We start from the raw sequence: 57494 nt of genomic DNA on the forward strand, positions 1-57494 counted from the left end.
CACCACCGAGCACACACCACCGTAGGGCCCATGAGATCACCACGATCTCATGGGCCCTACCGTCTTTTGCTCCTACAGCACACCGGTGCATGCGAGTTGGGGCACCGGACGATCTGACACAGGGGCATCTTACGGTGCACCATTGTCTCTGTGACTGACACCGATCTACCTTCTTTCCATTCGAGCGGCCACGAGCAGAACCTTGACGCCGACCGCCTCATGCAGCAGTCCGATGTGGTGCTGCATCTTGGGCGCCTCATGCTTGCAGCAGGCGCAGGCTCCTACCGCATCAAGTCGTCGATGGCCAGAGCGGCCTCCGCCGTCGGCCTGGACCGTCATGAGGCCACGGTGACAATGACAGAGATCGTCACGTCCTCGTACGTCGGTAGCCGTTTCCGCACTGAGGCCTGCGAGGTGCGTCGGGTGGGCGTCAACGTCGATCGGCTGGAGGCTCTGCGCAGGATCGTCCACGATCTACGCGCACACGAGACCGTTGAGCACCTTGAGGCCAAGCTTGAACAGGTCGAGAAGATGCACGCCCGCTATAACGCCTTCGCCAACGCCGCAGCATCGGGCGTGGCCTGTGCCGGATTCTGCTTCCTCAACAAGGGCGGTTGGGTTGAGTGCCTGACGGTGCTCGTGGCCGCGTTTCTGGGTCAGTTCATCCGCCGGCAGATGCTTGAGCGTCACTACCAGCACTTCTTCACCTGGCTCGTTTGCGGTGTCGTTGCCTCTGGCACCTACATGGGAATCGTGACGGCGCTGAACGCCGCTGGTGTGGTGGCAGGAAATCATCAAGGCGGCATCATCTCCGCCATCTTGTTCCTCATTCCCGGTTTCCCCATGGTGACGGCGATGCTCGACCTGTTCCGACAGGACTTCTCGTCTGCCCTCTCACGCAGCGCCTACGTTCTCATGGTCATGGCAGCAGCGGGTGTTGCCGTCTGGACCGTGACCTTCATCTTCCGCTGGGATGTTGCGGCGGCCAGCGGCACCACTCTCGACGGTCCCCTTCTCTACGTTCTGCGGTGCTTCTGCTCGTTCATCGCCGCCTACGGTTTCGCCATGCTGTTCAATGCAGGCGTTAAGGCCAGCATGCTGGCTGCGGTGGTTGGGGCTTTGGCCAACACCGGAAGGCTGCTTCTCATTGACGTCTTCCATGTCCCGTGGCAGCTCGCCGTGGGGCTGGCCGCGGTGACGATCGGACTGCTGGCTCAGCTCTTCGTTTCCCGTGCCTCTCTGTCCAGGGTGGCGCTCTCGGTGCCCGCCGTCGTCATCATGATTCCCGGGGTTCCCTTCTACCGGGCGATTTCAGCACTCAACACGCTATCGGTGGACAAGGGAGTCGACGTCGGCGACGCGGCCACGAACTTGGCTGAGGTCTTCTTCGTCATCACGGCCATCGGTGTCGGTCTTGCCCTGGCTCGCATCATTACCGACCATAACTGGCGCCATGATGTGGCCACCTCCGGTCACATGGAGCTTCCTCACGACCGTGCCGAGGCCGCGTCGCAGCCCTTGGAGGACTGACGCCGAGCCTTGCGGTGTTCAGCTGACGCGAGAGTGGCCCGCCGCTGACATGAAGCGGCGGGCCACTGTTGCAGGTGGGCCAGCGGTGCAAGGCCTGGGTGTCTCAGTACAGCAAGGCTCAGAGCCCGCCCAGGACCTGGGCGATGAAGATCTTGACGATCATCGCTACGGGATAGACCATTGCGTAGCCCAGGGCGACCCGCGGGTCGGCACCGGTGCGCTCATTGGCGAAGGCCAGAATCGCCGGCTGCGTCTGAACGCCTCCGATGAGGCCGGACAGACGGGTCCCGCCCATCTTGACCACCCAGCGCATGGAGGCGTAGATCCCCAGTCCCACAATGGTGGTGACGACGAATCCGGTCATGAAGATCTTCCACCAGTCGCCTCCGGTGAATGCGTGGGCGATCTCGCCACCCGCCTTGGTGCCCGCCTGGGCCAGGAAGACGAGAAGTCCGAACTCCGAGAGCACCGCCGTGGCAGTGAAGGGCATGGCGGTCACGGACTTTCCGATGCGTCCGATACGCCCGAAGATGAGCCCGACCAGGAGTGTTCCGGCGGCCGATCCAATGGAGAAGGTCGCGCCGGTGGGCGTGAGGAACTTCCACTCACCGATGAAGATGCCCAGTGCCATCCCCAGGCCCAGCGCCACCGGGTTGATGGAGGACAGCCCTCGCGACGAGTCGCCGAAGTACGTCGAGATCTCCTTCATGCGTCCGGTCGGACCGACGACGCGAACCCGGTCTCCTTGCTGCAACACCAGATCCGGGGTGCCCACCATATCGACGTCGCCGCGGCGTACCCGAGAGATCGTTGCTCCGAAATGGTGGTCGATGTCGAGCTCACCGATGGTGCGGCCGGCCAGCTTCGGGTCCGAGACCGTGATACGGCGGAAGTCGAGGTACTTGCGGTCCTCAATGAGTGAGTGCGAGGAGCCGTGGCCCACCGCCTTGATCGCCTGGTTCACGGCATCCTGGGTGCCGACGACGGTGATGAGATCATCCTTGTACAGCCGGTCGTCGTTCGTCGGTCGGGTGATCGGGCCCTTCTCACCCCGACGCAGGCGAGAGAATCGCAGCTCTCCCGAGATGGTCTCGACAATGTTGCCCAGGAGCGGACCGTCCTCGCGCTCCACCCGGATGGTGCGGTTGATGAGCGGAGAAGGGGTGTCCTTGTCGCTGCGACGGTAACGCAGTGCCAGCAGACAGAAGAACAGCATGCCGATGACACCGTAGAGGTAGGTGACGGCATAGGCCACGGTGGCGTCTCCTGGTCCTGCCTTGTCACCAGCCATGGCAGCAGCGTTACCGGCCGCCGCCAGGGCAGGAGTGTTGGTAACAGCGCCGGCGAAGGCGCCGGCGATCATCGATGCCTTGAGGCCGAGGAGACGTCCTACCCCCACGGCCGCCAGGGCCGCCACGCTCAGTACGCCCAGGAGGATGGCCAACGGACCACCGGCGGTTCGGATGACGTGAAAGAAGTTCGGCCCGGACTGGATCCCGATGGCGAAGGTGAAGATCGCCAGCCCCAGCGTTCCCAGCTCTCGAGGAACCTCGATCGGCGTTGCTGCAGACGTTCCCCAGGCCGCCAACGCGATGCCGCAGAACAGCACCGCCGCAGCTCCGAGGCTTACTCCCTTGATCTTGACGTGCCCCAGCAGCATCCCGGTGCCGACCAGGAGGAACAGGACGAGAACCACGTTCTCGGACAAGTGGTGCAGGACATTGGCGTGCGCCACCTTCCAGCCCAGGAGAGCGGTGCTGGCGGCCAGGAGGACCGTTGCCGGGACGCGTATGCTCCTGCGCCTGGCGCGCCAGAGCAGCAGTCCGGCGCCGACCATGAGGAGCACGATGACAACCGGGTTGTCTAACAGATAGTGCAGGACAGTGGTGACCACGTCGCTGTGCCGCCTTCCGTCTCGCCGCTGATAGTGACGCGGCGGATGTTTGTCATGAGTAATAGGGTTATTGTGGCATCTCTGACGGGGCTCATGGCATACCAAGGTCCGGGCTCGTCGGCCGGAGACGATTCCGAAAGAGGCAGTTCGGGGCGGGGGAGGGGACGGGCCGCAGGCGACCCACCACGTCCGTGATTCCATGATGCGAGACAACAGGTGTCTCGATATGACTCTCTGTGAACACTGATCTAACGTTCATTACCCGGCAGGTCGCCGGACGGTAAGCACGGAGAAGGAGAGCGAGCGATGACCCGCGATGACGCTCCCGCACGTCAGGACCAACAGGTCATGACAGGCGCCCAGGCTCTGGTGCGCGCGCTGGAAGAGCTTGGTGTCACTGACATCTTCGGGATGCCGGGCGGTGCCATTCTGCCCTTCTACGACCCACTGCTCGCCTCGACGAGGATCAGGCACGTTCTGGTGCGCCATGAGCAGGGTGCCGGCCACGCCGCCGAGGGCTACGCCATGGTCACGGGCCGGCCCGGAGTCTGCGTGGCGACATCCGGCCCCGGTGCTACCAACCTCATCACCGCCATCGCCGACGCGCACATGGACTCGGTGCCGATGCTGGCCATCACCGGCCAGGTCGGAAGTCGTGGAATCGGGACGGATGCCTTTCAGGAGGCCGACATCGTCGGTGCCACGATGCCCTTCGTCAAGCATTCCTTCCTCATCACCCGTCCCGAGGACATTGTTCCGCGTGTGGCTGAGGCCTTCCACATGGCCTCAACCGGTCGTCCTGGACCCGTCCTCATCGACATCTCCAAGGACGCCCAGGAGAGGCCCACTGAGTTCGTGTGGCCCCCGGCCCGGGACCTGCCCGGCTACCGTCTGCCCGGCAAGCCCAATCAGCGGCGCCTGGCTCAGGCCGCCGAGGTGATCGCCGCTGCCGACCGCCCCGTCCTCTACCTCGGCGGTGGCCTGAATCGTGCGCAGGTGCCCTCCGATGACCTGGCCGAGCTCATCGATCTCATCGGGGCGCCGTTCGTCACCACGCTGACCGCGCTGGACGTCATGCCCAGTGAGCATCCGCTCAACCTGCAGATGCCCGGAATGCACGGAACCGTTGCCGCCGTCGGGGCCCTGCAACGGGCCGATGTCGTCGTCTGCCTGGGGGCCCGCTTCGATGACCGGGTCACCGGTAGGCCAGACACCTTCGCCACGAAGGCCTCGGTCATCCACGTCGACGTCGACCCGGCCGAGATCTCCAAGATCCGCACCGCCGACGTCCCGATCGTTGGCGATCTGACCGACGTCGTCCCTGCCCTGAGTGCCGAGTTCCGTGACCACGTCTCCGCTGAGGGGCGGGTTGACATCACGCCGTGGCGGCGTGAGGTCGAGCGCATCCAGGCCACCTACCCCACGGGCTGGACCGATACCGACGACGGGCTGCTTCAGCCTCAGGAGGTCATCACGCACCTCAACCGGGCCGCATCCGAGGACACCATCTGGGTCACGGGTGTGGGGCAGCACCAGATGTGGTCGGCGCACTACCTCACTTTCCGTCGCCCCCACTCCTGGCTCACCTCCGCCGGTGCCGGCACCATGGGGTACGGCCTGCCCGCCGCCATGGGTGCCAAGGAGGCCTGCCCCGACCGTCCGGTGTGGCTCATCGACGGGGACGGCTGCTTCCAGATGACCAACCAGGAGCTGGCCACCTGCACCCTCAACAACATTCCCATCAAGGTCGCTGTCATCAACAACTCCTCGCTGGGCATGGTGCGGCAGTGGCAGACCCTGTTCTACGGGCAGCGCTACTCCAATACCGACCTGCATACCGGGGCCGGAACGAAGCGAGTTCCCGACTTCGTCAAGATGGCCGAGGCCTACGGGGCAGTCGGGCTGCGGTGCGAGCGCCTGGAGGACCTGGACGACGTCATCGCGCAGGCCAATGCCATCAACGACCGCCCCGTCGTCGTCGACTTCATCGTCTCCGCGGACGCCCAGGTGTGGCCCATGGTCGCCGCCGGGGTTTCCAATGACGAGATCCAGCACGCCCGCGGCATGAGCCCGGTGTGGGAAGAGGAGTGAGCGCCGTGAGCGAGAAGCACACGCTGTCCGTCCTGGTGGAGAACAAGCCTGGCGTCCTGACCCGGGTGTCGGCGCTGTTCACGCGTCGGGGCTTCAACATCCACTCCTTGGCCGTCGGCCCTACCGAGCACGAGGACATCTCACGCATCACGGTGATCGCCGACGCTGAGGGGCTGGCTATGGAACAGGTCACCAAGCAGCTCAACAAGCTGGTCAACGTTCTTAAAATCGTTGAGCTGGATCCCGACACCTCTGTCGAGCGCGAGCTCTACCTCATCAAGGTGCACGCGGATGACGCCAACCGCACTGCGGTGCTCCAGGTCGTCGACCTGTTCCGCGCCCATGTCGTCGACGTCGCCCCGACGTCGGTGGTCATCGAGACCATCGGCTCAGAATCCAAGGTCAAGGCTCTGCTGACGGCTCTCCAGCCGTACGGCGTCAAAGAGATTGTCCAGTCCGGTGCCGTGGCGATCACGCGCGGCCCACGATCCATCACCGATCAACTCAAGGAGAAGTGAGAAGCAATCATGGCAGCTGAGAAGTTCTACGACGACGACGCCGACCTGTCCGTCATCCAGTCCAAGAAGGTCGCCGTCATCGGCTACGGTTCCCAGGGGCACGCTCACGCTCTGAACCTGCGCGACTCCGGCGTGGAGGTCGTCGTCGGCCTGCGCGAGGGCTCCTCCTCCGTGGCCAAGGCCGAGGAAGCGGGCCTGCCCGTCAAGCCGATCGCCGAGGCGGTCGCCTGGGCCGACGTCATCACCGTCCTGGCCCCTGACCAGGTGCAGGCCGCCCTCTACCGCGAGGAGATCGAGCCGAACATCAAGGCCGGCTCCGCCCTGCTGTTCTCCCACGGCTTCAACATCCACTTCGACTACATCAAGCCGGCCGCGGACATTGACGTCGTCATGGTGGCTCCCAAGGGTCCCGGCCACACGGTGCGCCGTGAGTTCGAGGCCGGCCGGGGCGTGCCCGTGCTGGTCTGCGTGGAGCAGGACGCCACCGGCACCGCCTGGGACCTTGTGCTGTCCTACGCCAGGGCCATCGGCGGTACGCGCGCCGGTGCCATCAAGACCACCTTCCGCGAGGAGACCGAGACCGACCTCTTCGGCGAGCAGACCGTCCTGTGCGGTGGCGTCTCCAAGCTCATCCAGTACGGCTTCGAGACCCTGGTCGAGGCCGGCTACCAGCCCGAGATGGCCTACTTCGAGGTCTGCCACGAGATGAAGCTCATCGTCGACCTCATCAACGAGGGCGGCATCTCCAAGCAGCGCTGGTCCTGCTCCGACACCGCAGAGTACGGCGACTACGTCTCCGGTCCGCGCGTCATCACGCCCGAGGTCAAGGACCACATGAAGGAGGTCCTCGCCGACATTCAGGACGGGACCTTCGCCAAGCGCTTCATGGACGACCAGGCCGCCGGCGCCCCGGAGTTCAAGAAGCTCCGCGCCGAGGGCGAGGCCCACCCCATCGAGGCCACCGGCCGTGAGGTGCGTTCCATGTTCGCCTGGCGTGCCGACGTCGACAAGGACTACACCGAGGGCTCTGTGGCCCGCTGAGGACCGCTAAGGCCGGCGTACGGCGGTGCCCCGACGACTCAGGTCGTCGGGGCACCGCCACATTTGCCTGCGTTGTCGCTTGGCTCAGGCGAGCCGTTGGCGTTGGAGACGGACGCCGAGGGCCACCATGGCCATGACCAGCCCCATGATGCCCACGAGCAGTGCGGCGCCGCGTCCTGGGCCGATGCCGACGACGGCTCCGAGACTGGCGGACAACCTCTGTCCTGGCTCCAGCAGAGGCTGAAGCACGCGGTCGACCAGTACCCCGGAGCACAGGTAGGCCGCCAGGTAGCCCAGCTGGGTGACCATGCTGATGGTGCCCCAGGTCCGTGCCTGCCGAGTGTTGTCGACCTGCGTGCGCACGAGGACCTCCGCACCTGCCTGGGACAGGGGAAGGCTGCCGAAGGTGAGAAACCCGCAGGCGGTCACCCACCAGGCCCCAGGCCCCAGGGGGACCAGCACCATGGCGGCGCCGGTCCCAGCCAGCCCCGCCGCTAGCAGCGTCGTCGGCTGCGCGCTCTTCCAGGCGGTGACCAGGGCGGCCCCCACAAGCATACCGGTGGCTGCGATGGTCTCGATCACGCCCATCTCAGAGGTGGTCACGGTGGGCAGGAGAATCGGCTTGATGAGAACCTGGATGACTCCGATAGCGAGGGTCGCCAGTGTCATGAGAGCCACGAGGGTGCGCAGGCCGGGGGAGGCGGTGATGGTCCTCCAGCCCGCCAGGACATCGTGGTCGTCACCGGGCTGGGCTGCTGCGCGCTGCGACGCACCTGCTGCCAGAGCCCGGCGCACTGTCATGGTGCACCCCACTGTGACCAGGCAGGTGCTGGCGTCGAGCAGGACGAGCCCCCGAACGCCGACGAGCGGCATGAGGAACCCCGCCGCGGCCGGAGCCAGCAGGTACTTCGCCGCGGATGCCAGCTGAAGCAGCCCGGAGGAGCGCACGTAGTCCTCCTCGGTCACCAGGTCGGTGACGCTGGCCCTCAGTGCCGGCTCGGTGAGCGCGGCGAGGCAGGAGGAGAGGACGGCCCCCGTGCAGATCCAGGCCAAGGAGGGGCGGGGCGAGGACAGGGCCGCAAGGATGAGGCCCAGTCCGAGCACCGAACCGGCATCTCCGATGATCATCATGAGGCGGCGGTCGTAGCGGTCGGCAAGAACTCCGGCCAAGGGTGCCAGGAGGACGAGTGGGGCGAAGGCGCTCATCTGGATGACTGCCACGGAGGAGGCCGTTCCATGGGCGCGCAGCATGATGACCGCCAGTCCGAAGGCAGTCAGACCCGTTCCCAGTGAGTTGATGAATGAGCCCAGGACAAGTAGGCCGACGTGTCTCATGAGCCTGCCTCCGCGAGGATGGACAGGCTTCCCGGCCGGGCGCCCAGAAGCGTCTCGCTCGCCCAGACGAGACTCTCGTGGCGGCGGGCGAGCTCGTCGGGGCCGGCTTCCAGGATCTCGTGGTCCAGGAGGATGCCCGAGGCGCTCAAAAGCAGCTCGATGGCGTCATAAGGCCGCTCAGTGGTGAAGGAGCCCTCGCTCACCCCCTGGGTGACGACATCGGCGAGGACCGGGGTCAGATGCTCGATCATGGCCGTGATGGACAACAGGTGAAACTCCGCGTTTCCAGGCGTGTGGAACTGCTCGATGAGCTCGGACTCGGTGCCCTCGACCCGCATCGCGGCCATGATCGCCTTGAGCTTGTCCACTGCCGGAGCCGATGAGGCGGCGAGCTCACGGGCGCGCTGCTCCACCTGGCCGACGATGCGCAGGACAAGAGCCCTGAGGATCTGCTCCTTGCTGGGGAAGTGGTAGTAGAGCGTCCCCTTGGCGATGCCCACGACCCTCAGGATGTCCTCCATGGTGGTGGGCTGGAAGCCCTTGGTGGTGAACAGGGTGTGCGCGGCGTCGAGAATCTCCTCGCGACGTTGAGCAGCAGGACGGTGGGTGCGTGGCATGGCTCCTCCTTGATGTAGTCGCTGGAGCAAGACTAACCGACCGTCGGTCGAAACGCGACTGTGCGATTCGCTCATCAGGTGGACTTCTCGTCTCGTATCGTGACCATGTCCTAAGGTGGTCTCATGACGCAGACCATCAAGCTGGCAGTAATCCCGGGCGACGGCATCGGCAAGGAGGTCGTTCCCGAGGGGCTCAAGGTTCTCGATCGGGCGCTGGAGAGGACCGGTGTCACGGTCCTGCCGACCACCTTCGACCTGGGGGCCGAGCGCTGGCACCGGACCGGACAGACTCTCACCGATGAGGACCTCGAGGCGATCAGGGGACACGACGCCATCCTGCTGGGTGCCGTCGGTGACCCGTCCGTCCCCTCCGGGGTCCTCGAGCGCGGTCTGCTCCTGCGCCTGCGCTTCGCCCTGGACCACTACGTCAACCTGCGTCCCTCGGTCTACTACCCGGGAGTGCCGACGCCGCTGGCCGATCCCGGTGACATCGACTTCGTCGTGGTGCGTGAGGGGACAGAGGGCCTGTACTGCGGAAACGGCGGCGTTGTGCGGCAGGGCACGGCGCATGAGATCGCCACCGAGGTCAGCGTCAACACGGCCTACGGCGTGGAGCGCCTGGTCCGCTACGCCTTCGCCAAGGCCCAGTCCAGGGCGGCCAAGCACCTCACTCTTGTCCACAAGCACAACGTGCTGGTTCACGCCGGGGGCCTGTGGCGCCGCATCGTCGAGGCCGTCGGTGCTGAGTATCCCGAGGTGGTCGTTGACTACTGCCACGTGGATGCCGCCACCATCTACATGGTCACCGACCCTGGTCGCTTCGACGTCATCGTCACCGACAACCTCTTCGGCGACATCCTCACCGACGAGGCGGGTGCCGTCACCGGTGGTATCGGGCTGTCGGCCTCGGGCAACATCAACCCCGAGGGGGTCTTCCCCTCCATGTTCGAGCCCGTCCACGGCTCGGCCCCCGACATCGCCGGACAGGGGAAGGCCGACCCGACCGCCACGATCAGCGCCGTGGCCCTCATGCTCGACCATCTGGGGCTTGCCGAGGCTGCCGGCCGGGTCGAGGCCGGTGTCAAGGTCGACATGGCTGCCCGCGTCGCCGGCGCCGAGCGTACGACCGGCCAGATCGGTGACGCCATCGCCGCCGCTGTGGCCAAGGGGGCAGCTGCGACATCGCATTGAGATGTCGCGGTGGCCTTTGTGTCCCTAGCGTGACAGAACGATCTGGTGATCGTCGTTAGTCCGTGCGTGTCGTTCCTCGGTCTCCGGCGCCACGTTGCCGCGTGGCTCGTGCCTGTCGGGATCGTTGGGCTATGCGGGCGACGTCCTGGCTGACGACCCGCTCACTGACTCCGAGGTTGAGACATTCCGGGTTGAGGTGGCGGTTGCCGCTCGGCGGCACACTCCGAATCCGGATCGGCTGTCTGCGCCGACGGTCGACAGCGAGCAGGAGGATCGTTCGAGCCGGGCCGAGGCGGATGATCCCGCCCAGTCTTGGGCAGGCGGAGCTACGTCGCAGTCTCCGTCCGATGCCGCTGCGGACACGACGCCATCGGGTCCGCAGGACTCCGCTGATGTCAGGAGGAATCCCCCTGAGGGCCAGGAGCGGTCGCAAGAGCCGTGACCGGTGGTCGGCCGGGGACGCTCGTCGTGCACGGAGCCCCCTCATGCAGGAGGTGGAGGCTCAGCCGGAGGTGGGGGCGGTTGGTGTTGCAGGCTCCGGTGATCTTTCCGGCCAGCGGGACTGCCCCGATAGGTCCTCGATCGTCATGCCATGAACAACCGCGTCCCAGGACGTCGTATCGAAGCTCCTCTGCTGGCACACCGTGGGTCACGGGCAGAGCGGCGCTGTCGGCGGACCATACCCGCGCGAAGGACCTCCCGACGACCTGAGAACCGGCGATGCTGGCACTGAAGGTCGTAGCGATACCGGCATAGGACTCGGACCGGTTGGCCGTCGTGAGCTCCATCCGCGCGGTCTGCCTGTAGTCCGGGTACTCGCCGGCCAAGGAGATGGCCCAGTGCTCGGACAACGCATGGTCGTCGCCCCGGTCGCGACCAGCTCTGGGCTGCTGGTCACCTCGGCGCTCACCTGGTAGGTCGAGGAGCGTGAGACGTATGACCGCGACCAGGAGGTTGCAGGAGAGTGTGTGGTCTCGGACGTCGTTGCTCCGGACGCCGCGGTGGGGGCTGTGCGAAGGCTGCCGGGCGGAGCGCATGGCCGGAACCTAGTCGTTGCCCCGGCTTTGAGTCAGGATATGGGAAGGATGTGTCCGAGTTGTGGCCTCGGCGGTAGGGTGGGCCTATGCCTGAGACAGACGCCGCCTCAACCGACTTCGCATCCACATCCCTGGCCCGTGCCGCTGAGGTCCCCGTTCCTGAGGCCGACGCAATCGCCGGTCGCTTCCCCCTGACCGCCAACCCGTCGCCCGTCGCCGAGGACGAGCGCAAGGCGATCCTGGCGGGTCTCCACTTCGGCGACTCCTTCACCGACCATATGGCCCACGCTCGCTGGAAGCAGGGTGAGGGCTGGGGCGACTACGGCGTCATTCCTTACGGCAACCTCAGCCTATCCCCGGCCACCGCCGTGCTCCACTACGGTCAGGAGATCTTCGAGGGCATCAAGGCCTACCGGCACGACGACGGATCGGTGTGGACCTTCCGACCCCGCTACAACGCGGCCCGCCTCAACGCCTCGGCCCGGCGTCTGGCTCTTCCCGATCTGTCAGAGGAGGACTTCGTGGCCTCCCTGGTGGATCTGGTACGCGCCGATGCCGCCTGGGTGCCCTCGGGTGAGGGGGAGTCCCTCTATCTGCGTCCCTTCGCCTTCGCCTCCGAGGCATTCCTCGGAGTGCGTCCTTCGAAGGTGGTCGACTACTACGTCATCGCCTCGCCCTCGGGCTCCTACTTCACCCATGGCCTTGAGCCCATCTCCATATGGGTCAGCACCGAGTACCACCGTGCCGGACGCGGAGGAACCGGAGCGGCCAAGACCGGGGGCAACTACGCCTCCTCCCTGCTTCCTCAGCAGGAGGCCTATGCGCAGGGCTGTGATCAGGTCTGTTTCCTTGATGACGTCTCGCAGAAGAACCTCGAAGAGCTCGGCGGTATGAACATCATGGTCGTCGACGCCGACGGAACCGTGCGCACGCCGCAGCTGACCGGGACCATCCTCGAGGGCTCCACCCGCAGCGCCATCATCCGCATGCTGCGTGACTCGGGGCGGAACGTCGTCGAAGACACCATCAGCCTTGAGGGGCTGCTGGCGGACATCGAGTCGGGCCGGGTCAGCGAGGTGTTCGCCTGCGGTACCGCGGCTGTTGTCGTGCCCTTGGGGCATCTCAAGGGCGAGGGATTCGATGCCCGTATCGAGGGCAGTGAGGTCACCCGGCAGATCCATGACCGGCTCACGTCCATCCAGTCCGGCCATGCCGAGGACCCCTACGGGTGGATGTATCAGCTCGTCCCTCCTCGTTCGTAGAATAACCGAAGGGCATTCTTCTGATTGTGCGGAAAGATATTCTGGACGAGATTTGAATGATGACGAGGAGATTACTCTCGTCTCAGTTGCATCTCATTTCATGATGATCTTGCCCGGATCGCCTTGAAAATGGGAGATCCGGGCAAAACGCTTGAAAAAAGTGTGGTGCTATATGCGTCATGACCCAGACCCCCCTGCCTGATCCTGAAGGCGACCTGGCGAAAAAGGATGACGCCGGAACCATCCCGGGTGCCCACAGTGCCGACGGTGCCGATGGCGCTGACCTCAGTGCCGCTGCTGCTTCCTCAGATGCCGCAGCGGTGTCATCCGGTGGCGCCCGACGTCGTCCCGGCCGGGGCTGGAGGATCGCTCTCCTCAGCGTGCTGGCGATATTCCTGGTCCTGACCCTGGCCACGGGGGGCCTTGCCCTGTGGGTACGACACTCCCTGGCCTCCGGTATCGAGACCATTGCCGATCCCTTCGCCGGTATCGCCACGCGAGCACCGCGGCAGTCGGTGCCGGCCGGTCAGGAGGCGGCCACCAACATCCTGGTCCTGGGGACCGACTCCCGCACCAGCGCATCCGACCCGTCCCAGTGGGCGGAGGGCGCCCAGCGTACTGATGCGATCATGATCCTGCAGATCAGCGGCGACAGGAAGACCGTCTCGGTCATGTCGATCCCCCGCGACTCCTGGGTGGACATCCCCGGTCATGGTCAGGGCAAGATCAACGCCGCCTACTCCTATGGCGGCCCTTCGCTGACGATCCACACCGTGGAGAACCTCACCGGGATTCACATCGATCACTTCGCGGTGGCGAATTTCGAGTCCTTCGTCGCCCTGACCGACGAGATCGGCGGGGTGCGCATCAACCTCAAGACGCCCCAGACGATTGCCGGTAAGAAACTCGGCGCCGGTCCGCAGGCTCTCAACGGAGCTCAGGCCCTGGCCTACACCCGTGAGCGATCCTCACTCCCGGACGGCGACTTCGACCGCGTCAAGCGCCAGCAGAGCTGGATGCGTGCCATCGCGAGCAAGGCCCTCTCCGGCGGCACCCTGTCGAGTCCCACGGATCTCTACTCCTTCCTCAAGACCGCCTCCCGGACGGTCGCCGTGGACGAGTCCTTCACCATCAACCAGATGCAGTCCCTGGCCCTGGGAGTGCGTCACCTGCACAGCAACGACATCAAGTTCATGACCGTACCGACCGCCGGCACGGGTACCTCCGGGGACGGCCAGTCCATCGTCCGGCTCGACAGCGACACGGATGCGCCCTTGTTCAAGGCCTTCGCCGAGGACCGGGTGGGGTCCTACCTCGCCGAGCACCCCGGCGCCGTTGAGCTGCTTCCCGTCACGGTGAACTAGCGCCCAGAGGCGGAGCAGTCCCGGGGCCGCCCCGTGGGACGCATACAGATGCATGGAGACTCATGACTAACGCTGCTGGAGTAGCTGACGTCGCCGTCATCGGGCTGGGGTACATCGGTCTGCCAACGGCCGCCGTCCTGGCCCGTGCCGGACTCGACGTCGTCGGAGTGGATCGGCTTCGGGAACGTGTCGAGGCCGTCAACCGCGGAGAGCTGCCCTTCCTCGAGGACGGGCTCGCCACCGTCCTGGCCGAGCAGGTCGGTGCGGGGCGTCTGCGTGCCCAGACGGTGACACCATCGGCACGAACTTACGTCATCGCCGTGCCGACGCCGTTGACGCGAGAGGGGAACACGGCCGACCTCTCCCTGGTCGAGGCCGCCACCAGGCAGATCGCCCCGTGCCTCACTGGGGACGAGCTCATCGTCCTGGAGTCGACCTGTCCGCCCGGCACTACTCGCGCCCTGGCTGAGGCGCTCATCTCGATGCGTCCGGATCTCTCACTGGACGGCAGCGGGGGACGTCGTCGGGTGCATGTCGCCCACTGTCCCGAACGAGTGCTGCCCGGACGCATCATGACCGAGATGGTGACCAACTCCCGGGTCATCGGTGGGCTGACCCCCGAGGCCTCGCATCTGGCCCGGGATCTGTACGCCACCTTCTGCCGGGGCGAGCTGGTTCTCACCGACGCCACCACCGCCGAGATGACCAAGCTGACGGAGAACTCCTTCCGTGACCTCAATATCGCCTTCGCCAACGAGCTGGCCCTCGTCTGCGACCGGGCCGGGGTGGACGTCTGGGAGCTCATCGACCTGGCCAACCGCCATCCTCGGGTGAGCATCCTGCACCCGGGGCCCGGGGTGGGTGGCCACTGCATCGCCGTGGACCCATGGTTCCTGGTCTCCTCCGCGCCCGAGGAGACCAGGCTCATCCGCACGGCTCGCCAGGTCAACGACTCCCGGCCCGCCTACTACGTCGGGCGCATCCTTCAGGCGCTGGAAGGACTGGTCTCGCCGACTGTGGCGGTGCTCGGCCTGACCTTCAAGGCCGACGTCGACGATCTGCGTCAGTCGCCCGCACTCGCGATTACCGAGCAGGTGGCCGCCGGCGCGCCCCACGCCCGGGTCCTGGTGGCTGAGCCGCGTGCCGACGCGCTTCCGCCGTCTCTGGCTCGGTGGGCCAACGTGCGGCTGACCGGATGCCGACAGGCCGTCGAGCAGGCCGACGTCGTTGTGGTGCTGGTCAGCCACCAGGAGTTCTCCGATCTCGATCCGCTCCTGCTCAAGGGGCGGACCGTCATTGATGCCACAGGGCTCTGGCGCCGCCGGAGTCCCCTGTTGGCGGGGTAGAAGGACGTGGGCGGTCGACGTCTCCTCGGCGCGGCTCTGCGCGCCGTGCACCGGCCCCGACTCAGTGTCATCGTCCGAGCAGTGGGGGCCGGCCCTCACCTGGAAGGGGCCATCCGATCCGTGCTCAACCAGAGCTTCAAGGACCTGGAGGTCCTGGTCGTCGTCGGGCAGGGAGCCGACACGCAGAGCTCTGGTGAGCAGATAGCGACTCGCCTGTCCACCAAGGACCGGCGTGTCCGGGTTCTGCCCAGCGAACGCGGTGGCGACCCGGGTGACCTGGAGACCGCCTTGAAACGAGCGCGAGGACGCCTAGTCACTATCGTCCACGGCGGAGACGCCCTTGTGGCCGGTGCCTGTCAGAGAATGATTCAGTGCCTGGATCTGTCGGGTTCTGACGTTGTCGTTGCGCGCTCGCGTTCCCTGACACCGTCAACCGGCGCCAGGCAGAGGACGGGACCACCCAGGGAACCCCGCCTCGGAGAGCCACTGGTCCAGGTGCCCGAGGTGGTTGAGGACCTTGTGGCCGGCGCGGTCATGGCTCGCCGGTGGCTGTGGACACGGCCAAGACGGCTCGGTGCACTGCGAACCTCACCGGTGTCGCTGCCCGCCAGGACCCTCTCGGTGCTCCTCGCTGCGACACGCATCGACGTGCTTGATGAGGAGGTCTACACCTGGCGTGTCGGATCGGTGGCTCGTGGCCCGAGTGCGGACACCGAGCCCGCCGCCCTCCTGACAGAGGTGGGGGTCCTGGCGCAGATGGCCGCGGGCGCACCGCCGTCGGTGCGTCGGCGCCTGGTTGCCGGACGCCTGAACCGGGACCTTGTTCGTCTGGCTGAGCGCGCTCACCGGGAGCGGCCTGACTTCGTCCGCGGACTCCGTCGCACGGCGAAGAGGGTGCTTCCGGCCGCTGAGGACTCTCTTTGGGACTCGACCGCGCTGCTCGATCGGCTCGTGCTGTGGCTCCTCACGCGAGACGATCCGGCCAGTGCCGAGGAGCTTGAGGATCTGATCGGCCGGCGGCTTGAGGACCTGAACCGCCTTCCCCTGGTCCTTGAGGCGGGGACTCTGCGCCCCGAGCCGCGCTTTCTGGAACGGATCACGGTGCCCGGCCGACTCACCGAGCTCCAAGACGTCGATCTGAGACTGCACGTCAGTACCGACACGGCGCGCTGGGTCGGTCCCCGGACCCTGGAGGTACGCGGCTGCGCCTGGGTCTGGGGAGTCGACCCGAGCCTGACCGATCGTCCGGTCATTGAGGTTGTCGACGCGGATGGGAGAGTTCGACGGCGCACCGAGGTGGATCGCTGTCAGGCGCCTCGCGCCGACCTGGAGGCCGGTGACCCGTGGCGCTCCTACCTCCCCTCGGGGATCACGGTGCGTCTGCGGCTCGAGCCCGGCAGCACCGTGTGGTTCCGGGTGGTGACCCGCATAGCAGGGCGAAGGGTGTGGACATGGATGCCGCAACCGGCCGGTTCCAGCAGGTGGCGCCTGGCGCCGTCGGAGTCCGGGCGGTGCTTGGCAGTGCGCGGTGAACGGGGGCTGCTCCAGGTCGCCTCGGTGAAGACCGGGAGCCGGGGGAGCGAGCTGCTACCCAGCATGCCGATCGACGTCGTGCTCCACGGAGCGTGTCTGGCTGTCGACGCAACGATGGTGCTGTCCGGAACGGTGACGGGGGCCCCAGCGGAGCTGGACATCGTCGTCAGCTGCAGCGGCGGCCGGATGACGGTACCTGCCGTCCTAGCGCCGGGCGGCGAGTGGACGGCGAACCTTGGTCTGGTCGATACCGACGTCCAGCTGGGGACCTACACGGTGGGCTGGAGCGCCACGCCGGAGGACGAGCCCGACCACCGCATCGAAGGGGTCTGCCGGGCAGGGGAGGGAATCGACGGCCCCGCCATTGAGGCTCCCATCGTTCCGGCACCCGCCGGCGGCGCGGTGGTGCCCGATGACGTTGTCCCCGGGGGAGGCTCCGGGCGCCCAGCACGCCGCGCGCGGATCATCACCCGGCGTGACGGCTCCGTGGCCGTGGCCGTCATTCCTCCGCTGACGCCTCGGGAACGCTCACGACGGGGCCGTCGGTTCCTCGTTGAGCGTGAGGCAGAGGCCCTGAGGCCGGCAGTCTTCATGGAGTCCTTCGGTGGACGCAGCGGGGGAGACAATCCGGCTGCGATCTGCGAGGACCTGGCTGCCCACGATGTGCGCGCGCCCCTGTGGTGGTCGGTGGTCGACGGTACGGTTCCGGTCCCGTCGGGCGCGGTCCCGGTCGTCGTCGGATCACAGGAGTGGGTGGAGGCGCTGCGTACCTCACGTGTCATCGTTACCAACGACCACCTTCCCGACTGGTTCTCCAAGCGTGAGGGGCAGCACCTGCTCCAGACCTGGCACGGCACTCCGATCAAGAAGCTGCTTCACGACGCCGCCCCGGGATCCGTCAGTCTGCGCTACCAGCGGCTCATGGCCCGTCAGGTTCCCCAGTGGGACCTGCTGCTGGCTCAGAACCGGGAGGCCGAACAGCGTCTGAGGCGGGCGCTGGGGTACGGCGGGCAGGTCCGGGTGGGGGAGTACCCCCGAAACGTCAGGCTACTTGGTGGCATTGAGGTGGGGCGGCGGGTGCGTTCCGATCTCGGTATCGGTGAGGAGCAGCGGGTCATCCTCTATGCGCCGACCTGGCGCGAGAGGCTGCGTCACCCAGAGGGCCTGGCTGGGCACAGCAACGGGCAAGGACTGCTGGGAGAGGTGTACCCGGCTCATCGCACGGATGCGGTGGTCCTCATGCGCACACACCACATGAACCGTGCCAGGCCTGGTCCCGGGCTGGTTGACGTCAGTCGCTATCCAAACATTGAGGAACTTATGATGGCGGCCGATGTCCTGGTCTCGGACTACTCCAGCATCTTCCTCGACTTCGCCCTCACCGGGAAGCCGGCGGTGGTCTACGTGCCGGACCTGGAGCACTACCGTGATGTCGAGAGAGGCCTGTACGGCGACTGGCCCCGCAGGTCGGGACTGCCGGTCGCCCTCGATCATGATGAGCTCACCTTCCATCTGAACCGGATCCTGGGTGACTTCGATGTCCAGGCTGCTCGCCGAGAAGTGTTGGAGGTTGATCCGGCGCCAGTCCTGGAGAACCTGGCCTGGATCCGTGGGTGGATCACTCGTTTCCTGCGCTGACAGGCGGCGATGCGTCGATGAGTTCAGGTCTAGAAAATACTGTTAAGAAGAATTGTGACATAAACGTGCGATAGTCGGTTCGATAAGGTCGATGCACCTGTGAGGTGCAGCAATGAGGTGGCGTCCTAGATTTCGACCATATATCGGTATTGCATCGGTTCTGCGACACCTTCAATATCTCCTGGTGGCTGAGGAATACTCACGGTGGTTTGCCTGCGCGTCGTCACGCGGGCGGTCCTCGACCATCCAACCAGGAAGTGACCTTATGAAGCGTGTGATCACCTATGGCACTTATGACCTGCTCCACTACGGTCATATTGCGTTGCTGAGGCGCGCGCGAGCGCTGGGTGACTTTCTGATGGTGGCGCTCTCCAGTGATGAGTTCAATGCCGGAAAAGGAAAGCGTGCCTACTTCTCCTATGAGGAGCGCAAGGTGATGCTCGAGGCCATTCGGTATGTCGACCTTGTGGTGCCCGAGCTGACATGGGGGCAGAAGACCGAGGATATCTCCAGGTACGGTATTGATGTCTTCGTCATGGGTGATGACTGGAGCGGAGAGTTCGATGATCAGCTCGAGGGGCTGTGTGAGGTCGTCTACCTTCCTCGGACTCCCGAGGTTTCTACGAGTCAGATCAAGAATGACATGCGTCTGCACTGAGTGGCGGTGCCTTGACTCGGGTCGCTACGCGGATCGAAATGGAGATCCGGGCTGGAAGCCGGTTTGAGTCTCGTCGTACGGCGTGCAGTCAAATGCAGAATGAAACTCATAGGATATGCATAGTAGAACAAGGGCGGTTATGGCGAGCAAGGATGCTGTCCTCAGGAAGATGGGCCGCGCCGTCTCTGGCCGCTTGCGGCTGCCGGCCGTCACCAGGCTGGTGCGTTATGTCGCCGCAAAGGAGTATGAGGACGGCAACCTGGCAGAGGCCAAGCGTCTGTATGAAAAGATCCCAGAGAGCGCCCGCGACACCGCCATCCGCCTGCGTCTGGGAGTCATCTCCGAGCGTCAGGAGCAGCTCGAGGCCGCTCTGAGAACCTACACCGAGGTGGCTGACCGCGACCCCGCCTGCGGAGAGGCCTTCTACCGCGCCGGCTGTCTTCTCAAGCGACAGGATGATCCGGAGGCTGCCTCCGTCTTCTTCTCGCGCGCCATCTCCTCCGGAGTGCGAGACCGGCGCTACTCGGACAAGCTGCTCACCTGCCTGCCTGAGAGCACCCCGCAGTGGCAGCGTCTGGAGGTTCTGCTCTCCGGTCTGCCCGAGCACGAGACCGATGCCGCCTGGCTGCGCAAGATTCTTCAGGCCCAGCTCCACCTGGGCTTGAACGGGCCGGCCAGGTGCACCCTGGAGTCCTTGGCCTACGTTGATCGGCTCAGCGCGCAGGAGCTCTTCGAGCAGGGGCTCATCGCCCACCGTGACGGCGATCGGGCCTCCGCCACCGTCAGCTTCGCCGCCGCCTGCGAGGCCGCCGGCGGCAAGGCGTGCAGGAAAGGGCCGGCCCAGTTCGCGTGCTCCCGGGGCGATTGGAAACTGGCGCTCGAGCTCCTTGAGCTGTACCCCGGAGAGGGGATGTCCCGGGCCGATCTGGTCTATGAGCTGGGTCTGTGCCTTGACCGCCTGTGCGAGTACGAGCGGGCACAAGGACAGTACGCCCTGGCCGCCTCGCTGGATCCGGGAAGCGGGAACAGCCTCTATAAGCTGGGGCTCGTCTCGGAACGTGTCGGTGACCTCGTCACCGCGGAGCGCTCCTACCTGGAGGCCCTGCGGACGCTCAAGAAGCCTGCCCGCAGCTGGTGGAGCTATCGCCGTGGGGTCTGTCTGGCAAGGCTGGGACGCCACGACGAGGCGCTGGAGTCCTTTTGGTCCTACCTGGGACCGGCCCCGCGCGGGCTGGCATCGGTGTCGAAGCAGCGGGCCAGCACGGGCTTCCTCGCCCTGGTCCGCGCTAAGAGCTCGCCGCCGCCTCGGCAGCGGCCGGAGGATCTTGTCGAGTCCACCATCAGTGACATCATGCTCGGTCTTCACGAGGCTCTCAGGTCCCACGGCGGTGCGGACGACCCTGACGCCGGCATGGACGTCCCGCCTGCCGCAGCGCGCACGGCCGCTCGATCCATCCGTCACATTCTTCCTCTGGTTCTCAAGGGGGACCGGAGCAACCGCCTGGTCCTGGCCCAGCTGGCCCAGGATGCCGGGCAGGTCGAGCTCGCCTGCGAGATCCTCGAGCAGGCCGAGGAGTTCGGCTGCAAGGACGGGCTGGACCCACGGGCCTATGGGCGCACCGCGGGAGCGGCTCGCAACATCCGCTACGCCGAGGCCCTGGAGGTCCTTCCAGTCAGTCCCCATCTGGTGCTGTGGGAGTCCAATCACGGCGCCTCGATAGGCTGCCACCCCCTGGCCGTCTTCCGTTGGATGGTCGACCGACCGGAGTACTCCCACCTGATCCACGTCTGGGCCGTCAACGACCTGGGCGCCGTTCCTGCGGATCTGCTGGGGCGTCGCAATGTCGTCTTCGTTCCCCTGCACAGCACCGAGTACATGCAGTACCTCGCCACGGCCGGGTACCTCGTCAACAACGTCTCCTTCGCCCCCTACTTCGTGCGCCGTCGCGAGCAGCGCTACCTCAACACCTGGCACGGCACCCCCTTCAAGACCCTGGGACGGTCCATGCGGGGCGGTCTGCTCGACTACGAGAACCTGCAGCGCAACTTCCAGCTGAGCACCACGCTCATGGCGCCCAATGAGCTCACCCGATGGGCTCTTATCGAGGACCATGATCTGCTCGACGTCTACCGGGGCCGTACCATCGTCGCCGGATCCCCTCGACTGGACACCTCACTGACCATGAGTGGCCAGGACCGCAAGGCACTCAGAGGCCGCCTGGGAATGGCTGAGGACGACGAACGCCGTCTGGTCCTGTTCGCCCCCACCTGGCGTGGCGGAGTCAGCAAACGGGAGCTGGACCGCGAGGCCCTGCTCGCCGACCTGACCGCCATGGCCTCCCGCGACGACGTGCTCGTGGTTTACCGGGTCCACCGCCTCTCCGAGAAGCTTCTGGCCGGCGTCGATCTCCCGGTGAGCGTGGTGCCCAAGGACATCGACACCAACGAGCTGCTGGCCGCCGTCGACGTCCTGGTGACGGACTACTCCTCGATCCTTTTCGACTTCCTCCCCCAGAAGCGTCCCATTGTGCTCTATATGCACGACATCGAGGACTACAGAGCCGAGCGGGGTCTGTACCTGGATCCTGAGGAGGTCCCCGGGCTGGCCTGCTACGACCGCGGCGAGCTGGCCTCGGCCATCGGACGTGCCCTGGTCGGCGAGGGGATCGCGGATGAGGAGGCCCTGGCCCGATACTGTCCCTACGAGGACGGGCGGGCCTCGGCGCGGCTGGCCCGATTCTTCTTCGACGACGACAACGACCTCGGACCGCGGGCGATCATCAGGGACCACGCCCTTGACCCCGCGCTCGGCGACGGTGCCCGCAAGCGCCGGACACTCCTGTTCCACGCCTCCATGATCCCCAACGGGATCGCCTCTGCCTTCCTTGCGCTCCTGGAGGCACTCGATCCCTCGCTCTACTCGGTGAACCTCATCGTCGAGCCCTCCGTCCTGCGCGGGAACGAGAACCGTCAGGAGATCTTCCGTCGCCTGCCTCGTCATGTTCATGTCATCTGCAAGCCCGGGGCCGCCCCCTGGCGGATTCACGAACGCTCCTGCGTCAACGACTTCGCCCGCCACCCCGACGCCTACACCTCGCAGAGCTTCTGGGATGCCTACTGGGCGTACTACGAGCGCGAGACGCGCCGCATTCTGGGCGACTTCGTGCCCGACGCCGCCATCGAGTACGACGGCTACGCCGAGACCTGGGTATCGCTCATCGCGGCCTGGGGGCGTCGCGGTTCCCGCACCTCCTGCTACCAGCACAACCAGATGGACAACGAGTACCGCGACAAGTACCCCAACCTCCGGCGCGTCTTCGTCCTCTACAGCGATGTCGACGCCGTCGTCGCGGTCAGCCCGGGACTGGCCCGCCACAACCGCACCGGGCTGGCCGGGCTGGGCATCGGCCTCTCCCAGCGACAGCTCTCGGCCCGCAACCTCCTCGACATCGAGCGGGTGCGCCTCGGAGCGCAGGCACCCGCCCCCGATGCCTTCACCGCGCTGAAGGACGAGCACGACTTCGTCCTGACCACTATGGGACGGATGTCGATGGAGAAGAACCAGGCCGCTCTTATCGAGGCGGTTGCTCTCCTGCGAGAGCAGGACGGCGCTCGCAGCGATGACCCGGGCGACGGCACCGAGGACGACAGCGCTCAAGGCCTGAGTATCGGCCTGGCGATCGTCGGATCCGGGGTGCTCGAGGGGACGCTGCGGGCCAGGATCGACTCCCTGGGACTGGCCGGGCACGTGACGCTTCTGGGGCAGATGGACAACCCGTTCCCGGTCCTTGGCGGAGCCGACCTGTTCGTCCTGCCCTCCTTGCACGAGGGGCAGCCGGTCACCCTGCTGGAGACAATGACGCTGGGGACTGCGGTCGTGGCATCCGATCTTCCCGGCAATCGGGAGCTGATCGCCCTCGGTTACGGAGTTCTGAGTGGGACCTCGCCCCAGGACATCGCTCAGGCGATCCGCACGGCTCTGGCCGACCCCCTCCGCGCTCGCGGAACCTTCGACGTTCAGGAGCACAATGCGCGTTCGCTGCGGGACACCCTTGACGCGGTGCTCGGCTCCGAAGCGCTCCACCAGCAGCCCAAGGAGGACGAGGCATCCCCGAGGAGCCGGTGCAGTCGAGGCGCCTCGCAAGGAGCGATCGCGTGATGTGTCCGCACAGGCTGCAGCCCAAGGCGGCGCCCCAGAGCGCGGCCCCCACCTGCGTGCCGGCTGTCACGCCCTCGGCCGAGCTAGCAGGAGTCCTGGAGCCTGTCCTTCAGGGACTGGGTGACGGGGACGACGGCGGAGCGCAGCCACGCGTCGCCGTGCTCGTTGACGGCCCTCAGCCCCACCTGAGCAACTACCTCGCCCTGACGCTGGGGGCGCGTGAGCTGATCGTCTGCACGATGCAGGCGGAGTGGGACGGACAGTCCGAGGCGGAACCCGTGGAGTACTCCGGTCTGATCGGTCATGCCCGGGTGGTTCCCTTCACGAACCAGGTCGACCTGCACCAGGCCCTGGCCACTCACGGCCGGTTCGACGTCCTCGTGGACGTTCTCACCCACAGCGCCCGCATGCGCGCCATGTCCGCCCAGCTGTTCATCGGCGCCGTCCGCGACGGCGGATACTACATCGCCATTGACGGTGCGGTTCTGGGAGAGCGCCCCGACACCGCTGAGCTCATTACCTCCGCCTCGCGCAGTCTCGCCGGCCTGCACGGAGGGGAGGGGACATTGAGCGGGGACGAACAGGCCTATGGCGAGCAGGTGGCTTCACTGACCATCCTCGACGGCGGCATCGTGCTGCGCAAGCGAGGGGACGGCTTCGTCAAGCTCCGATACACCGAGACCCCGCCCATCCTGTCCGCCCGCTACGGCGAGTTTTGGGGACGTTCGCTGGAGACCACCCCCGCCCGAGTCACCCCACTGGAGGTCATCGACGGCAGGAAGAAGGACTGCGAGGGGCGCGAACTGGGAGTGACCAACAGGGACTACGTCTTCGACTTCGAGCGCGATGGCGACCAGCTCGATGAGCTGCTCGACTCCCTGGACGAGAAATGGGGAGAGTCGTGAGCGCAGAAGACTCCCGCATGACACGTCGGCCGGCGCCTGAGCTGCGGCGCGCCCTGTGGCACCTGCGTCACTCAGGGCTGGCGGGGCTGCGCGAGCACCTGCGCCGTCGTCGGGCGACCGCTTGGGCGCGTCCCCGCCGGTGGGCCTCCAGGCGCCGGGATCAGACGTCCTTCCCGGACTGGCCCCTGCCCTCACCGAAGGAGACCGGGCCGCGTCACGATGTGACCGTCGGCGTCATCGCCGACGAGTTCACGGCGCTCGCCCTGAGCTATGAGTGGCGCGCCGTACCCCTGACGCCCACCGGCTGGTGCGAACAGCTCGACCAGACCCCCATCGACCTGCTCTTCGTGGAGTCCGCCTGGCACGGCAACGACGACACCTGGCGCTTCCAGGTGATCGGTCCCCAGGGGCCCTCCGGTCACCTGAGAGAGATGGTCACGGCGCTGCGAAAACAGGGGGTTCCGACGGTCTTCTGGAACAAGGAGGACCCCGCCCACTACGACGAGGCCATCGAGACCGCCCGCCTGTTCGACTGGGTCTTCACCACCGACGAGGCGATGGTGGAGCACTACCAGCGCGACCTGGGGCACGACCGCGTCGGGATCCTGCCGTTCGCGGCGCAGCCGACCATCCACAACCCGATCCGTCCCCTGGGTGACGACAGCAACCCCCTTACCCTGCGGGACGTCGCCTTCGCCGGCACCTACTTCGCCCACAAGTACCCCGAGCGACGTGAGCAGATGGAGATCGTCCTGGGAGGCGCCCTCGACGTCTCCGCCCGGCTGCCCCACGGGCTGGACATCTTCTCCCGGTACCTCGACGGTGATGACACCTACCAGTTCCCGTCTCCCTGGGACTCCCATGTGCGCGGCAGCCTCAGCTACCCCCAGATGCTCAGTGCCTACCGCGCCTACGCCGTCTTCCTCAACGTCAGCTCCGTGGTGGGCAGCCCGTCCATGCTTCCGCGCCGCGTCATCGAGGTTCTCGCCTGCGGCACTCCTGTGGTGACCACCCCCACGCCGGCCACCGACCGCCTTCTGCCCGCGGGCACCCTGGCCAAGGTCTCCGACCGCGTGGGGGCAGGGCTCACCGTGCGCGCTCTCGTGGCCAACCCGCTCCTCGGGGAGTACATGACCTACCTGGCGCAGCGCGAAATCTGGGCCCACCACACCTACAGCCACCGTGTGGACACCGTTCTGCGCGCTGTCGGACTGGGGGAGCGGGCCCGACGCCGGCCCACCATCGCACCGCTGGTGGCCACCATTCGGCCGGAGCAGGTTGACCACGTCCTGGAGACCCTGGCCTGTCAGCAGCAGGTGACGATGGCACCAGTCATCCTCACCCACGGCTTCACTCCGCGCGCCAGCAGCAGGGCCCGCGCCCGCGAGTTGGGTCTTGAGATCGACTGGGTCACGGCAGAGACCAGTACTCCCTTGGGATCCTGCTACAACATCATGCTCACTCGGGTGGAGGCCGACTACATCGCCAAGATGGATGATGACGACCTCTACGGTGACCACTATCTCTTCGAGGCCCTCGCCGCAGTCGACTATTCCCGCGCCGAGGTCGTTGGCAAGCACGCCCACTACGTGCACCTGACCGGGCCGGACCTGACGGTACTGCGTTTCGGCGACTGGGAGCACCGCTATACGACTTTCGTCTCCGGACCTACGCTGGTGGTCCGTGCGGATCTGGCACGTGACATCAATTTTCCCGAGACGACCATTGGGGAGGATACTGGTTTCCTCAATGAATGCGTACGTGTCGGGGCTCGTATCTATTCGGCCTCTCGTTTTGGATTCGTCCAACGGCGGGGGACGACTTTCGGACACACCTGGGGCATCTCCAACACGGAGGTGCTGGCGACGTCCACCATTAGTCATTGGGGACCGCCCCACGAAATGGAGATGCCCACCTTATGAACGCCCGCAGCGCCGAGACCATGCACGTCATCATCATCGGTTCCGCAGGTGGTCAGGACACGCTCGACTCTCTTCGACAGGACCTGCCTGAGACCGGGATCGTTCCGCTCAGCTGCCCCGACCCGGGGTCGCTGGCCCAAGTCCTCAGGCCTCTGAGCGCCGGAACCCGGGTCCTGTTGCTCAGGGCCGGCGACAGGGTTGAGCCCGGCTATCTCGCCTCTTTGGCTCAGCACGGCTCGGGCGACGCCGTCGGCACCCTTCTCACCTCGACCGTGACCATCCGGCCCGACGGCGCTCGGGATGACCGGCTGCAATGGCGCTTCAAGCACGGCAGCCGCAGCGCGGACCTGACCGCTGAGCCCTACATCTTCCCCGACACCATCAGTGGAGTTGTCCTCACCGTCCCCCGCCGAGGTATGTCGGACTGGGGAGGGCTGGGGCCGTTGCGAGGTATTGAGGACACCGACGGTGCCAACGGCAGTGATGAGAACGCCGGACTGAGCGGGCTTATCGCCCATATCGTGGACACCGGCAACCGGGTCGGCCTCCATGACGGTCCCGCCGTCGTCCACCACGCCCCGTCACCTCCCGGCGCCTGGGGGAAGATCGAGCACTACCGCCACCTGCTGGGCACGCTCCTGCCGGCGTGGCTGCAGGCTGATAGCCCACCTCCCGCCTGGGTCTACCAGCTCGTCATTCACCGCCTCATCCAGGTCACCGAGGCAGACCGGGGACTGCGCTTCCCCTCTGCCCGGCTCACGGTGGCCGAGCGTGCCGAGGTGGCCCAGCTGCTGCGCTCCGTCACTCGTCATGTTCCTGCTGCCCAGATCGAGGCTTACTGCTCCACGCCGCTGGCCGTGGGGCGCCGCACCGCCCTGACGGCCCTGGCCGCCGGACCCATGCCGGCACCGATCCTGCCCTCAGCGCGCAGGTTTCGCAGCGACCAGAAGGCCACCTACTTCTTCACCGGGGCCCTGCCCGCCGAGCAGTGGAAGGTCGATGGCAGCTGGGCGAGCCCCACCAGCGCCAAGACGGTCGATCACCGTTACTTCGACGAGGTCGTGCTCCACGAGCGCATCGTCTGGCTGCCCAAGGGAGAGATCACCGCGGTCATCAACGGCCAGGAGCTTCCGGTGGCTCCTTACCGGGGAAACCCCAGACCCCCTGAGACGGTACCCGGTCGGCACCGTCACGGATCATCGCCCTCCGGGCTGCGCCGACGTCTGGCCAGGGTCCTCGGCCGCGGCAGCACGGAGAGCCCGCCCCAGCAGGTCAACGCGTCGTCGGCCTCGACTGTGTCGTCCTCCGCGGACTCCTCGGCGCCCTCGCCGTACACGGCCTCATCACCAACCGACTGGCCGCGCACCTGGCTCTACATGGACCGTCATGACAGCGCAGGTGACAATGCCGAGCCGCTGTATCGCTACGCCCGCACCCACGCCCCCAGCGTCCGGCACATCTTCGTCATTGAACGCACCTGCCCGGACTGGGACCGGCTCGCGCAGGACGGCTTCGTCCTCCTCGACCCGACAGGTCCCGGCTTCGACGCCGCTTGGGCCGGCGCCGAGACCATCATCCTGTCCGACATCGGTGATCCACTCATCAAGGATCGTCTCAACAGCGCGGGCACCGGCACCGACCAGCGCGTGGTCTTCCTCCAGCACGGCGTGACCATGCGCGATATGTGGCGCTGGTTCAACGGCTCCCGCCTGGACGTCGTCGTGTGCGCCACCGCGCCGGAACAGGCGGGGCTGACGGCGGATCACACCTCCTACACACTCACCGACCGAGAGGTCTGGCGTACCGGATTCCCCCGCCACGACCACCTCTACAGCCTCCTGGGACAGGACCGAGACCGTATCCTGCTGGCCCCCACCTGGGCCCCGGAGGTCTCACGTGCACTTGAGAACGATCCCGACGCCGTCGGGCTCCTCAATGAGCTCTACCGGCCGTGGCTCGAGTTGGCCGCCGGCCTGACCCAGGCGGGTCACCACCCGCTCCTCTTCGCCCACCCCAAGCTCGCACTGAACGCGCCCGAGTGGTTCAGTGCCCTGGGCGTCCCCTCGGTCTCCGGCCGTGAGCTGCCCGAGACGCTGGCCCGTTCCTGGGCCGTCATCTCCGACCGCTCCTCCGTCCTTGACGAGGGCATGCTCGCCGGCTGCGTCGGCATCGTCTGGGACCCCCACGGCCGGCCCGACACGGATCACTACAGAGCCCGGCACGAGGCCGTTGGCGCAGTCTGCGCCGACACCTCTGAGCAGGTCTATCAGGCGGTGGAGGACGTCGTCTACGGCCGCGTCGTCGCCCCGGAGGGCTTCATCCTGCTCGACGCCGGAGCCTGCGCCCGTCTCACCAAGCAGCTTCAGCGCGACATGATCTGATGCGCAGCCTGATTCCTGACGCGCTGCGGGCGGTTCGTCGCTCTCCCCGTGTCAGCCTCGTCAGCCCCGTCTACGGCGTTGCTCCCTACCTACCACGCTTTCTCGACTCCCTCGATGCCCAGGACTACCCCCACGACCGTCTCCAGGTCGTGCTCGTCCTGGATGGTGCCTGTGACGACTCACCCCGAATCTGCCGCGCCTGGGCCGGGCGAACAGACCTCGACGTCGAGATCGTTGAGACCGACAACGGTGGGCAGGGCAGGGCCCGCAACCTGGGAATGGAGTACGCGCGAGGAGACTGGATAGCCTTCCCCGATCCCGATGACTGGCTCGCCCCCGACTTCTTCACCCGGCTGCTGGGTACCAGGCGCCGGGGTGACATCCTGCTGACCGGCCGCACCGTCATCCACCAGGAGGGCAACCGGCTGCGGCACCCCCTCGACTTTCGTTTCCAGGACGGGACCGCTCGGGTCGACGCCGCCCGCCAGCCACAGGCCATCCAGCTCTCGGTCCATGAGTGCCTCCTTCGCCTCGACCAGGCGCTTGCATCTCGATTCCCCGAGGACCGCGAGGCCCCCACCTTCGAGGACGCGCTCTACCTGGGAGGCATCCGAAACGGCTCGGGCCGCATCGTCTACGTGCCCGATGCCGTCTACCACTACGACAAGCGGGCCTCCGGCGACTCCGCGGTTCAGACCGCCTGGTCGCGGCCAGGACGCTACGACGCCCAGATGCGCACGCGCTACCACGCACTTCTCGACGTCGCCAGTGACGCGCCCTGGGCGCAGCAGACGATCCTGTACGACCTGGGATGGTACTTCGGCGTCGTGGACGGCGGTCGGATGCCCGCCGAGCCGCCAGGACTGGCTCAGGCGCACGCCGCCGAGATGCGACGGCTGGCGCACAGGCTCGATGCCGACCAGATCATCCGCAGCCCCTGGGGAAACCTTGGCGCCCGGGATCGGGCCCGGCTTCTGCTGTGGAAAGGGCAGCCTGAGGTGGCGGTGGTGCGTGACGGCGAGGTCATGGAGCTCTGCACCGTCGAGCCTCCTGGTCGGCAGGCTGAGCCCCTTCGCTACGCCGGAACCGACGTCGGTTGGGTCCTCACCGGCTCTGAGGCGCAACGGCGCTACTCCGGAGGAGGCGTCCCGCGTATTCCCCTGTGGCCCCGCAGGCCACGGCTGGCTGAGGCTCGCGAAGTCAGGACGATTAGTGCCGGGGGCTTCTTCGGCGTCGTCGGTGAGGCGGGTGATGAATTGATGAGGTCATTTACTCGAAGGTTCCTTCTATGACGGCACGCTGGAGCACGTGCCCCTCGATGGCCCGGAGCAGGGCCTTGCGTCGAGACCGTGCGGAGAGATCCAATCGTTCATCCAGCACGTATACGGTAAACCGATAGGTGTGTGTCTTGCCGCGTGGTGGCTTGGGTCCACGATAACGATGCCATCCGTAGGCCAGACCCTGGCGTGCGGAAAGAGAACCCACCTCCTTACCGTGAGGAATTGCAGATGGAATCCTATCCGTCGGCTCGATGTTCCAAATTAGCCAATGGGTCATGGTTCCGAACAATGGGTGAGTCATATCCTCCAGAGTTACTGCCACCGAAGCCCCGTCAGGATCTCTCCCCTTAAGAACGATCTCCGGGGACTCGTCTCGTCCGCGTCCCGTCGTATCCTCCTGAAAACGGCCGGAACTGTCAATGCTGTGCAACAGGAGCTTCAGTCCGTTCGTATCGTTAGTACTCATGATTAGACACTCTCGCCTTCCACGCTCGCGCTCACGTCGAATCCATGTTCGCTCAACAGCGCAATATATTCTACCAACTGATCGGAGGTTCCGTCGGCCGTTCGGCGCCGGTGCGAACTGGATTCACCTGGACAGAGGCTCTCTCTGCATCAGGGAGAGGATGAGGAATGCAAGATCTCCGCCGACCTGGTCCATTATGCGTGCGTCATCGATGATTCGCTTGTCCATAAATGTGTTGCGCACGCCGGCGGGGCCTCATGGGTACTGATCGCGAGCCGTACGTACGCGCCGTCAGGGGGTGCGTGGGCCTTGTCGTCGGAGTGGAGTGACGGGTGGGGCGGTTTTCTTGTGACGCCTCGTTTTCTGATTGAATTGGCTTGGGTGTTAAAAACTCCCTCAGGGGCAAGGTGTGACTTTGATGAGTGACACGCAACTACCGCTAAAACGGTCTAGACGTCTCAATGAACAAGCCTCAACCTCTTAAGGATCGTTGGAACGCGCTCATGATGGAAGTCTCCTCGTCACTACGGTGACGGAGGCGAGGCGGAGCTCAGAGCGCCGGGGCGAGAGCGCGTGGCGCCTGCGCGACCTCCAGCTCGTCGGCCACCCATGAGTACAGGGTGCCGGCGTAGTGGAAGGGGGCGGCTCCCCAACGGTGCGCGTCATCGGCGACCACGAGCTCATCGGGTACGTGAAGGATCCGTATGTCGGTCTCTTGACGGACAAGGTCGACGTAGCGGGTCATGACCCAGTTGGCCTCCATGGCCGTCTGCCCCCAGCTCGGGACTGTCAGCTCACCCGAGGTAGTCCTCGTTGCCCACGGCACGTTGAGGAGAATCGTCCTCCTCGTGAGATCGAGCCGCTTCAGCAGAGTGTGGAAGCGCAGAAGGGCCGGCCGCCACAGGTGCAGGTGCTCTGCCGTCCCCAGCTCAAGGAACCTGGCGGTGAGTCCCTCGTAGAGGCCGGCTGTCATGGCTTCTGTCGAACGCGTCAGAAACGCCCCGGGGGACGTCTCCAGGACACCGAGACGCTCATCAGTCAGGTCCCACAGCAGGAGATCCGTGCGCGCGGCCACAGCCGTCAGCTGGGCCTCCAGGTTTCCCACCACGTCCGACATGAAGCAACGACGAGCGAATGGCGATGCCAGGAGGGACAGGTCGAGGTCTCCGACGTCGGCTGGGCGCCCCGCGCTGATGAGGGACTGACGGGCGATGTAGCGCTCCACGCTCCACCCCCGGTTCTCCATCTCACTCGCGGCGTCCCTGGCCACGCAGGATCCGTAGACCGTGATTCGTCCTGTCATCGCGCTGTCCTCAATGCGCATGGTCATACTCCTCGAGCGTGTCGATAGGGCAGCGTGCGACTCTCCGAGCGCTGGATCCGCACCCCTGCTGGTTTCCACTTCTCCCTGCACGTGGCCAGAATCGTGGCGGCCTTGTCCGGTTTGCCCTTGGCGATGTTCCAGGACCACCAGCGGTAGTCATGGGCGATCTGGGGACCTGGGCCATCTCCGATGAGCTCGCCATCCATGAGCCACAGCGCCCGGGTGCACATCTCCTCAATGACCTGTGCGGCGTGGTTGACGATGAAGACCGTCCCGGCACCGCGCCGCAGCTCAGTCATCTTGTTCTCGCTGCGTTCCTTGAACGCAGCGTCTCCGGTGGACAGGGCCTCATCAATGAGGAGAATGTCCGGGTTCGCGGCGGCGGCGATTGCGAACCGCAGGCGTGAGGACATTCCTGAGGAGTAGGTCTTCATAGGGCGGTAGATGGCCTTCCCGATTCCGGTCAGCTCGATCACCTCCGGCAGGATCGCGTCGATCTGGTGGGGGGCCAGCCCCATGGCCAGGCACCCGAGGCGCACGTTCCGTTCTCCGGACAGGTCTGGGACAAGGGCCGCATTGACCCCAAGCAGCACCGGATTGGAACGGGCACTCACCGTTCCCGACGTCGGTGTCTCCAAGCCGGCGATCACGCGAAGAAGGGTGGACTTCCCGGCCCCGTTACGCCCCAGGATTCCGATCGATTCTCCGGCACGTGCCACGAAAGAGACGCCTTTAAGGGCATCGACACTCACTTTCGGTCTCTGCCCCGTCATACCCAGGAAGATCTTCTGGGCGGGTGACGTGGCCCGCAGGTCCTCGGCGTCGGTGGAGGGGACTCGGTAGCGCACCCGAAGGCCATCAGCGACGACGGTGGCCGTACCGAGTCCGGTCTCACCACTGTCCGCCGCGGTCATGACCGCGTGGCCGGTGACGCCGTCCGGTGCCATCATGATGACGGGGAGCCTCGCGGTTGACTCCTCCGTATTCTCGGAGCGGTGCGCCGTCTGAGCGTTGAGTGGACGGTTCTCAGCGTTCGACACCGTAGTCCTCTTCCTTCTCCCAGAAGAACACGAAGCCGACCAGGGCCAGCCCGAGTGACCAGGCACTGAGAATGAGCCACACACGTGCCTCGGGGACGCGCTGGTACAAGATCGCATCGCGATACATCGAGATCATGAGATAACCGGGGTTGAGGTCCATGGCGTGCAGCATCATCGGGTGGTCGATGAAGCGCTCGTAGGAGAAGAAGACTCCCGAGGCGTAGAACCAGAACTGGGTCAGGAAGGGCCAGATGTTTCGCAGGTCCGGAATCGTCGTCGTCATACGAGAGGTGATCAGTGTCAGCCCCAGGCTCATGAACGCCTGGAGGGCGAAGACCGGCAGAACCAGCACCCAGTGCCAGCTCGGCCAGGCGTGCGGGGGAAGAACAACCACGAGGATGAGGACCGCGATCATCGGGGGGATCAGATCGATCGCACAGCGAATCGTGTACGACACGGGCAGCGCGGCCCGGGGGAAGGAGAACCCCCGAATGAGGTTCTTGCCGGTCGCGATCACCTGGCTGCCGCCGGTCACTGCCCGCTGCAGCGGCGGGAAGAACGTGACCCCGATCATGAGATAACCGACGAAGTTGTTGATACCGCGGCTTGTCTGCAGCATCATCCCGAACACGATGAAGAAGATGGTGGCATCGAGCATCGGCTTGGCGATCAGCCACGCATTCCCCAGAAAGGTGCCGCGTTGAGAGCCCAATGCCCGGGCCCGGGCGTCGGCCCAGATGAAGTGACGTCGTTGCCAGAGGCGGCGGATGTAGATCGACAGTGGAGGACGCCGACCCACCGGGTACAGCTCGCTGAGCTCGACAACGCTGACACTCACCTCAGACCTGTCTCCCCAGAACGGCTGTCCGTCCGGCCAGGTCATCCACGAGGCCTCGCTCATACCAGCTCCTTGTAGATCTCGATCTGACGGGCGGCGTTGGCGTCCCAGGTAGGCAGCCCCTGCTGCGGCGGACAGGACAGTGGACCGGGGGGCTGGGACGGATCTCCGGCTGAGGCCGGGCCTGACCGTCCACCCGACTCGGCCGCCATCCGGATCAGTACCCGGGCGAGTGCCTCCGCGTCACCGGGGGGAAAGGACCGACTCGCGCCTAGGGCGGTGAGTTCCCTGAGAGCGGGGAGAGAGGAGACCACCACCGGCCGTCCCAGCGCCATCGCCGTCATCGGCTTGATCGGCGTCACCAGCCGACACACCGGCGTATCGAGCCTCGGCACGCAGAAGACATCCAGGGCCTGGTACCAGTTCATGGCCGATGAGCGATCCACCCGTCCTGGAATGACGCATACCGACCTGCCCAGTCCCAGTTCCGCGGCCAGGGCCACGAGTCCAGGACGACTGACCCCGTCGCCCACCAGAGCGCATCGAATGTCGGCGCCCTGGCTACGGGCGCGCGTCACCGCCTGGAGCAGCACGTCGAATCCCTCATAGCCGACCAAGGAGGAGACGCTCCCCACCCACAGGCCATCACGGGCCAGCCCGAGGGCTGCGCGGGCATCAGCCGACGGCAGCCCGGTGACGGTGAGGACCTGTGGGTCCACGGCGTTGGGGACGACTGCGATTCGTTCCGGAGCGACCCCCCGGGCGGTGAGATCCTCGGCCTGGACCTGCGAGAGAACGATGACGGCGTCAGCGCGTCCGGCCATCTCGGCCTCCTTGTCCCGCAGCAGCGCGAAGCGCTCGGAGCCCAGAGCCTCGGATTCCTGCCAGGACGGCCTGCCGGCCACCCAGGTGCACTCCAGCACTCCGCGCATCTCATAGACCCAGGGCAACCCGTAGGAGCGGGCCACGGACTGGGTGACCAGGGCATTGACGTAGTTGGTGGTTGTGTGCAGCACGTGCGGGGAGAACCGCTCCACCTCACGGGCCAGTGAACGGCTCATCTGAGTCAGCCGGGCGATCGGGGACGCCTGAGTGCGAGCCGGAAGAATCCGCCGGTAAGCGATGGAGTCGACGACGTCGATCGCTCGCGCCGCGGGCCTTCCGATGATGACGGGGTAGCCGATACGAGTCACCGCCCGTACGGTGAGGCCGGCGGAGGCCTGCGCCCGCAGAAGCGCGTGTGAGCGAAGGGTGTAGCCGGACTGGGTATGCGGCAGCGAGCTGGTCAGCACATGAAGGACCCGGAGTGGTTCGGTCGGGTCGGGCGATGTCCAGCTCGCTGACGGTGCGAGCCGGGGGAGATGGAATCCTGGGCTCATCATGGCCAGCTGTGAGCGCAGGCGGGCTTGGTGCGCCCTGGCGTCCGGCACACCGTCCAGGGCCCGGACCGCAGCACTCAGGTGCCCCCGGGCCCACAGGTCCCGTGCGCGTATCGGCGCCGGCAGGTCATCGACGTCGAGGTGGCACAGCTCGATGCCGCCGAGCTGGACCGCCAGCTCAGCGGCGAGCCTGCGCCCCACGGCCGAGCGGGGTACTGACCGCCTCAGTGCCCGGCAGGCGGAGTCGGTCCTGTCGGCGATGAGTTCCGACAGCGCTCGGCGCAGCTCGTCATCGTCTGCACCGGTGCCGATTGCGCGGGCCGCGCGCTCGCGCCAGGGCCCAGGCAGTCGGCGTGCCCCCTGCAGGGCCAGCAGCAGTGGGTCCTCGACCAGCTGTCGGGCGGCGGACGTGCTCAGTAACGACAGATTCCTCAAGATCTGGGCGTCAGTCACCGGTCACCTGCTTCAAGAGGGACTCGTAGCGCTCCGCCATCTCCTCGGCGTCGGCGTTGTCCTCCAACCACCGCTGCCCGCCCGTCACGCGCAGGCGGCTGCGGTCAGCGGCCAGGCTGATCCACAAGGCGGCCAAGGCCTCAGGATCCTGTGGGGCAGTGACGTCGCCGCAACCGGCATCCTCCACGATGCGCCGAGCCTCACCCTCGACCGAGGCGCTCACGTGCAGACCCATCGCCATGATCTCGTAGAGCTTGGAGGGAACCGTCAGCGACAGAGCCGGCCAGTCCTGCAGGCTGACCAGCACCGTGTCGGCCCATGCATAGTGCCGGCCTACCTGATCCCAAGGCACGGTGGGGCGCATTTCGACGGGGGCTGCGAGCCGGTGCGCCAAAGTCGCGACCTGATCGTACTGGGCGCCGTCGCCGACGATGCGCAGCACGATCTGGGTGCCGCGCTGCCGGGCGATGTGCGCGGCCCTCACCGCGCAGCCGATCCCCTGAGCACGGCCCACCGTCCCCAGGTACAGCACGTGGAGGGCGCCGTCCGAAGGCCGTTGGCTGATGCGGTCCCTATCTGGGGGCACGTTACTGCCGGTGTTACGGACTGTGACCACTTGGCGCAGCCCTCGGGCGCGCAGGACCCGTGCGAAGGAGTCCGTCGTCGTCACCACGGATGTGGCTTCTCGCTCCAGCCTGGTCACCAGAGGCGGGATCAGGCTGCGTACGCTCCGGCCGACGACGTCCGCTCCGAGGGAACGGCGCGGCGTCTGTGCCTCGGTGGAGGCGTGGGCGGATGGTGAGTCCCACTGCTCAGCAGACATGAACAGGTCCGGCCAGGCGTCACGCAGCTCCACCACGACCGGACGACGGAGCACTCTGCCGAGGGCCAGTGCCGCCGGGAGGGTGGGGAGTCCGGGAACAGACCCGAGGATGACATCGGGTCTGTTCGCGCCGCTGAAGCGCCTGATCCCCAGACGTACGGAGTCGGCCGCAGCGACCAGCTGGTCAGCACCACGTCGGCGCAGATCAGCATCGTACGAGCGGAAGGCGGTCCGGTGCACGATGGCTCCGGTGACGTCTCGTGAGACCGAGCCGGGTCGGTGAGGACCGTCATCCTCCAGGAGACGACCACCGGGGTAGTGAGGGCAGGGGGCCAGTACCGCGAGCTCATGACCACGCGAGACCAACGACGTGGCCAGCCGGTTCCAGCGCCGTTGAGGGGCGCCGACCTCGGGGGGCCAGTAGTGGATGAGGAGAAGGATCCGCATGCCTCACCTGGTTCCATGTGGTGTGAGGAAGGGGCTCGATGCACCGACGATGGAGGGCGTCTGCAGATAGAGGAACAGGATCGTGGTCATGCCGACCAGAGGCATCCAGATCCGACTGGGGGAGACGATGCTGGCCGCTGCCAGCGCGGAGCACGAGACGGCCGCCAGGGTCACCAGAAGAGCTGATGCCCAGTGCGGCCATCCGGCCGAGACCAGACGCTGGTAGACGTGAAGCTTGTGCGGCTCGTACCAGCGCCGTCCGGTTCTCATTCGCATCCACAGGGTGTAACCGGTATCTGTCAGCAGCACGAGGAGCGGCGCGACGGCGGCCTCCACGGCCACGCCCTGGGCGAGGCAGACCGTCACCGCGAAGGCCCACGCCCCACCCAGTGCGTATGATCCTGAATCGCCCAGGAACACCCTGGCTCGGGGTGCATTGAAGGGGAGGAACCCGAGGCTCGCTCCAGCCACCGAGATCATGACGAGTCCCAGGCCGGGAAGCGGAGCCACGGTAGCGACCAGGACGTACCACAGGGAGGTCGCCACCGCGTGGCCGCAGGCCAGTCCGTTGGCGCCGTCCATGAAGTTCGTGGCGTTGACCAGCACGGCAGTGCCCATGCTGACAACGGGCGCCCACCACAGCGAGGCCTCGAGCACGCTGCATACCGCGATCCCGAGTCCCGCCCCCAGGGCGAGCTGGAGTATCAGACGGGTCCGCACGGCCATGGAGAGCAGGTCCTCGGCGAGACCGACCAGTGCGAAGGCGAGCACCGTTGTCAGCCCGATGAGAGCGATGTCGAGCCTTGCCACGACGGCTCCGGCGCCGAACCGGTGCAGCGCCACGAGCCCGGCCACCCAAGCGGTCAGTGAGACCGCTAGAACGATGGCAAGCCCGCCGCCGCGGGGAACAGGACGCTGGTGGAGGGATCTGTTCTCAGGCACGTCGATGACGTGTGCCCTCTTCAGAAGCGGTATCACAACCGCGGTCAAGGACGCGGAGACGCCAGCAGTCAGCACAAGACCACTGAGGAGCGCGACGGTCATGAGGCCGGCTCCAGTCTGCGCCGTGCGCGAGCCCGCCATCTCAATCGGCGTCCCCACTGGCCTGCCACGGCAATGACGGATCCGGCGACACTGGCTGTCCACGGTAGCAAGTGGACCTCCGTGGTGAGGTCAAGGAAACAGGATCCGATCATGAATCCCGCCCCCGCGACGATGATGAACGGCATGACCCGTGTAGACGCCCACGGCCAGAACCGCCACGTGACGCACCATGCGGTCATTTGAATAAGAACCGCGGACGTGATTCCTATCAGGAGCATCCGAGGATAGAGGATCCGATGCGCCGACATCAGTGTCCTGATGAGAGTCGCCAGGAAGAGCCATAGCGCCCAGGAGATCATGTCTCGTCGTACCGCCGAGAAGTCTGAGGGGAGGAAGGGCGGCGATGTGGTCAGTGACGGAATGCCTGAGGTGCTCGGGGGAAGGCAGGGGAAGGTCCGGGTAGGGGTTACTGCGACCACAGGCGACCTCCAAGCTTCTGGGGTGGGCAAGGCCTGGGGAAGGCCTTCTTTACTCGTTTTCATATAACGGTAGTGGTGCCGTAGAGGTGGAAATACGACTGTCGCCATAATTGGGTTGTCTGCAATCAGAATGTGATGTTCGGGGCCTGCTGTGACGACGCCGAAACCGCTTGTAATCGTTGTGATATCGCGGAATATGGGGTTTGGGTTACATGATGGACTCAGCTGGCGAAGGTGCGGCTCAGAGGGTGGGGACGCAGTTCGGCGCATTCATTGAGTTAAGCGATAATGGGTGATCGCCGCCATAGTCGAAACCCTGCTGCGGAGGGGTAACAAGCGAATTTTGGCGGGATGGAACTGCATAGACTTAACTGCAAGCGCGATCAACCGCTATACGCGCAACCAACGACAATGCCATCGGTTCTTGTGTGAATCATACAAACGCCGATGGTCCCGATCCTGAGGAAATTTCTGATGAAACGCGTGATCACCTACGGGTCCTTCGACCTGCTCCACTACGGGCACATTGAGCTGCTGCGTCGAGCCAAGGAGATGGGCGACTATCTCATCGTCGCTCTGTCCACCGATGAGTTCAGTGCCTCTAAGGGAAAGCGCGCCTACTTCTCCTTCGATCAGCGCAAGACGATGCTCGAAGCCATTCGGTATGTGGACCTGGTCGTTCCCGAGCAGACCTGGGGGCAGAAGAGCCAGGACATCAATGAGTACGGCATTGATGTCTTCGTCATCGGCGATGACTGGATTGACACCTTCAACGAGCAGCTCGAAGGGCGCTGCGAGATCGTCTACCTGCCCCGGACCCCGGAGATCGACTCCTTGCGGATGCAGGAGTGCCGTGACGCCGAGGAGGCTCGTGGGCTGTGAGTCGCGTCAGACGCGGCGGCTGTGTCCGGGGCCGAAGTAGACGTCGTCGAGCGTGGCGGTCATCAGGGAGCGCTGACGAAGGATGTCGATGATCTGGCCGTAGACGTGAGTGATGGTGGGGAAGTTCGCGTGACCGATGACGATGTGCTGAGCGAGCAGCCACTTCTGCGCCTCGCCGAGAAGTACGTCCGGTGTGAGCTGCCCGGAGTCTCCGAACGAGCCGTACCACATGGTCGCGGTTGTGTATCCCGCTTTGGCGCAGACCGAGTCGGTGAAGGAGCTGCGGCCGCCGTAGGGGGGTCGGACGAAGGGAGTGCCCGTGACGCCGTAGGTGTTGCGCAGCAGGTTCTCGCACTGGGTGAGCTCGTCAATGATTTCCCCCTCAGACAGTGTCGTCAGATCCGGGTGTGTCCAGGTGTGGTTGGCCAGCTGGACCTGTCCCGATTCCACGAGGGGAAGCAGCTTGTTCCGGTTGTCGGTCCAGCTCGGGTAGACGCCTGTGACGAAGAAGGTGAGGCGGACTCCCGAGTCCTTGGCGAAGTCAAGGTAGGCGTCCACCACTGAGGAGTCGACGCCGTCGTCGATGGTGATGGCCACGACGTTGCCGACGTTCTCCGGCAGGCCAGTGATGAGCGGATCCGCCGCAGTGGGGGCAGGTAGTGGGGGTGGTCCGTCCTGAAGGTGGAGTGGGCTGAGCGACGGTGTCGGTGATGGTGTCGGTGAGGGGGCTGCGGAGGTTGAGGGTGAGGTCAGCGCAGTGGATGCAGTCGACGAGGAGGCTGAACGGGACGCTGAGCGCATCGCGGCACAGGAGCTGAGGCAGCCGGCGGTTCCGGCAGCCAGGGCGAGAAGGAAGTCGCGGCGTTGCATGGGAGGGACTTTCTCGAGCATGAGGTTGCCAGTGCGTTAAGCGACCCGGGTGCCCGCTGTCGTGTGAGGAGAACGGGGAGGCAGGGTGAGTCGCTTCCCCAAGGTCGTCGTCAGAGCATGTCAGGGTCTGCTCCATTCTACGCGGCACCGTGCCCGTTGAATGCTGAGATAGGAGCCTTGAGAGTAAGGGGAGTGCGCGGTCCTGCCGAAACAGGCGGATGGGGTGGCTGACGGGGTTTGAACCCGCGACCTCCTGGACCACAACCAGGCGCTCTGCCGACTGAGCTACAGCCACCATGTACGGCGAAGCCGCAACGAATCGGTACTGTATCCGTTCATCTCCTCGCACACCAAACCGAACTCGGTGCACTGCGTCACTTCGGGGTTGCTTCGCGTTCGCTTCGCGAATCTCGTCGGTTCCGTCACCTGGTCGGCTCCGCCAGTACGCGCTCAGCCGCTTCCTTGCACTCTTGGGAGCTCGGTCCCTCACCGTTGGGAAACAGGACGGCCCGGTAGTAGCGCAGCTCGTCGATGGACTCCAGGATGTCCGCCAGCGCACGGTGCCCCCCGGTCTTCTTCGGGGCGTGGAAGAAGGTCCTGGGGTACCAGCGCTTGGCCAGCTCCTTGAGAGAGGAGACGTCCACGATCCGATAGTGAAGGTGCTCAATGAGCTCGGGCATGTCGCGGGCCAGGAAGGCCTTGTCCGTGCCTACCGAGTTCCCCGCGAGCTGGGCGCTCCGGGGCTCGGGCACGAGGGAGGTCACATAGTCCAGAACCGTCTTCCGGGCCGCCTCCATCGTCAGCCCGTCCTCCAGCTCAGCGAGTAGGCCGGAGGATGTGTGCATGGTGCGCACGTAGTCGTTCATCTGCTCCAGCGCTGCGGCGGAGGGCTTGATGAGCACATCGATTCCTTCGGCCAAGGGTCTGAGCTCATAGTCGGTGACGACGACGGCGACCTCGATCAGCGCATCAGCGCCCAGGTCCAGGCCCGTCATCTCACAGTCGATCCACACCAGCGGGTCCGAGGTTGTCATCTGCTTGCTCACGGACTCCACTTTAGCCATTGCGCCGGACATCAGGTCATCGTGCCTCGCGCGAGGGCAGTGCGATTCACGACCGGCTCCTGGCGGAGCAGCCCGATTGACGCGGAGATCGCGATAAGGTCTCCGCGAAGCCTGACAGCCCCCGAGCGACACGGAGCACTTATGTCCCAAAGCCCCGCCCCCCTTCACCTCGGAAGCTCCTACATCATGGAGACCCGGATTGGAGCAGGTGCCCAGGGAGAGGTTTGGCGCGGCCGGCGTACAGACGCCCGTGAGGTCCTGGCTTTCAAGGTGCTGCGCGCTGAGCTGGTGGAGAATCCCGATGTCGTCGAGCGCTTCATCAAAGAGCGCTCAACGCTGCTGCGGGTACGAAGCCCCTACGTCGTGGCCATCCGCGACGTCGTCATCGAGGGCTCCACCTTCGCGATCGTCATGGACTACGTCAACGGAGGGGACCTGCGCGATCTGCTGAGGGCACGCGGCTCGCTGCCCCCTGCGCAAGTGGCCTCCCTGGGAACGCGTATCGCCCAGGGGCTGTCCGCGGTTCACCAGGCCGGGGTGATCCACCGGGACATCAAACCCGCCAACGTCCTGCTCAGCTCGCGTCCCAGCCGGGGCGGCGACCCGTCGGAGACGGTTGCCACCGGTATGGCGCCGGGAGGGAATGTGCCGGAGGCCGTCGTCCCTCGGCTGGCGGACTTCGGGGTGGCGCGCATCTGCGACACCTTCTCCGCCTCCCACCTCACCGGGGCCATTGGTACTCCGCTGTACATGGCGCCGGAGATCCTGTCGATGCAGGCCCCCACCTCCGCCGCTGACATCTACTCACTGGGCATCATGCTCTACGAGATGACCTGTGGGACGACGCCGTTCGTGGGAGAGCCCGCCCAGCTGCTCGGTCAGCACGCTCGGCGTGACGCGGGCCGTCCGTACGGTGTGCCCGACGCGCTGTGGGAGCTCATCGCTGCGATGACCTTGAAGCAGCCCGATATGCGTCCTCCCGTCGAGGTTGTCGCTCAACACCTGGATGCCATGCAGTCCACGCTGGCGGGTCTTCCGGCTGCGCCGAGGCTCGAGTCGCCTCCGCAGTCGACGGCCTCGGTCATGCCCTATGACTGGGACGCCCCCTCGGCCGCAGATCCGATGGCGCCATCGGCGATGCCTCCGAGTCACTCGATGACCCCCGCCACGATGGCGATCGCGCCGGAGGCGCCAACTCTGGTCAGTGGGCAGCAGTACGCCCCCAGTCCCGGACAGATTCCTCTCAGCCCGGGGACCGCGGGCACCGGAGGCTTCACCGCTCCTTCGACGCTGGCCGCTCCGGGCGGCTCCAGTCCCTCCGCGCCCGCCTTCTACAGCCAGCCGGGAGCCCAGTACACGGCGGCTGCGGCGGCTGGAGCGCAGGCCGGCGCCCGTCGGCGATGGTGGCGTCGTCGGTGGGTGGCCGCGGCCGCCGTGGTCGTCGTCCTGGCAGTGGCGGGGGCGAGCGCGACCTGGTGGTACTTCTTCTCCGGGCAGGAGATTGACGACAGGTGGCCGGCGGCTCTGCCGGCGGGCAATGGTCTCCGGGAGGACCTGCGCTACTCGGAGGTCTCCGAACCCGTCATGTCCTCAGACAGGACCACGATGGCTTTCGAGCACAGCGGCAAGGCCCAGCTCGTTGATCTCACGAAGAGCACGACGACGCCGGTGTGGAGCGGTGAGTGCTACAAGGTTCGGCCCTGGGTCGGCGGCTCGATGCTCTGCACCCAGACCACTGACGCATCCACGGTGATCGGGGCTGGGGGCAAGACCTCTCAGGCGCCTTTCTCCAAGGAGTCCTTCTACATCGGAGCGACGCAGGACCTCGGCATCGTGTCTGAACAGGGGGAGGTCTCCGACGGAGGCCCCATGAGGGGGTACGACGCATCCGGTAAGGAGAAGTGGAGCGCTTCCGGCCAGTACAAGGGGGGCCGGGTCCATAATGGCTTCATCCTCACCTACGAGACCAAGTCGCGACAGTTCCAGGTGCTGTCGGCCAAGACCGGTGAGGTACTCGTCTCGGAGCCCGGCAAGCAGCCGGACTCTGACTTCGACAAGGACACTCGATTCCCTGGCGGATTCAATATCGAGTCCGGACCGGAGGCCTTCTCGCGAGTGACGTCCTCAGGTGCCACGATCTACAAGGCCAACGGCAGCGAGGCGGCAACCGTCTCAGGAAAGTTCTCGGAGAAGCACTGGTGGGCGTCGTCAGCGCCACTGGATGCCTCGTCACTGAAGGATGCGTACTCCTCCTTGGCTAAGGCATCGTCCTCGACCACCCCCGTCATCGGTCCCAGCGGCACGGTCGACGTCGTCGTCGACACCGGTGCCTGCACGGCCAAGGTCGGCAGCAAGAAGCTCGAGCTGCCCGAGTTCACACAGAGCGAGGGGTGCCACATCAGGCCCATTGGTCTGCTCAGTGACGGACAGGTGCTGGTGGAGGTCGGGGAGTACAGCTTCTCGGACAGTGATCCGGGGAACCTCGTCGTTGCCGTATCGCCCGATACGGGCAAGGTCGGCTGGAAGGTTCCGGGCGCCTACGGCGGCACCGTCGTTCCCGCGAAGGACCAGAGCGACGCCCGCCTTCTGGTCGCTCAAGGATCCTCCTACACCTTTGATCTGGTGGTCTCCAGCATCACCAGCAAGTAGGCGTACATGCGATATACACGGCGCCGGGGTGCCGACCACCTCTGTGGTCGGCACCCCGGCGTTCGTGTCGGGACGGTCGAAACGGCTCAGCGACGCCCGCGGCGGGCCAGGGCGATGTAGCACGCCACCATGCAGGCCAGGCCGATGGCTGAGAGCAGGCCGTAGTTCGTCAGCCACTGCGCGGTCTCGTGCTTCCACAGCGCGTCGTCGCGGTTGGGCATGATGGCGAGCATCTCCAGGGTGGAGGAGGCCATTGCGTAGCCCCACCGCGATGGCATGAACCAGGCCAGCTGCTCGAAGACCGCCCGTCCTGAGATCGGGATGATGCCGCCGGACAGGACCAGCTGGGCCATGATTGAGACCACTAGGACCGGCATGACCTGCTCGGAGGAGGAGACCATCGCGGAGACTGCCAGTCCGAGGAGCCCTGAGACGAAGGCGACGGCCCAGCAGCAGAAGGCCAGCTCCAGTCCCGGCCACCCCTCCAGGATGACGGCATCGGTGGGGCCCTTGTTGAGGGCCAGAGCGATTCCCATCATCAGTGCGGTCTGAACGGTGGTGATGAGCGCCAGGATGGTCGCCTTGGAGAACAGGTAGGCGCCGGATCTCAGACCAACGGCCTTCTCCCTTAGGAAGACGTCCCGCTCCCCGATGAGGTCGCGGATGGTGGCCGACATTCCGGAGAAGGCCGCGCCGGTGATGAGAATGACCAGCAGCTGCAGGGCCTGGCTGGAGTACTTGATGACCTGGGGAGTGGGGTTCTCCGGCGTCGGGGGAGTGGGCTCCGGGTAGTGGGGGACCGCGAAGCCGTCGCTCCCCTCGATCGCCTTGGTCAGCAGCCCCATGATGATGGGGAGCAGCAGCATGAAGGCGAGGTAGGAGGGGTCGGCCGCCACGATCCGCAGCTGGCGTCGCACGAGGGTCGAGACCTGCCGGAGCACGGACTGCTGCTTGGGCGGCTTCTCCTGCGTCGCCGGCCCGGCGGCTGCAGCGGGAGCCCCTCCGCGCCGCGTCGAGGGCACTGTGGCCTCCATGTACTGACGCAGCTCCGCGGTGTGGTTGCGGATGAGGGCGTAGACGTCGGCGTAGCCGTCCACGGCGGGCGGGTCGGGCAGAGTGCCCTTCGGGGTGTTGAGCAGCAGGCGGCCCTGCGAGGCGATCTCGTTGAGCCGTTGACGGAAGTAGGGGAGTACCTCCCGGGGGGAACCGTAGTAGACGGGCTTCCCACCAGCGGCGAGGATGAGGACCTTGTCAGCGCGGTCGATGTGGTTCTCATTGTGGGTGACGACGACGACCGTGCGGCCGCTGTCACCGGGACGAGTCCCATGCGCCAGGGACGCCAGCAGGTCCATCACGTCACGGTCCAGCTGGGGGTCCAACCCGGAGGTGGGCTCGTCGAGGAACAGGAGGCTGGGGCGGGTGAGCAGCTCGATGGCGGTGGAGACCCGCTTGCGCTGACCGCCGGAGAGCTTCTTGACGCGCTTGTCCACATGCGCAGTCAGATCGAGGTCCTCCAGGACCTCGGCGATGCGTTGACGCCGTTCGGCCTTGGAGACGTCCTTGGCGAAGCGCAGCTCGGCGGCGTACTCGAGCGTCTTGCGGACAGTGAGGGCGGAGTGGATGACGTCGCTCTGGGGGACCACACCGATCTTGTTGCGCATGACCGGATAGTGCTCGTAGACATCCAGTCCGTTGAAGAGCACCTGGCCCTCCTGAGCCTTCTGCTCGCCGGTGAGAGCCTTGAGCAGCGTCGACTTACCGGCGCCCGATGGCCCGACGACGGCCAGCAGCTCGTTGCCCGGCAGTGAGAACGAGATGCCGTCGAGCAGCGTCAGGCTGCCGTTGTTGACGCGGAATGTCAGGTCCTTACCCACCAGCTCGCCGCCGGCACCGCCTGCGACCTGGACCTCGCACAGGCCATCCGGACTCAGTGCGATGAAGGTGGAGCCCAGCCCCAGGAGCACGGGGCGGGTCACCTGGACCTGCGAGACTCGTTGACCTTCGACGTAGATGCCGTTGGTGGATCCCAGGTCGGTGACGACCAAGCCGTTGGGTGAGACATCGATACGGGCGTGGTGCTTGGAGATGAGCGGGTCGTCCAGGACCAGGGTGTTGTCGGGGGCCCGCCCGATGGTGCCCGAGGAGGTGATGCGGAAGGAACTGAGCGTGTGGCGCGAGGAGGGGAAGGCACCTGAGTTCGCCGAACCTGATGACGGTGCGCCGTGAGGACTTCCGGACGCGACATAGGTCGCGGCTGACGCGGCTGAACCCATGGATCCAGGCGTGGGACGGGCCTGTACCGGGGCGGCTGTCGTCGGAGGCAGACCGGAAAGGGGTTGGGGGAGGGGCCTGGCCTGTGGTGCCGAGGTCGCGCTCGGTTGAGACGGGACGACGGGGGCGCTTGGAGCCGACTGGGCCTGCTGTCCCAGCGGTTGCGACTGAATCGGGGAACCGGGTTGGGAAGCGGCACCCGACGCGATCGGGGTGAGTCCGAGCGCTGGTCCGGAGGCATCGCCCAGCTGGATACGGGTGCCCTGAGCCACGAGTGCCTCGCGCGTGACGGAACCGTTGACGAGCATGCCGTTGCGACCCTGGCAGCTCACGGCCCACCCGGTTGAGGTGGGGGTCACCAGCAGGTGCGTACGAGACACGAGGGGATGGACGATCTGAACGTCGCTGTCAGGTGCCCTTCCCACGGTGAAGGCTCTGGTGAAGGTGTGAGGTTCCAGCGAAGCTTGGGCAGAGAGAGAGCGCACGATGAGTGCGGGAACGGACAAGGCGCGGTCCTTCCGGGGCGTGTGTCATGGGACTCCCGCCACGATACTGCTGTTTCGATGTCGCCGCTAAAAGTGAGCACTCCCCAGTGTGATGTTGGATACGTATAATCCCGGATGACCAGCGGGGTGGATTGACTTGGCGTGTCGTTCCGTTCGGTTGCGGAGTGATTGCAGTGTTGTTACGAACGCATTGCGGTCTGGGCGGCGAGCGCTTCGGGAACTGGCCTGAAGTGGCCATGCACAATCGTCCGCATGTCTGGATCGATGCGCATCCGTGATTGCTGAGTGATTGCCTTGTGATGGTTTGCCGGTGTTGAAAGCGACGTCGCCTCGCCCGCCCTCGAGGTCGGAACCTCCCGATCGATGGCGTAGTCTGGTTCGGCGCATGTGCACGCCTCCGTAGCTCAATGGATAGAGCATCGGCCTTCTAATCCGCAGGTTGCCGGTTCGAGTCCGGCCGGGGGCACTGGATAACGGCCTTGAGAAGGCTGGGATTTCAAGGAAGACCACCGCTCGGGGTGTCGGGGCGAAGAAGTGCGACGAAGGTGCCCTGCTCGGCGACGAACGTTCTGCTCGCTGCCCTCGTAGTCGTCGGCATCCTGGTCCGGGGCGTAGTGCTTCCCCGTATTCCAGAGTGGCGAGCGCGTGAAGCCGGTTGTCACAGCGGAGTATCAGGAGACTCCCGTCGGTTTCACGACACCTGTGGTGTGAACTGTCGAGATCAATCGTCGACTCTGCTCTGCTGTGCTCATAGGGTTGGCACATGCCCGCTCCTGTCCCCTCGCGCCACTCCGAGGACGATGCCCCCGTCTCCTCGCTGAGTCGTGTTCAGCTCCTCGAAGTCCTCACTGACCTGGTCAGGGACCTCGAGCGCCTCGACCTGGCCCTCAGCGCCGACGGAATCGAGGCCGCTCGAACGCTTCGCGACGGTCTCATTGGACAGGTGCGCGATCAGGTGATCCCTCGTCTCCAGGACGCCGACATCCCGTCTGTCGTGGTGATCGGAGGCTCTACGGGTGCTGGAAAGTCGACGCTCGTCAACTCCGTGCTCGGCCAGGAGGTCTCGGACGCCGGAGTGCTGCGCCCCACCACCCGGACTCCGGTCCTGGTGGCCAATCCCGAGGACATGGAGTCGCTCAGCGATCACCCCCTGACGGAGGTCTGCCGCCAGGAGGTGTCCTCCGCGATCCCTGCGGGGCTGGCGCTTATCGACGCCTCGGACCTTGACTCGGTGCACGAGGCCAACCGGGAGCTCGCGGGCAGGCTGCTCGAGGCCGCCGACCTGTGGCTCTTCGTGACCACCGCAGCGCGTTACGGCGACCAGACGCCCTGGATGACCCTGGAGGAGGCCACACGCCGCGAGACCCCCATCGGTGTGGTTCTCAACCGGGTGCCGGCGAAGATCCTGTCCGAGGTGCGTCGAGATCTCATCACCCGCCTGCAGGGGCTGGGGCTGTCGGAGGCGCCCTTCTTCGTCATCCCGGATGCCGGGCCGCACGAGGGGCTGCTGTCGGGTGACGGCGTCACTGAGCTGCGCGAATGGCTGCGGCTTCTCGCCGGCCGCCACCGTGCAGCCGGTCTTGTGCGTCGCACAGGCAGAGGAGTGTGGAGCACCCTGCGTACCGATCTGGAACGCCTGGCCGACGACGTCGATGCCCAGGAGGCGGTGGCGCAGGACCTGGAGAAGGAGTGCCAGGGGCTGAGGGACGTGGCGATCGAGTCCTTGAGCGCCGATATCGGGTCCGGTTCCGCAGGCCAGGGTGCTACGGCCACTCGTTGGATCACGCTGGCCTCATCCGGTGGCCCGCTCGCCTCCTTGGCGCAGGGAGGCAGGATGCGCAGGGGATTTCTGGGGCGAGCGGACAAGGCTCGTGCCGAGGGGCTCGCCCACCTGGCCAACGATGCCCGCGAGGCCCTCGCCAACCAGCTCCAGGCCGCGATTGTCGCCCTGAGTGCCAAGGCGGAGCGGGCCTGGGCGGAGGCGGGCGCCGGTGATCGTGCCGCCAGGATCCTGGGGCAGGGCGATGAGGCGGTGGTGACCATTGACGCCTGGGTCGGCTACCTCGAGGCCAATATCGAGATTCCGCAGAGCATTCGTAGACTGGCTCCCGCCAGCGTCATCGATCTCCTCATCTCCGCGGCCGCCGGTGTCGACGGAGCCGTCCTAGCCGCCCGGCGTCTGGGGCTGGAGGAGCAGACTCGTCAAGCCGGTACCCTCCTGGTGGAAGCGGTTACGGAGGCGCTGACTGCAACTGTCCCCAAGGGGGCGGCGATCTCGCTCGCCCCCGCCCCCGGGTTCGCCGCTGCGCTGCGTCTGCGCTCGGGCGAGCTCAAGCCCTTCACTCGTCCCGGAGCCACAGCATGAGTCAGCCCGACACCCCTTCCACCCCTCCCGCGTCCACTGCGCAACCAGGCTTCGAGGTGCTCGACGCCGCTCACCTCGACGCCCGTCTGAACGCGGTGCGCGATGCCTTGCGCATGTGTCCGACCGAGGTGCCGGCCTCGCTGTCGATCCCTGCTCACAAGGCACTTGATGCCGTGGCTCAACGCCTGGCGCTGGGAGTCGATCACACGGTCATAGCGCTGTTCGGTGGTACTGGCTCAGGCAAGTCCTCCCTGTTCAACGCCTTGACTCAGCTGAACTTCGCGGACGTTGGTGCGCGCCGGCCCACGACGTCGCGGGCCGCCGCCTGCTCCTGGGGCGACGATGCCGGCCCGCTCCTGGACTTCCTCGGGGTCTCCTCAGAACGGCGGATCAGAAGGGACTCGATCCTTGACGCCGAGGACCAAGGAAGCATGTCCGGGCTGGTTCTGCTCGATGTCCCCGACTACGACTCGGTGACCACGGAGCACTCCTTGCAGGTGGACCGGCTCGTACCGCTGGCCGATATCCTCGTGTGGGTCGTCGATCCTCAGAAGTACGCTGATGCGGCCCTCCACGACGGCTATCTGCGTGGGCTGGGGGCCCGTCAGGAGGACATGCTCGTCCTGGTCAACCAGGTGGATACCCTCCCGGAGAGCGGGCTGGCGAGCCTGCTCGACGACGTCGGCTCCCTGCTCAAGGAGGACGGCCTCAGTCGAGTTCAGGTGCTGCCGGTATCGGCTGTGCGCGGTGACAATCTCGACGTCGTGCGCGATCTGCTGCGCCAGCGCGTCGCTCGGGAGTCCAACGCGGCTCGCACGGCCTCGGCCGAGCTCGATGCGATCACGCGCCGCCTGCGTCCCACAGTGGCCAAGGGCGAGGTGGAGCTCAATGCGGATCTGACCGAGGACACCACCAAGGTGTTGCTGCAGGCCTCCGGTGCCCAGGCGGTGGAGGACTCGGTGAGAGCCGGTCTGTCCAAGGTTCTTCCCAGAGCGCTGGCACGCCCCGAGCCTCCTTCGCGTACCGCAGTGGCTTCTGCCCACTCGACCTGGGTTCACCGCACCTCGCAGGGTCTGCCTCCCGCCTGGGCCCGAAGCATGGAGTCATCCGTCGTGCCTCCTGAGACCCTGACGGGACAGACTGCTGAGGCCGTCGGATCAGTTCCGCTCCCGGGACATCGCCAGCCTGCGATCGACTTGTTGTGGTGGGGAGGGCTTCTCCTCGTGCTCGGTGGGCTCTCGTGGCTGGTCGCATCCGTCGTCCGCACGGGTGCCCAGGCTCTGCTCAACAGCGTCGAGATCGTTCCCGTCTGCGTCATCGTCCTCGGGATCATGGCTGCACTGCTGGCAGCAGCGCGCCGGCGATCCCGAGCGCGCCGTGAGGCTGAACGCTACGGGCAGCAGGTGCGTGCTCGCCTGGAGGCCGTGGTTGAGCGAGGACTGAGCCGGCCCGCTGCCGAAGTCCTGAAGAAACATCGGATACTGCAGGCCGCTCTGGGGTTGTAACCCCGATTCTCCGCGGTCTTCTGGTGGCCACAGCCTGCCGGTCTGCACCTGCAGCCTCCGACGTGAGGACTCGCAGCAGGTGCTGCTGGGCAAGTTGTGCGGCGAACGAGCACGGTTGTGGTCAAGGGGCGACATGGAGCCGCCCGTCTGCGACCAAGGAGATTCCTCATGACTCGTCAGCTCGACCTCACCGTCCAAGGCGTCGTTGGAACGAATCCGGTTCTGTCCCGGGTCGGGGAGAAGGCCCGTCCCTACTGTCGGTTCCGTGTTGCCGTCACCCCGACCTACCGCACCGATCAGGGCTGGAACAACGCAGACACGATCTGGTTCACCGCCAAGGCGTGGGGCCAGCTGGCCGCCAACCTGAGTCACTCGGTGCGTAAGGGCGATGCGGTTCTGCTCGCGGGACGCTTCTCGCAGGAGACCTGGGAGAGTGATGGCAGGAGGCATGAAACCAATGTCATCACGCTGCAGACAGCAGGTCATGACCTGACGCGGGGAGAGTCCCGGTTTGCGCGTGTGAGGGTCGTTGAGTCGGCGCCTTCGGCAGCCTCGGGCGCCGGTGCAGGGGAGACCTCGCTCGAGTCCGGTGCCGTGTCTGGTCCTGAGTACCACCTCTCATCAGAGCATTGGGACACTGCAGTGACGGCGGGCAGCGCATCGGCCCCGGTGGCGCAGGAGGATCAAGCAGCAGAAGGCTCCCCCGAGTTGTGCGCGCTGCCGTCGGACAGCCCCGAGTCCCTCGTCACTGGTACGGCCTCCTTAGAGGTGCAGGAGCACGCGGAGCACTGGCCTGCCTACGAGCTCGCCGATGACCTCGTTGAGCAGGCGGTTGAGTGAGTGGCAGTGCTCAGCTGACGTCGGAATGGGCTCGCAGAAGGAAGTCGAGATCCGCAGGATGGGCCACCTCGAGCACCTCGATGAGAATGCGGGTCACCAGGTCGGCCGTCTCGTCGCCGTCGGACAGCAACCGGGTGAAGACGTGACCGCTCTCCTCCCACCCGATAGCGCCCAGGATCCTTCGTTCCGTGGGGCCGAGCAGCACTCTGCCCCGTGCATCGAGCTCAGGTAGCGAGACCTCGATCCCGTCGGAACGGCCGACCAGGACAACGCCGGGCAGCTCGGGGGAGGGAACCAGGGGAGCAGTCAGCCTCAGCTGCAGCAGGAGCTGCGCCCAGCGTCCCTTCGGGGCCAGCTCCTCGGGCTTGACCATGGTGGTCGGGGCGGTCAGCAGGAGGGTCCCTCCAGACGGATCAATCCCGGGGCCGGTGACGGAGTCGGGAGCGTCTCCCCGCTGCGTGGCCGGCCTCGGCGCGGGCATGCACACCTGCTCCAGGAACCGGGCCAGTGATGCGGTGAAGCCGGCCCAGGACCCCAGATCGACGCGGTCCTCGAAGGCTTGTGACAGCGCGTGGGACAAGGAGATCTCACTCATGGTCGCAAGCCTAAGCGCATTGTTGACGAACTGTTGGAAGGTGGAAAAGGTGGAAGCCGACTGACTTTCGATCACAGGAGGATCACACCTTGTCGCAGCCAGGACAACCCACACCGACCCTGGGCGTGTCACGGCAGGAAATTGGCGTGTCGGCGCATACGGTGGCGGTAACGCCATGAACCCGGGCGCCGTGCTCGGGGTGCAGCAGGGGGAGTAGCGAGCAGATGATCCGTTTCGACCATGTCTCGAAGGTCTACGACCGAGGGGCCCGTCCGGCGCTAGACGACGTCGACATCAAGGTCAATCGCGACGAGTTCGTGTTCCTCGTTGGGGCCTCGGGGTCGGGAAAGTCGACCTTCCTGCGGTTGGTCATCCGGGAGGAACGTCCCACCAAGGGGCGTATCCACGTGCTGGGTCGCGATCTGTCGCACATCTCCTCCTGGAAGGTGCCACAGCTACGGCAGGAGATCGGTTTCGTCTTTCAGGACTTCCGGCTCCTGGAGAACAAGAACGTGCTGGAGAACGTGGCGCTGGCGTCCCAGGTCATCGGCAAGCCTCGCCACTACATCCTGTCCGCCGTGCCAGAGGCTCTTGACCTGGTGGGGCTGGCCGGCAAGGAGAAGCGTCTCCCTCACGAGCTCTCCGGAGGTGAGCAGCAGCGCGTGGCGATCGCCCGCGCCATGGTGAACCGCCCCAAGCTCCTCCTGGCCGATGAGCCGACTGGGAACCTGGATCCTTCGACGTCGGTCGGGATCATGCGTCTGCTCGACCGCATCAACCGGCAGGGGACCACGGTCGTCATGGCGACCCACGATGACGAGATCGTCGACCAGATGCGTAAACGCGTCATCGAGCTCAAGGGCGGCGAGGTCGTACGTGACCAGCACCGCGGTGTCTACGGCTCGGACCGCTGAAGGAGAAGAACTGTGAGACTGCGTTTCGTCCTCTCGGAGACCGCCAAGGGCATATCCCGGAACCTGGCGATGACGGTGTCCGTCGTTCTCGTCGCCTTCGTCTCCCTGCTCTTCGTCGGTGCCTCGTCGCTGTTGCAGAGCCAGATCTCGACCATGAAGGGCGACTGGTACGACAAGGTCGAGGTCTCGGTCTATATGTGCCCGAAGGCATCGGCTTCCCCCAACTGTGCCGACGGAGAGGCCACTGCCGCCCAGATCAGCGAGGTCGAGAACCTCATTACCAGTGGAGCTCCGTCCGGCTACGTCAAGTCCTACCAGATGGAGACTAAGGCCCAGGCCTACAAGAACTTCATGAAGGCCTACGCCAAGTCCGCCGTGGGGAGAAACGCGACGGAGGACATGATGCCCGTGTCCTTCCGCATCAAGCTCAAGGACGCTGAGAACTACAAGCTGGTGGCCGAGCAGTTCGAGGGACACAGTGGCGTGGAGCGCGTGGTCGACCAGCGTTCCACCTTGGAGCCCCTCTTCCTCGTGATGAATCGGGCCTCGTGGATCACCGGGGGGCTGGCGACCATTATGGCGGTTGCCGCGGTCCTACTCATCTCGACGACCATCAGGCTGTCGGCCATGTCCCGTTCCCGTCAGACGGGGATCATGCGTCTGGTGGGCGCATCGAACCTCTTCATCCAGCTGCCCTTCATTCTGGAGGGAGTGATCGCGGCGCTGACCGGCGCGGTCCTGGCGGTGGCCACCCTGTGGGTGGGGGTCCGTTACGTCGTGGAGGGGTGGCTCGCCTCCTCGATCTCCTTCACCAGCGCCTTCATCAGTACCAGGGACGTCCTCTTCCTATCGCCCTGGCTCATCCTGGCGGCCATCGCCCTGGCCGCGATCTCCTCCGCCTTCTCCTTGTCCAAGTACACGAGGATCTGATCTCACATGCCGTCTCGTCCGTTCCTGCATCGCTCACGCCGCCGCGCCGCGATCTGCGCCCTCGCTGCCGTCAGTCTCGCCTTCTTCTACTCCGGGGACATCTCCTTGGCCGACGAGCGCGACGACGCCGTTGCGAAACAGGATGAGGCCAAGCGTAAGCAGCAGGAGGTCATCTCCTCCCTCGAGGGAGTCAGCGCCGACCTTGGGCAGGCCTACATCTCACTGCAAAATGCTCAGAACTCCTTGAGTGCGGCGGAGACCGCGCTGACTAGCGCTGAGACGACTCTGGCCGAGAAGGAGAGAGAGCAGCAGATCGCCACTGACCGCCTGACCACGGCTCAGAACAGCCTCGACGCGGTGAAGCAGGAGGCGGATGCCTCCAAGAAGACGGCCTCGGAGACCTCGGACTCCGTGGGGGAGATCGTGGTGTCGACCTACCAGGGAGACAACTCGGTCACCTCGTGGAGCTATGTCCTGTCCTCGCAGGACGTCGAGGACCTCAACCGACGTGCCTCAGCTGTTGAGATCGGTTCTGGGGTCCAGGAGGCGGTGCTCTCCGCTGCGGAGGTGGAGCGCGCTCAGAACGCCAATCGTGAGGCCAGGCAGAATGCTGCCACCACTCGGGTCGGCACTCTCAAGACCGAGGCGGACACGGCTAAGGCCAATGCCGAGACCGCTCGGGACACCGCCAAGACCAAGCGTGATGAGGTCGCCAAGCTGGCCGCCCAGAAGCAGGCAGCCGCATCGGCGCTGGAGAGCCGAAAGAGCGACCTGCAGACCCAGCTCGATCAGGCCAACGCCGATGCGGATGCCGCTGCCGCCCGAGTCGCCCAGATCGACGCCGCCAACCGGGCGGCCGCCAGCGCCGGAAAGATGCCATCGGTTCCCTCTAGCTCCATCGCCTCGGACTCGCTGGGAAACGGGTACATCGGTCACCCGATCACCGGTCCCCTCGAGGTGACCTCTCCCTTCGGCTACCGCGTCCACCCGGTCACCGGGACCGGGACCGGTCACCAGGGGGTCGACTTCGCCGCGAGTGAGGGCACGCCGCAGTACGCCGCGGTCTCCGGCGTGGCCACCTACTGGAACTCCGAGTCCTGCGGCATCGGCATCGACATCAACGGTGGCATCATCGACGGGCACTCTTACGTCATCACCCTGTGTCATCTCTCGGGGCGGAGCATCGCCGATGGTCAGTACGTCAACCGCGGGGATGTCGTCGGGTCAACCGGCTCCTCCGGCTACGCAACTGGGCCGCACGTCCACTTCCAGGTGGCGCAGGACGGGGCGTACATCGATCCGATGACCCTGCCCGGTTTCTAACCGAGCCGGCTTGACCGGCCCCGTAGACTCCTGGTCCTGTGCGCAGTCGTGCGCGCCAGCAGCTCGCACTCGTGAAAGGACAGGCCGATGACACCCGCTGGGAAGCCCGCCCGGGCCGCCAAGCCCACTGCCGGGCAGAAGGCCAAGGCCGCCTCTGACGCTCACAAGACGGTAGCTCGCAATCGCAAGGCGACTCACGACTACTTCATTGAGGATCGTTACGAGGCGGGGCTGGTTCTCACTGGTACAGAGGTCAAGGCGCTGCGTATGGGACGGGCCTCGCTCACCGAGGCCTGGATCGAGATCGATCGTTACGGCGAGGCCTGGCTCCAGGGCGCCCATATTCCTGAGTACCTGCAGGGAACATGGAACAACCACTCCCCGCGTCGCAAGCGCAAGCTGCTCTTGCACCGCAGTGAGCTCGAGCGTCTCGCCGGCAGGGTTCAGGCCAAGGGCTACACCGTGGTTCCTCTGGAGCTGTACTTCATCGGTGGGCGCGCCAAGCTGGAGATCGCTCTGGCTCGAGGCAAGCAGGACTGGGACAAGCGTCAGGCCTTGCGTGAGGCGCAGGATAAGCGGGAAGCAGCCCGAGCGATGGCGGCCGCGAACCGACGTCGGGGCTGAGACCGCCGTGATCATCCGCACGGCTTGTTTAGCCTGCGCGGCCTTCCCTCGTGTCGTCCAGCCCTACCAGTGCTGGTGTACGTAGGGCTTGATGAGACGGTCGTAGAGCTCTCTCACCGCAGTGTGCATCTCCTGACTCAGCGGTGGCAGCTCGGCTGCACGGGCGTTGGAGCGTACCTGATTGAGACTACGAGCGTCAGGCAGGATGCAGGTAATGCCCTCCTGATCCAGGAGCCACCGCAGGGCGACCTGTACCGGTGGAACATGCTCAGGGCCGAGCTGGCGGCACAGGTCGGAGAACTCATGGGCGGCTTGCATCCCCACCTCGTCGGGGACCACGGAGTAGATCCAGCCGGCGTCGAGGGCCGCCACCGATCCGGGCGGTGCGGGTGTACTACTACGACGACGGTTATGGGACAGCAGCCCATCAGGTAGCGGAACCCTCGCAATCACTGCGGTCCCGGACTTGCGCGCAGCGGGGAGAACTCCCTCCAGGGGCTTGTGCCGGAAGACGTTCACGATGATTTCCACGCTCGCGCAACCCGGGTGCTGGATCGCCTCGAGAGCCTCGGCGCAGGTGAGGACACTCACTCCGTAGCAGCGTATCCGCTCGGTCTCGACCAGCTCGTCGAGGAGCTCCCACAGGTGCCGGCGTTGAAGTAGCTCGATGGGAGGAGCATGCAGATGGACAATGTCGATGGTCTCGGTGCCGAGATTTTTCCGGGAGCGGTCGTTCCAGTGAAGAACACGGTCTCGACTGAAGGCGTCGGTGGGATACGTCTTCTCTCCACTGCTCCTCCCCATCTTCGTGGCCACCGTGAGTCCGGTGCGAGGACGAGCGGAGAGGAACTCACCGAGGAACCTCTCTGAGGCGCCGTTGTCATAGGCGTCGGCCGTATCGATGAAGGTGACCCCCGAGGCGCACGCTGCATCGAGATTGCTGAAGGCACGAGAAGGATCGACTTCGCTCAGATCAATGCCCAGTTGCCACGTACCAGTGCCGATGACTGGGATCTCGCGGCCCAGGGCGGGAAACAGGCGTGTGTCCATGACACTCTCCTTGACGCTGTGCAGAGGAGGGCCGAGGCCACCACGAGGCAACCGGCCTGTTCTGTCATGATATTCGTTCGAGTCGCTGACCCACCATCGCCGCAGGTGACCAGGTTGCCGAGATGTTGTGTGGTGTAGTCCTCCGACGGTGATCACTCTCTGTCTGCTAGAATTACCTGGCTTCGCTGAGAGCACGTTCCGGTCAGGTTTCGGCAGACCGGTGACAACTCCACAGGGGATGATCGGTTTCGACGACGGTCGTAGGTTCAGGAGAAGCGGGTCGAGGATGCGCAGTCATCTCGTCAACGCTCTGCGCGAACCAATAGGTGCCGATAACACTCGCACCGACTTCGCCCTCGCCGCCTGAGCGAGCCTCGAAGTCCGTCAGCCCGGGGAGCGCTTCCGCCCCGGTTCCTGGCGTCATCTAGGAAGCCACTGCTGAGAGCCCGTGTCGGTAGGGTTCTCGGGACTTCTCATCGACTGAGCCCGTCGGCGTCCTTGCTCGCGTGAGATGCCGGGGCCGAGAAAATCGCTAGCGAGCTGCACCCGGAGAAGTCCTGTTGTGCGTCCGTCGGACGGGGGTTCGATTCCCCCCATCTCCACGACTCCACGAAAGGGGCTCGCTGAACCGTCAGGCTCAGCGAGCCCCTTTGTCGTGCACTCCTGCAACAGCGTCCAGACGCCGGAACCTGGGGGACTCCTGGGTGGTTCCGCCACCGGGTTGCTTCAAGCCTCTTTGCTGCGTCTTGAGAGCGCTGCGGGCCTTGAGCGAGAGATGCCGGTCGGTTCAGGTGAGGGCCGTCAGGAGCGGGGCGTAGTGCTGAGTGACGGCCTGGCGGTAGGCCTGGGCGTCCCCGGCGCGGGCGGCCCGGAACATGTCCCGATGTGCTCGGGCGGTTGCCACCATGTCCTCAGGCCTGGGAGCCCCCAGGAGAGGGACGGTGAGGGTGTGGACGGCCCAGAAGGCCTCGGTCAGGTGCAGGAAGAGGTGGTTGTCCAGGGGCTCGAGCAGGCGCATGTGGAAACGGCGATCCTGGTCGGTGAAGAGCTCGCCTTTCTGAGCGCGCAGGTCCATCTGCTCCACGATCTGGTCGAGCTCGGGGTCCTGGCG

The 57494-nt window shown here is 65.8% G+C and carries 40 protein-coding genes, 2 tRNA genes and 1 other RNA gene; 26 read left to right on the top strand and 17 right to left on the bottom strand.

The window, feature by feature from the left end; all coding sequences use genetic code 11:
• Nucleotides 1-150: 150 nt before the first annotated feature.
• The gene (locus tag BKH33_RS07880; RefSeq protein ID WP_003779694.1) at nt 151-1530 is read left to right on the top strand and encodes a threonine/serine exporter family protein; all 1380 of its coding nucleotides are present in this window, start codon (nt 151-153) and stop codon (nt 1528-1530) included.
• Nucleotides 1531-1648: 118 nt separating this feature from the next.
• Here the strand turns inward: BKH33_RS07880 and BKH33_RS07885 are convergent, their stop codons facing one another.
• Nucleotides 1649-3367: an aspartate:alanine exchanger family transporter gene (locus BKH33_RS07885; protein ID WP_232621563.1), complete on the bottom strand. Its 1719-nt coding sequence runs from the start codon at nt 3365-3367 to the stop codon at nt 1649-1651.
• A gap of 363 nt (nt 3368-3730) precedes the next feature.
• Here BKH33_RS07885 and BKH33_RS07890 point away from each other — a divergent pair, with 363 nt between their 5' ends.
• Genes BKH33_RS07890 through ilvC form a run of 3 tightly spaced genes read left to right on the top strand, consistent with a single transcriptional unit; the run spans nt 3731 to nt 7074 of the window.
• A complete protein-coding gene (locus BKH33_RS07890; RefSeq protein ID WP_003784718.1) occupies nt 3731-5515 on the top strand; it encodes an acetolactate synthase large subunit in 1785 nt (594 codons plus the stop codon).
• Nucleotides 5516-5520: 5 nt separating this feature from the next.
• Nucleotides 5521-6033 (top strand): acetolactate synthase small subunit, encoded by a 513-nt coding sequence (ilvN, locus tag BKH33_RS07895; RefSeq protein WP_003784785.1) that lies wholly within the window; start codon nt 5521-5523, stop codon nt 6031-6033.
• 9 nt (nt 6034-6042) lie between these two features.
• Nucleotides 6043-7074: a ketol-acid reductoisomerase gene (gene ilvC, locus BKH33_RS07900; protein WP_003784773.1), complete on the top strand. Its 1032-nt coding sequence runs from the start codon at nt 6043-6045 to the stop codon at nt 7072-7074.
• Nucleotides 7075-7158: 84 nt separating this feature from the next.
• Here the strand turns inward: ilvC and BKH33_RS07905 are convergent, their stop codons facing one another.
• Nucleotides 7159-8409: an MFS transporter gene (locus BKH33_RS07905; protein ID WP_003784751.1), complete on the bottom strand. Its 1251-nt coding sequence runs from the start codon at nt 8407-8409 to the stop codon at nt 7159-7161.
• Nucleotides 8406-9026 (bottom strand): TetR/AcrR family transcriptional regulator, encoded by a 621-nt coding sequence (locus BKH33_RS07910; RefSeq protein WP_003784757.1) that lies wholly within the window; start codon nt 9024-9026, stop codon nt 8406-8408. The genes BKH33_RS07905 and BKH33_RS07910 overlap by 4 nt, the downstream gene beginning before the upstream one ends.
• A gap of 123 nt (nt 9027-9149) precedes the next feature.
• On the opposite strand from BKH33_RS07910, the gene BKH33_RS07915 reads away from it, so the two are divergent.
• The 11 genes from BKH33_RS07915 to BKH33_RS07970 all read left to right on the top strand — a co-directional run bounded on the left by BKH33_RS07915 (nt 9150) and on the right by BKH33_RS07970 (nt 29714).
• Complete coding sequence (locus BKH33_RS07915; protein WP_003784770.1) at nt 9150-10217, top strand: 3-isopropylmalate dehydrogenase; 1068 nt, start codon at nt 9150-9152, stop codon at nt 10215-10217.
• A gap of 1123 nt (nt 10218-11340) precedes the next feature.
• Entirely contained in the window at nt 11341-12516 is a 1176-nt protein-coding gene (locus BKH33_RS07925) for a branched-chain amino acid aminotransferase (RefSeq protein ID WP_003784728.1), read from the top strand.
• 179 nt (nt 12517-12695) lie between these two features.
• Nucleotides 12696-13880 carry an LCP family protein gene (locus BKH33_RS07930; RefSeq protein WP_003784775.1) on the top strand — a complete coding sequence of 395 codons (1185 nt, stop codon included), beginning with the start codon at nt 12696-12698 and terminating at the stop codon, nt 13878-13880.
• 62 nt (nt 13881-13942) lie between these two features.
• Complete coding sequence (gene wecC / locus BKH33_RS07935; protein WP_076071058.1) at nt 13943-15226, top strand: UDP-N-acetyl-D-mannosamine dehydrogenase; 1284 nt, start codon at nt 13943-13945, stop codon at nt 15224-15226.
• Between the two features lie 6 nt (nt 15227-15232).
• Nucleotides 15233-18397 carry a bifunctional glycosyltransferase/CDP-glycerol:glycerophosphate glycerophosphotransferase gene (locus BKH33_RS07940; protein WP_043539731.1) on the top strand — a complete coding sequence of 1055 codons (3165 nt, stop codon included), beginning with the start codon at nt 15233-15235 and terminating at the stop codon, nt 18395-18397.
• Nucleotides 18398-18662: 265 nt separating this feature from the next.
• Nucleotides 18663-19055: a glycerol-3-phosphate cytidylyltransferase gene (tagD, locus tag BKH33_RS07945; protein WP_003784765.1), complete on the top strand. Its 393-nt coding sequence runs from the start codon at nt 18663-18665 to the stop codon at nt 19053-19055.
• A gap of 139 nt (nt 19056-19194) precedes the next feature.
• Nucleotides 19195-23214 carry a CDP-glycerol glycerophosphotransferase family protein gene (locus tag BKH33_RS07950; protein ID WP_076071060.1) on the top strand — a complete coding sequence of 1340 codons (4020 nt, stop codon included), beginning with the start codon at nt 19195-19197 and terminating at the stop codon, nt 23212-23214.
• Nucleotides 23211-24119, top strand: coding sequence for a hypothetical protein (locus BKH33_RS07955; protein WP_003784776.1), 909 nt, complete (start codon nt 23211-23213; stop codon nt 24117-24119). Before BKH33_RS07950 ends, BKH33_RS07955 begins: the two co-directional genes overlap by 4 nt.
• A gap of 17 nt (nt 24120-24136) precedes the next feature.
• The gene (locus BKH33_RS07960; protein WP_043539728.1) at nt 24137-26041 is read left to right on the top strand and encodes a glycosyltransferase family protein; all 1905 of its coding nucleotides are present in this window, start codon (nt 24137-24139) and stop codon (nt 26039-26041) included.
• On the top strand, nt 26038-28422 hold the full coding sequence (locus BKH33_RS07965) for a hypothetical protein (protein WP_003784724.1): 2385 nt from the start codon (nt 26038-26040) through the stop codon (nt 28420-28422). Before BKH33_RS07960 ends, BKH33_RS07965 begins: the two co-directional genes overlap by 4 nt.
• Complete coding sequence (locus BKH33_RS07970) at nt 28422-29714, top strand: glycosyltransferase family 2 protein (RefSeq protein ID WP_003784767.1); 1293 nt, start codon at nt 28422-28424, stop codon at nt 29712-29714. Before BKH33_RS07965 ends, BKH33_RS07970 begins: the two co-directional genes overlap by 1 nt.
• Here BKH33_RS07970 and BKH33_RS07975 read toward each other — a convergent pair.
• From BKH33_RS07975 to BKH33_RS08005, 7 genes are all read right to left on the bottom strand, one after another.
• Entirely contained in the window at nt 29692-30168 is a 477-nt protein-coding gene (locus BKH33_RS07975) for a YbhB/YbcL family Raf kinase inhibitor-like protein (RefSeq protein WP_075407495.1), read from the bottom strand. The two genes, BKH33_RS07970 and BKH33_RS07975, sit on opposite strands and share 23 nt — an antisense overlap.
• Nucleotides 30169-30718: 550 nt before the next feature.
• Nucleotides 30719-31492, bottom strand: coding sequence for a DUF6270 domain-containing protein (locus BKH33_RS07980; RefSeq protein ID WP_003784732.1), 774 nt, complete (start codon nt 31490-31492; stop codon nt 30719-30721).
• A gap of 2 nt (nt 31493-31494) precedes the next feature.
• Nucleotides 31495-32439 (bottom strand): ABC transporter ATP-binding protein, encoded by a 945-nt coding sequence (locus BKH33_RS07985; RefSeq protein ID WP_081391528.1) that lies wholly within the window; start codon nt 32437-32439, stop codon nt 31495-31497.
• 79 nt (nt 32440-32518) lie between these two features.
• Complete coding sequence (locus BKH33_RS07990) at nt 32519-33433, bottom strand: ABC transporter permease (RefSeq protein ID WP_003784753.1); 915 nt, start codon at nt 33431-33433, stop codon at nt 32519-32521.
• The gene (locus BKH33_RS07995; protein ID WP_003784741.1) at nt 33430-35202 is read right to left on the bottom strand and encodes a glycosyltransferase family 4 protein; all 1773 of its coding nucleotides are present in this window, start codon (nt 35200-35202) and stop codon (nt 33430-33432) included. Before BKH33_RS07995 ends, BKH33_RS07990 begins: the two co-directional genes overlap by 4 nt.
• On the bottom strand, nt 35195-36472 hold the full coding sequence (locus BKH33_RS08000) for a glycosyltransferase family 4 protein (RefSeq protein ID WP_003784721.1): 1278 nt from the start codon (nt 36470-36472) through the stop codon (nt 35195-35197). The genes BKH33_RS07995 and BKH33_RS08000 overlap by 8 nt, the downstream gene beginning before the upstream one ends.
• A gap of 3 nt (nt 36473-36475) precedes the next feature.
• Entirely contained in the window at nt 36476-37414 is a 939-nt protein-coding gene (locus BKH33_RS08005) for an MraY family glycosyltransferase (protein WP_232621458.1), read from the bottom strand.
• A gap of 1055 nt (nt 37415-38469) precedes the next feature.
• Here BKH33_RS08005 and tagD (BKH33_RS08015) point away from each other — a divergent pair.
• Nucleotides 38470-38877, top strand: coding sequence for a glycerol-3-phosphate cytidylyltransferase (gene tagD / locus BKH33_RS08015; protein WP_043539723.1), 408 nt, complete (start codon nt 38470-38472; stop codon nt 38875-38877).
• A gap of 6 nt (nt 38878-38883) precedes the next feature.
• Here the strand turns inward: tagD (BKH33_RS08015) and BKH33_RS08020 are convergent, their stop codons facing one another.
• From BKH33_RS08020 to orn, 3 genes are all read right to left on the bottom strand, one after another.
• Nucleotides 38884-39747, bottom strand: a complete 864-nt coding sequence (locus BKH33_RS08020) for a polysaccharide deacetylase family protein (RefSeq protein ID WP_003784730.1) — start codon at nt 39745-39747, stop codon at nt 38884-38886.
• A gap of 219 nt (nt 39748-39966) precedes the next feature.
• A tRNA-His gene (locus tag BKH33_RS08025) sits at nt 39967-40042 on the bottom strand.
• A gap of 127 nt (nt 40043-40169) precedes the next feature.
• Nucleotides 40170-40781: an oligoribonuclease gene (gene orn, locus BKH33_RS08030; protein ID WP_043539734.1), complete on the bottom strand. Its 612-nt coding sequence runs from the start codon at nt 40779-40781 to the stop codon at nt 40170-40172.
• 171 nt (nt 40782-40952) lie between these two features.
• On the opposite strand from orn, the gene BKH33_RS08035 reads away from it, so the two are divergent.
• Nucleotides 40953-43460 carry a serine/threonine-protein kinase gene (locus BKH33_RS08035; RefSeq protein ID WP_076142684.1) on the top strand — a complete coding sequence of 836 codons (2508 nt, stop codon included), beginning with the start codon at nt 40953-40955 and terminating at the stop codon, nt 43458-43460.
• An 86-nt stretch (nt 43461-43546) separates the two neighbouring features.
• Here the strand turns inward: BKH33_RS08035 and BKH33_RS08040 are convergent, their stop codons facing one another.
• Nucleotides 43547-46237 (bottom strand): ATP-binding cassette domain-containing protein, encoded by a 2691-nt coding sequence (locus tag BKH33_RS08040; protein WP_003783142.1) that lies wholly within the window; start codon nt 46235-46237, stop codon nt 43547-43549.
• A 393-nt stretch (nt 46238-46630) separates the two neighbouring features.
• On the opposite strand from BKH33_RS08040, the gene BKH33_RS08045 reads away from it, so the two are divergent.
• The 4 genes from BKH33_RS08045 to BKH33_RS08060 all read left to right on the top strand — a co-directional run bounded on the left by BKH33_RS08045 (nt 46631) and on the right by BKH33_RS08060 (nt 50947).
• Nucleotides 46631-46703, top strand: a tRNA-Arg gene (locus BKH33_RS08045).
• Between the two features lie 297 nt (nt 46704-47000).
• Complete coding sequence (locus BKH33_RS08050; RefSeq protein ID WP_076071067.1) at nt 47001-48602, top strand: GTPase domain-containing protein; 1602 nt, start codon at nt 47001-47003, stop codon at nt 48600-48602.
• Nucleotides 48599-50107, top strand: coding sequence for a GTPase (locus tag BKH33_RS08055; RefSeq protein ID WP_003783205.1), 1509 nt, complete (start codon nt 48599-48601; stop codon nt 50105-50107). The genes BKH33_RS08050 and BKH33_RS08055 overlap by 4 nt, the downstream gene beginning before the upstream one ends.
• 168 nt (nt 50108-50275) lie before the next feature.
• Complete coding sequence (locus BKH33_RS08060; RefSeq protein WP_003783140.1) at nt 50276-50947, top strand: single-stranded DNA-binding protein; 672 nt, start codon at nt 50276-50278, stop codon at nt 50945-50947.
• Between the two features lie 10 nt (nt 50948-50957).
• On the opposite strand, the gene BKH33_RS08065 is transcribed toward BKH33_RS08060, so the two are convergent.
• A complete protein-coding gene (locus BKH33_RS08065) occupies nt 50958-51542 on the bottom strand; it encodes a hypothetical protein (RefSeq protein WP_043539350.1) in 585 nt (194 codons plus the stop codon).
• A 224-nt stretch (nt 51543-51766) separates the two neighbouring features.
• On the opposite strand from BKH33_RS08065, the gene ftsE reads away from it, so the two are divergent.
• From ftsE to smpB, 4 genes are all read left to right on the top strand, one after another.
• Nucleotides 51767-52456: a cell division ATP-binding protein FtsE gene (gene ftsE / locus BKH33_RS08070; RefSeq protein ID WP_003783225.1), complete on the top strand. Its 690-nt coding sequence runs from the start codon at nt 51767-51769 to the stop codon at nt 52454-52456.
• A gap of 12 nt (nt 52457-52468) precedes the next feature.
• On the top strand, nt 52469-53386 hold the full coding sequence (ftsX, locus tag BKH33_RS08075; RefSeq protein ID WP_076067599.1) for a permease-like cell division protein FtsX: 918 nt from the start codon (nt 52469-52471) through the stop codon (nt 53384-53386).
• A 6-nt stretch (nt 53387-53392) separates the two neighbouring features.
• The gene (locus BKH33_RS08080) at nt 53393-54709 is read left to right on the top strand and encodes a peptidoglycan DD-metalloendopeptidase family protein (protein WP_003783130.1); all 1317 of its coding nucleotides are present in this window, start codon (nt 53393-53395) and stop codon (nt 54707-54709) included.
• An 87-nt stretch (nt 54710-54796) separates the two neighbouring features.
• Nucleotides 54797-55333, top strand: a complete 537-nt coding sequence (smpB, locus tag BKH33_RS08085; protein ID WP_003783097.1) for an SsrA-binding protein SmpB — start codon at nt 54797-54799, stop codon at nt 55331-55333.
• 63 nt (nt 55334-55396) lie between these two features.
• On the opposite strand, the gene BKH33_RS08090 is transcribed toward smpB, so the two are convergent.
• Entirely contained in the window at nt 55397-56383 is a 987-nt protein-coding gene (locus BKH33_RS08090; protein ID WP_003783152.1) for an aldo/keto reductase, read from the bottom strand.
• Nucleotides 56384-56617: 234 nt separating this feature from the next.
• Here BKH33_RS08090 and ssrA point away from each other — a divergent pair.
• Nucleotides 56618-56988: a transfer-messenger RNA gene (ssrA, locus tag BKH33_RS08095) on the top strand.
• Between the two features lie 182 nt (nt 56989-57170).
• Here the strand turns inward: ssrA and BKH33_RS08100 are convergent.
• The coding region (locus BKH33_RS08100; protein ID WP_143229061.1) for a FadR/GntR family transcriptional regulator at nt 57171-57494 on the bottom strand (324 nt) is incomplete at its 5' end.

It is taken from the genome of Actinomyces naeslundii, assembly GCF_001956585.1.
In the GTDB taxonomy this organism is placed as follows: domain Bacteria; phylum Actinomycetota; class Actinomycetes; order Actinomycetales; family Actinomycetaceae; genus Actinomyces; species Actinomyces naeslundii.

Bases quoted from the DNA above. Each gene is read 5' to 3' on its own strand.
- BKH33_RS07915 (WP_003784770.1), top strand. From the start codon at position 9,150: ATGACGCAGACCATCAAGCTGGCAGTAATCCCGGGCGACGGCATCGGC.
- BKH33_RS08090 (WP_003783152.1), bottom strand. From the start codon at position 56,383: ATGGACACACGCCTGTTTCCCGCCCTGGGCCGCGAGATCCCAGTCATC.
- BKH33_RS07960 (WP_043539728.1), top strand. From the start codon at position 24,137: ATGACACGTCGGCCGGCGCCTGAGCTGCGGCGCGCCCTGTGGCACCTG.
- BKH33_RS08035 (WP_076142684.1), top strand. From the start codon at position 40,953: ATGTCCCAAAGCCCCGCCCCCCTTCACCTCGGAAGCTCCTACATCATG.
- BKH33_RS08055 (WP_003783205.1), top strand. From the start codon at position 48,599: ATGAGTCAGCCCGACACCCCTTCCACCCCTCCCGCGTCCACTGCGCAA.
- BKH33_RS08000 (WP_003784721.1), bottom strand. From the start codon at position 36,472: ATGCGGATCCTTCTCCTCATCCACTACTGGCCCCCCGAGGTCGGCGCC.
- BKH33_RS07890 (WP_003784718.1), top strand. From the start codon at position 3,731: ATGACCCGCGATGACGCTCCCGCACGTCAGGACCAACAGGTCATGACA.
- BKH33_RS07905 (WP_003784751.1), bottom strand. From the start codon at position 8,409: ATGAGACACGTCGGCCTACTTGTCCTGGGCTCATTCATCAACTCACTG.
- BKH33_RS07930 (WP_003784775.1), top strand. From the start codon at position 12,696: ATGACCCAGACCCCCCTGCCTGATCCTGAAGGCGACCTGGCGAAAAAG.
- orn (WP_043539734.1), bottom strand. From the start codon at position 40,781: ATGACAACCTCGGACCCGCTGGTGTGGATCGACTGTGAGATGACGGGC.
- BKH33_RS07990 (WP_003784753.1), bottom strand. From the start codon at position 33,433: ATGAGCGAGGCCTCGTGGATGACCTGGCCGGACGGACAGCCGTTCTGG.
- ilvC (WP_003784773.1), top strand. From the start codon at position 6,043: ATGGCAGCTGAGAAGTTCTACGACGACGACGCCGACCTGTCCGTCATC.
- ftsE (WP_003783225.1), top strand. From the start codon at position 51,767: ATGATCCGTTTCGACCATGTCTCGAAGGTCTACGACCGAGGGGCCCGT.
- smpB (WP_003783097.1), top strand. From the start codon at position 54,797: ATGACACCCGCTGGGAAGCCCGCCCGGGCCGCCAAGCCCACTGCCGGG.
- BKH33_RS07965 (WP_003784724.1), top strand. From the start codon at position 26,038: ATGAACGCCCGCAGCGCCGAGACCATGCACGTCATCATCATCGGTTCC.
- BKH33_RS07950 (WP_076071060.1), top strand. From the start codon at position 19,195: ATGGCGAGCAAGGATGCTGTCCTCAGGAAGATGGGCCGCGCCGTCTCT.
- tagD (WP_003784765.1), top strand. From the start codon at position 18,663: ATGAAGCGTGTGATCACCTATGGCACTTATGACCTGCTCCACTACGGT.
- BKH33_RS08060 (WP_003783140.1), top strand. From the start codon at position 50,276: ATGACTCGTCAGCTCGACCTCACCGTCCAAGGCGTCGTTGGAACGAAT.
- BKH33_RS08080 (WP_003783130.1), top strand. From the start codon at position 53,393: ATGCCGTCTCGTCCGTTCCTGCATCGCTCACGCCGCCGCGCCGCGATC.
- BKH33_RS07985 (WP_081391528.1), bottom strand. From the start codon at position 32,439: ATGGCACCGGACGGCGTCACCGGCCACGCGGTCATGACCGCGGCGGAC.
- BKH33_RS07975 (WP_075407495.1), bottom strand. From the start codon at position 30,168: ATGAGTACTAACGATACGAACGGACTGAAGCTCCTGTTGCACAGCATT.
- wecC (WP_076071058.1), top strand. From the start codon at position 13,943: ATGACTAACGCTGCTGGAGTAGCTGACGTCGCCGTCATCGGGCTGGGG.
- BKH33_RS08050 (WP_076071067.1), top strand. From the start codon at position 47,001: ATGCCCGCTCCTGTCCCCTCGCGCCACTCCGAGGACGATGCCCCCGTC.
- BKH33_RS07885 (WP_232621563.1), bottom strand. From the start codon at position 3,367: ATGGTCGGCGCCGGACTGCTGCTCTGGCGCGCCAGGCGCAGGAGCATA.
- BKH33_RS07910 (WP_003784757.1), bottom strand. From the start codon at position 9,026: ATGCCACGCACCCACCGTCCTGCTGCTCAACGTCGCGAGGAGATTCTC.
- BKH33_RS08020 (WP_003784730.1), bottom strand. From the start codon at position 39,747: ATGCAACGCCGCGACTTCCTTCTCGCCCTGGCTGCCGGAACCGCCGGC.
- BKH33_RS07980 (WP_003784732.1), bottom strand. From the start codon at position 31,492: ATGCGCATTGAGGACAGCGCGATGACAGGACGAATCACGGTCTACGGA.
- BKH33_RS07925 (WP_003784728.1), top strand. From the start codon at position 11,341: ATGCCTGAGACAGACGCCGCCTCAACCGACTTCGCATCCACATCCCTG.
- tagD (WP_043539723.1), top strand. From the start codon at position 38,470: ATGAAACGCGTGATCACCTACGGGTCCTTCGACCTGCTCCACTACGGG.
- BKH33_RS07970 (WP_003784767.1), top strand. From the start codon at position 28,422: ATGCGCAGCCTGATTCCTGACGCGCTGCGGGCGGTTCGTCGCTCTCCC.
- BKH33_RS08065 (WP_043539350.1), bottom strand. From the start codon at position 51,542: ATGAGTGAGATCTCCTTGTCCCACGCGCTGTCACAAGCCTTCGAGGAC.